This window comes from Microbacterium sp. P26 (genome assembly GCF_023712585.1).
Taxonomy (GTDB): Bacteria; Actinomycetota; Actinomycetes; order Actinomycetales; family Microbacteriaceae; genus Microbacterium; species Microbacterium algihabitans_A.
Genome location: NZ_JAMAXZ010000005.1, coordinates 1 through 57,671, shown reverse-complemented (window position 1 = coordinate 57,671; position 57,671 = coordinate 1). Strand labels below are relative to the sequence as shown.

The following is a 57,671-nucleotide window of genomic DNA, read 5'->3' as shown; positions in this document are numbered from 1 at the left end:
TCGGCGGGGGAGGTGCGGCGCATCCGCCTGGAGTACTTCGACGTCACCTCCTACGCCTCGCTGCAACTGAAATGGTCGACGCCGTCGAACGGCGACTTCGCGATCGTGCCGGGTGCGCAGCTGCGACCCGACTACGGCCTGGTCACCTCGACGGTCGTCGCCGACGGCACGTCGGTCACCGGAGCATCCGCCCCCTCGCTCACGACCGCGACGAGCTACGCCGACCCGGTGGTCGGGCAGGCGACCGAGAACGTCGTCGACCCGACCGGGCTGGCGCTGAAGAGCACGGCGGCGTTCGAGAAGATCAACGGCACCGGGTGGCTGCGTCAGCTGTCGAAGACGCTGCCCGCCGTCGCCGCCTCGGGATCGACGACGGATGCCACGAGGACGACCCGCGCGTACTACGGCGACCTCGAGCAGCTCGAGGCCGACACGTGCGGGGTTCCCGCCGGCACGCGGCAGTTCGGGATGCTGAAGAGCTCCACCGGGCCCACCCCCGCGACGGGCACGGCGATCGTCACGTCGTACGTCTACGACGTGATGGGTCGGACCGCCGGAACGCGAGTGACGGGCGACACCGGTTGGTCGTGCACCACCGTCGACGCGCGCGGTCGTGTGACGCAGCGCTCGTCGGTCGGCGGTGCCGGCGTGCCGACGAGGACCGTCACCACGACCTATTCCGCGACGGCGGAGGGCACGCGGGTGGTTGTCACCGGCGACGCGATCGCGGGGTCGAGCGGATCGTCGATCACGACGCGTTCCGACTTCTTGGGGCGCGTGATCGCCTACACCGACGTGTGGGGCACGACCACCGCGCCCGAGTACGAGCCGTTGACCGGGCGCGTGCTGCAGGTCGTCACCAGTGGCGAGGGCCTCGCCTCATCGTCGACCGGCTTCACCTACGACCGCGACGGGAAGACGACCTCGGTCTCGTTCCGCGGTGAGACCTACGCCTCCGTCGTCTACGACGCGAAGCAGCGGGTGTCCCAGGTGTCGTACCGGGGCGGTTCCGCGCTCGCCGTGGCATGGGACGACACCCGGGGCAGCATCGGATCGCAGACGTGGTCGTTCCCCTCGGCGGCATCCATCACCGACGAGGTGACGAGATCGCTGGCCGGGCGTATCGTGCGCGAAAGCTTCACCCAGGGAACCAAGTCGTACACCTCGACCTACGGCTACGACGGCGCCGGCCGCTTGGTCTCGGCCAAGATCCCCGGGCACGAGCTGTCGTACGAGTTTGCCTCGTCCGGGGGGTGTGGTCCGAACGCGTGGGCGGGGGCGTCGGGCAACCGCACGCGCTCGGTGGATGTGTATACCGCACCCGGTTCGAGCGCTCCGCGGGTGGCGACCACCCAGTACTGCTACGACTGGGCCGACCGAGTGCTGTCGACCGCGAACAGCGGCACTGTCGCCGGGGCGAACCAGATCACCGACGGATTCGGTGCGGATGAGATCTGGTACGACGTGCGCGGCAACACGCGACGTTTGGCTGACCTGCAGTTCTCGTACGACGCCGACAACCAGCACATCGGCACGGTGACCTACAAGGGTTCGCGCACGTCGTTGGTGCGGGATGCGGCGGGTCGTGTGGTGTCGCGCACGGTGGATCCGGCGGGTGGTGCACCTGCGGTGACGAAGCGGTACCTGTACGCCGGTGCGGGGGATAGTCCGGTGGCGGTGGTGTCGGCGGATGCGTCGTCGGTGTGGATGTTGTCGCTGCCCGGTGGGGTGACGGTGGATGTGCCGTCGGCGGGAGCGTCGACGTGGGCGTATCCGTCGTTGCAGGGTCACACCCTGACGACTGGTGATGGGACGTCGTCGACGGGGGTGCAGTTGTATGACCCGTTCGGTCAGCCGTTGGATGCCGCGACCTTGGCGATCGGAACGGCTGCGGCGAACGCGTCGGGTGTGGTTGGTGAGACGTCGGGCTGGCATCAGGGTGCTCAGAAGTTGGTGGAGGCGACTGAGGACACGCTGATCGTCGAGATGGGCGCCCGGCTGTACGTGCCCACGCTGGGTCGGTTCTTGCAGGTCGATCCGGTCGAGGGCGGAGTCGACAACGACTACGTGTGGCCGACGGACCCGACCGGCGCGAATGACCTCTCCGGCCTCTTCCTTGAGCCTTACTACCCGACCCTGCCATACGGCGTGGAGGGGGTGTACGTAATCAACTTCGTAGGAGGGCAGAACTATGTGGGTCAGAGCAGTGACATTCGGCGGCGTTTGCTCGAGCACGCGAGGAGCGCTCGATTCAGCGGTCTGGTTGTTGCTGACATTACCTACACGCCAGTCGCGGGAGGCGTCGCCGCCAGGCGCGCCATTGAGGAGGTGACTCTTCGTACGGTTGCGCCGAACGGTGTAGGACTCAGCGGCAATTTGAACAGAATTCGGGCCTCACGCAACGTCTCGTCGAACTCGCCCCGCGTCATCCCTGGAGGCGCGGGGTGGACGAACGCGGGTTCGTCAAAATCCGCAACGAAGATGAGCGTTGGCTCCGGACTCAGGGGTGGCGCCGTTGGTATCCGGATGGGCGGCGGTTGTGGTCCCAACGCCTACAAATACTTGGCGAAGTAGGAGAACTGAAATGAGTCAGTCAGGGCCCCTGTCGGTTTATTCCTCGGACGTAGCAAGGTACATATCTCGAAGTGTCTTGAACGGTATCCCAGTTCTCTTCGTGCCGGAAGATTGGACGCCGGCGCACTGGCTCTCAATATCCCGAATTCGCGCTCTCGTCAAAGAAGGTGTGGGTATCTACCTGCGCGAAGGTCTACCAGTGGGGTTCGATCTTGGGTGGTTGGGTCAAGAGATCGAGGTTCTTCCACTCCTTTGGATGGACGCGGGTCCGGGTGAGATCGAGGGACTGTCAGTCTTGAACCAGGCAGCGGGTCTTCGAGAATTGATGACGCCCCTCGCCGGGGAGGTCGATCTTTCATCGCTTCCGAGTTTGCGAGAAGTCGAAGTGCGTTCTGATGGATATTTAAGCGCGCTCAGGTCTCCGTCGGTATCAACAGTGATCCTTCGTACTCCACGTGTGTCGGCAGAAATCGCGCTTTCGACTTCGATCTCTTCTCTCTCGATCACTTCGCCCAGCGTTGACTCAAAAATTTTCACAAAGCTTCCACTACTGCGTCTGTTAGGTCTCTACGACGCGCGGATTGTCGACTTGCGTCACCTCCCGGACAACGCTCCCATTGAAGAGCTTGTTGTAGCCGATTGCAATGTTTTGCGAGGCGTCGCGAGCCTCACCCGTTTTGACGTACTCAAAACGGTGAAGCTGTTTCGCGTTTCTCGGATTCTGGACGTTGGCCATATAGCCGACCTTCGAGTTTCCAGCCTAGAGATCTTCGATTGCCCCGACATTACGTCAGAAGTGGCGCAGCGGCTCGCGAGTTTGCAGCCAACGTGGACGGTAGCGTCGAGCCAAAGACGACTGTCTCGCTCCCGATTCGATTTGGTCGAGGCGCATGACGGCACACACGAGATCGTCTTCAACGATTGGGAATGGATAAATTCGCTGATCAAGCGTGGCCACATCAATACCAAGATTTTTGTCGACGAGCTTGAGAAGGCTTTCATCGCCGCGGTCGCCGTCGATAGACCGCTTACGGTCGATTTTCACTTCGATTCCGAGGCAGGATCAGTGATAGCAATAACCTCGAGTCGCTCTGATGCGCTCCGACTGCGGCGGCGGTGGGACGCGGCTATCGCAACCTCAGAGTCTCTTCGGTCCGTTCTCGTGAGCGCTGAGATTCTCCCCCCGGCATGATCATGGCGACCGCTCCGCGCAACTGGGCCGACCGAGTGCTGTCGACGGCGAACAGCGGGACCGTAGCCGGCGCGAACCAGACCACCGATGGGTTCGGTGCGGATGAGATCTGGTACGACGTGCGGGGCAAGCAAGAAGATCGACAAATGGGACGAGGAGGGCGGATTCGCCGTCTCGGTGTCTCCAGCGCACTTATGGGGATGATGCCAACCGCGGCGGTCGTCGCGACCTCGGGCGCAACTCCCGTTGAGCTCGTGCTCCTTGTGACTTGTTCGAGCCCTGTTTTGCTGGTCTACGGGTGGCCTTGGTTGCGCGTCTGGCGGACCGGGGCCTTTCCTGGGGTGGACGCTCTTCACGTTGTGGGGTGGTGGAAAACGAGCGTCATCGAAAAATCGATGATCCGCCGGGCTTATGCCGTCCCTTATCGAGGTTGGTTCTATGTCTTCGGGTGGCCGGTCGTGAGCGGGTCGTGGCAGAGCGGAGCTGTAGAAGTCGAGGTTGCCGGCGCTGTCAGAACGCTCAGTGGAACGGTCACATCCCTTGGCTGCGCACGTAAAGAGGCGGAGCAGATCAACCGTTGGCTTGGTCTTGAAGCGGGCGCAGGTAATGGTCCACGTAGACGGAACTCCCGAAACAAGGGACGCGGAAGGTGACAGCCGAACAACCCAGGGGTCCGAAGGCTGTCGCGACTGTCTTCGCTCGAACACCGGCACTGGACACGGTGGTTGCAGCTGTATGACTCATTCGATGGGCGGTTGGATTCCGCGACGTTCGCGAACGGTACGGCCGCATCGAATGCGTCGGGTGTGGGCCGAAAGCGGCGAGTTGAGGCGCGCCTCCGGAGCCTTAGCGACCTATATGGGTTCGCGCGCGTCATTGGTGCGGGATGCGGCGGGTCGTGTGGTGTCGCGCACGGTGGATCCGGCGGGTGATGCGCCGGCGGTGACGAAGCGGTACCTGTACGCCGGTGCGGGGGATAGTCCGGTGGCGGTGGTGTCGGCGGATGGGGCGTCGGTGTGGATGCTGTCGCTGCCTGGTGGGGTGACGGTGGATGTGCCGTCGGCGGGAGCGTCGACGTGGGCGTACCCGTCGTTGCAGGGGCACACCCTGACGACCGGTGATGGCACGTCGTCGACGGGGGTGCAGCTGTATGACCCGTTCGGTCAGCCGTTGGATGCCGCGACCTTGGCGATCGGCACGGCTGCGGCGAACGCGTCGGGTGTGGTCGATGAGACGTCGGGGTGGCATCAGGGTGCGCAGAAGTTGGTGGAGGCGACCGAAGACACGCTGATCGTCGAGATGGGCGCCCGGTTGTACGTGCCGACGCTAGGTCGGTTCTTGCAGGTCGACCCGGTCGAGGGTGGCGTCGACAACGACTATGTCTGGCCGACGGACCCGATCGGGAAGAACGACCTCAGTGGGAAGATGAGCGCGGACTCCGCCGAGCGATGGGCCTCACGGGGTTACGTGGGGTACATCAACTCCTCCGGACGCGCGGACGCGCGACGGAAGACGCGGGATGAAATTTTCGCTCCTTCTGTGCCGCCTGCTTTCCCTGGTGCCGCACGTGCACCCTATGCGCCACCGCGCGTGACGCCGACGCGAAACTACTTCGACGGCGAGCTTCTCTCCATCGACTGGTCGCGAGGCGGAGCCCTAGGTGGCGGTATCTCGGCATGTGCGGGGGTATGCGTCAACGTTTCGCTCGACCACGACTTTCATGGCCGTCTGTCTCTGGGGCTCGGGCTCGAACTAGGCCTCGCTGTGACAGCCGGCGCGTCGAGCGAAAGCGGGAGTGGGTTTTTCATGGGGGGTAGTTGTACGGGCACGGCTGGGCCCATCGGTTTGTATGGGGAGGCCGGTATTCAACAGAATGGTCCTCTGGGCTACTTCGGTGGGGGAGTTTCCTTTGGAGCCATAGCGGGCTGCAGTGCTCAAGCGGGATGGGGATGGTGAATTGCGATGCTATTGATGTCCCTCAACGAGGCGCCTGCCCCCGCCCTACCTAATCTGATCGCTGGGATGCTCTTCGTCGTCATGGGCGCGTTGTCGATCATTCATCGCAAACGCATATATGCAGCAACTGTCCGTGGAGAAAAGCGCTGGTTTGGTCGGGGAATCGGTGAGTTCCTGGAACGCCTCCAGAGTCCATTCTGGATCGGATTTGCGGGCCTGCTGGGCGTCCTCATGGGGGCCGCGGCCATCGTCTACGCTCTGTTCCGGTTTCTCAATCCGTGAGATCTACAACAAGGCGTCGACCAGTGTCGAGGGTGAATCCCGCCTCGAGCCTTCCAATTCTCCTGTTTGAGTCGGACGGGAATTATCAGCGAGTAGATCAAGTAGACGAAAGGAACAGGTACGTGAGCTCAACGACCTACCAGAGATCGGCCATCAGCACACTTGTCGGCTATGCCGTGGAGAACGCCATCAAGAGCGTCCTAGTGGCGTCGGCTCCGAGTAGGGGTTCAAGACCTGTGAATAGGGGGATGTATTGATCTTACAGAGTGATGAGCCGAGCAAGGCTGTGCCATATGTGGGTCGAGTATGTCGTATCATTCATTTTCTCGGCGTGTGGGTAGCACTAACAGTCGCCCTGTTTGCCTACGACAGTAAGCCAGATCTCTTCGCCGTGGCGGTCATAACGCTCCCTGCTATGGTGTCATTCGCGCTTTCGCTTCGAGTGCGCCTGCGTGTGGCGGGGGCGAAGGTAGCATTTCAGGCCCACTTTCGAAAGTACGAATTCGACCTGTCGCGCGGCGATGGATTCCAGTGCGTGCTGTACGAGGGATTCTGGAATAGATACAGCGCGGTGAACCGCTTTCTGAACGCAAACGCATACATGCTCGAAGTTCCCGTCGATGGCGGGCGGGAAATATCGCTACCCGCGACGATCGGAGGACGTGAGCGGTTGACCCTTATCGCCGAACATCTCAACGAGCCATCGATGCGATGAAAGATCGTCGGGCGCGCACGATGCGTGTCGCAGCTCTCAGACGGCGAGATAGTGATTCGCCAGATTTCAACGCTGCTCTGTTCGCTTGTGGTTTGATCCCTGGCGGTATTGGGGCTGCTCGCGCCGTCGCCGAGACGATTCCCTACCCTTCGCACAAAAGTCGACCGGTGACCTACAAGGGTTCGCGCACGTCGTTGGTGCGGGATGCGACGGGTCGTGTGGTGTCGCGCACGGTGGATCCGGCGGGTGATGCGCCGGCGGTGACGAAGCGGTACCTGTATGCCGGTGCGGGGTATAGCCCGGTGGGGGTGGTGTCGGCGGGTGCGTCGTCGGTGTGGATGTTGTCGCTTCCCGGTGGGGTGACGGTGGATGTGCCGTCGGCGGGGGCGTCGACGTGGGCGTACCCGTCGTTGCAGGGTCACACCCTGACGACCGGGGACGGGACGACGTCGACGGGGGTGCAGCTGTACGACCCGTTCGGTCAGCCGTTGGATGCCGCGACTCTGGCGATCGGCACGGCTGCGGCGAATGCGTCGGGGGTGGTCGATGAGACCTTGGGCTGGCATCAGGGTGCGCAGAAGCTGGTGGAGGCGACCGAAGACACGCTGATCGTCGAGATGGGCGCCCGGTTGTATGTGCCGACGTTGGGTCGGTTCTTGCAGGTGGATCCGGTCGAGGGCGGCGTCGACAACGACTACGTGTCACCGACGGGTCCGGTCGGGGAGAACGACCTGAGCGGGAGCGCGGAGGAGTGGCGCGGCTTTCTCGAAGGCGCGGCGATATTCGCCGGTGTCGTGGGCGCCGTGGCGTGTGCGGCAAGCGTCGTGTGCGGGGTGGCAGGCGCGGTCGCGATCGGCGTTGCAGCGGGCGCGGCTGCGTACGTCGCTCGGGATGGGTTCTCAGATCGTTTCAGTGCGGGCGGCCTCGCAGTGAACGCCTTGGCCGGGGCTCTGCCCGGCGGCGGCGTTACGACTGGAATCCGTTCCGTTGCCGCTCGTGTGATGGCGCGGGCAGTGCCAGCTGGTAGTGCGGCGTTCAAGAGGGACAGCTTCCACCGGGTCGGCGGTTGGGTGGCATCATCTATAACTCGCCGGGGTGCCATTCGACCCGCCCGCGTAGCAGCGACTAGGTCGTGGGGCCTAAGCGTGAGTGTTCGAGCGCAGATAAATGGCCGCGCTGGCACTCAGAACTGGGTCGTGGGACGGGGACGCCTCGTGCATTCTTACTACAAGTACAACTGAAAGGACGAACGGGTTGGTCGATTCTGAACTGGAGGAATGGGCTAGTGGCGTGCGCGTCTCGCTCACACCACTTTTCGGTAGGACCGTTCATGTGAAGAACCCCGGCGCAAGCGAGCAGGTTTGGAGAGACTCGCTGTGTATCGGGCGGGCGCTTGGGCTCGTTAAAACTTCGGTGTCCGATGGGACTCATCAGAGCCGCTGCGACGAACGAACGCACAAGTCGATTTGGCTTCGCGTCGTGCTCGAACTGATGGCAGAAGTGTGGTCGCGTGGCGAGAGCGATCCTCGAATCGACATGGATGAATTCGCGCAAACCTGGGGCGCAGAAGCGGAGGAGATCGCTCGAAAAATAGCTCCAACCGGGATGGACAGATGGTTCTCCACTAGAGGCGCCCGGCGCCGATATCTCAAACGCCTTCACGAAGCGTTGCCATGCTGTGGCGCCTAGCGGAACGTCGCGTGCCGGCGTCATGCGGCCGCATGGCGTGCGGGAGGATCCACCTGGGCGGCCGGCCGGCGCGTCGTTCACGCGGGTGCAGCCGTCTGACCCGTTGCAGACGGCGCGATGGGGCACAGGACGAGGTAACTCCGGCGGGAGATGCGCCGGCGGTAACGAAGCGGTACCCGTGTGCCGGTGCCGGGGATAGTCCGGTGGCGATGGTGTCGGCGGATGACTCGTCGGAGTGGATGCTGTCGCTGCCCGGCGGCGTGACGGTGGATGGGCCGTCGGCCGGGGCGTCGACGTGGGCCTACCCCTCGCTGCAGGGGCACACCCTGACGGCCGGTGAGGAAAGCTCGGCCCCTCCCTCGACCGGCGATCCAGGGATCGAGCCGTACACACCGCCACAGATGCCCGCAGGGTCGTTCGACATCCCGTCACCCGTGACCACGCCGTATCCCTCAGCTGTGGAGCCTGTCACGCCCCCGGTCATTGGGGAGAAGTTTGAGGAGTTGCTGCGCGCGACGAATGAAGCGGCACGGCGTTCGCGATCCATGCCGCCAAAGAGTTCTGCGTCGGGCGACAGCGGTCTCAGCGTGCCGACCGAGCCGCAGGCCGTCAGCAGCGGCGCCGGCGAGTGGAAGGAGGTCGAAACCTCCGTCTCACGGATGCGGATCGCGCGCCAGGTTGGAGGCTTCCGCCGCGGCGGGTGCGTGCGAAACACCGTCGCACCGACGGAAGTGACCTCACCTGATCGTGCGCAGTGCCCGGAAGCCCGAGCGCCCTCTTCCGAGAGGCACCGCAGCAACTTGCGCTCGGCTTCAGAGGGGCAGTGACTCGCGACCTAGTCCAGACCAGCTTGACCCCACGGGGCGCGAGGGGCTCGCGTGATCGCCCGCTCCCGCGGCATCCGTCCCCGTCACTTCACTCCAGCAGGTGCCGCAGATACCGCCCCGGCGCATCCAAGAACCCGCGGTGCAACCGCACCAGCTCGAGGTCTTCCCACGCGCTCTCGCGGATGCCCCAGTCGCCCAGCTCGAGGATCGTCGCCCCCGGCAGGGCGGCGAGCACGGGGGAGTGGGTCGCGCAGATTACCTGGGTGCCGCGCGAGCGCATGCGGTCGAGGGAGGCGAGCCAGCGCAGGGTCGACGAGAACGACAAAGCGGCTTCGGGCTCATCGAGGCACGCGAGTCCAGAGACGTCCTGCGGGTGGTCGAGCACCTCGTCGAGCAGGGCGTTGAACGACTCTCCGTGGCTCATCTCGTGCAGGCTCGACGGGGCATCGGGCAGGTCGTCGCGCCACGAGTAGTAGCCGTGCATCGTCTCGGCGCGCAGGAAGAACCCCCACCGCGGAGCCCGCGGACTCCGCTCGATGCGCAACCACTCCGAGAGGGGACTCTCGGTGCGCCGCGTCTCGCCGCCGCCGTTGGTCGACCCGCCCTCGGCGGGGAGCCCCGCAGCTTCGGCGATCCCCTCGATGAGCGTCGACTTGCCCGAGCCGTTCTCTCCGACGAGAAAGGTCACGCCGGGGCCGAACTCCCAGCCGTCTCGGCCGGCCACCTCGAGGAACTGCGCCACCGCAGGCACGGTCGCCGGCCACGCCGCCGGGTCGATGCCGGCGTCGGAGAAGAGCTTGACCCGCCGGACGGGCCGCGGGTCGTGCAGCCAGTCATCCGCGCTTCTCATGGCCCCATCTTTCGAGGATGCGGGTCGGACGCGAGACGTGAAGCGCGTCTGCCACGCCGACCGGAATCCAATCTGCGCACGCACGCCGGGTCTGCACCGACATCAGATCCAGGTCGGCAGCCAGTTGTGCAGGCGCCAGAATTCGTACGGCACCGGCAGCCCCGCCCACACGGGGTACCAGAACGCCGAGACGACGACGCAGAACCCGAGGAACACGAGCACCCCCACCTGCCCGGTCATCCGCGATGCCGCGCGCGCCGGGCTCGCGATCTCGCGCAGCGCGAAGGTCAGGGCGATCACGACGAAGGGCAGCATCGCGACCGTGTAGAACTGGAAGATCGTGCGCTCGGGGTATAGCAACCACGGCACGTAGGTGGCGGCCAGGCCCGTCAGCACCAGGGCGTAGCGCCAGTCGCGCACCATCACGAAGCGCACGAAAAGGAAGACGGATGCCGCGATCCCGGCCCACCAGATGATCGGGTTCGCCAGGCTCGAGATCGCCTCGGTGCAGCCGGTCGGCAGGGTGCAGCCGTTCACACCGGCGGCATCCTGATGCCAGTACATCGAGGTCGGACGTATGAGCAGCGGCCACTGCCACGCGGGACTCGCGTAGCTGTGCGGCGTGACGAGACCCACGTGGAAGGCGTACATCGCCTCGTGGTAGGCCCACAGCCGTTGGAGCGCTTCGGGAACCCACGACCACAGCGGACTCGTCGCCACCGGCGTGCTGCGCATGTATCCGCCGCTGGTGAAGAGCCATCCCGACCAGCTCGCGAGGTAGACCACGAGCGCCACGGGCACGAGCAGCACGAACGAGGCGAGGCCCTGGCGCACGGCATCCATCGGCCATTGCACGACACCCGCGCGGCGTCGGGCGAGCGCGTCGGTCACGACCGCGTAGACGCCGATCGCGGCGAGCACGTACAGCCCCGACCACTTCACGGCGGTCGCAGCGCCCGCGGCGGTGCCGGCGGCGAGCAGCCACGGGCGGTTCCAGAGGATCGGACCCCACATCGGCCGCTCGCCCCGCCTCGCGACGAGCTCGGCGAGGCGATCACCGGTGCGCAGACGGTCGAGGGCGACGAACCAGAACGTCAGCAGGATAAAGAACGTGAGAAAGATGTCGAGCAGCGCGATGCGGCTCAGCACGATGCCGAGGCCGTCGATCGCGATGAGACCGGATGCCACGGTGGCGAAGGGGATCGAACGCGTGAGCGTGCGCGCGACGAGGTAGACCAGCAGCACGGTCGCGGTGCCGAAGACCGCGGCCGAGATGCGCCAGCCGGTCGCGGAGTCGGGCCCGAACAAGGCCATGCCCGCGCCGATGAGGATGCGCCCCAGGGGCGGGTGCACGACGTAGCTGCCGACCCCGGTGAAGATGTCGGTGTCGCCCGCCGCGAAGCGGGTGTCGGTGTCGTCGGGCTCCCAGGTGGAGGGGTAGCCGAGCACCCACTGGCTCCACGAGTCCTTCACGTAGTAGGTCTCGTCGAACACCAGCTGATGCGGATTACCGATGTCGATCAGGCGCAGCACCGCCGCGACGACCGTGACGAGCAAGGGGGCGAGCCATCTCCAGAGGCGGTAGCCGCGCGGGCTCGCGAGCAGCGCGTCGCGCCACCGGTCAATGCGCGTCTGCTCGACCGTGGGGAGCAGCGGAGGCACGGCGGTGGTCACGTGCCCCAGCCTAAGGTGGAACGGTGATCATCCTCGCGGCGACCCCCATCGGCAACCTGGGCGATGCGTCGCGCCGCCTGGTCGAGGCGCTCGAGAACGCCACGGTCGTCGCGGCAGAGGACACCCGCACCACGCAGCGACTGCTCGCGGGCCTCGGGGTCGAGAACCGTCCGCGCCTGATCGCCCTGCACGACCACAATGAGAAGGAGCGCGCGGCCGAGCTCGTCGAACTCGCGCGCGAAGACGACCTGCTCGTGCTGAGCGACGCGGGCATGCCCACCGTCAGCGACCCGGGCTTCGGCCTCGTCGCCGCCGCGGCCGCCGCCGGCGTCACCGTCACGGCCCTCCCCGGGCCGAGCGCCGTCGTCACCGCCCTCGCGGTCGCGGGCCTCCCCACCGACCGCTTCGCCTTCGAGGGCTTCCCGCGCCGCAAGCCGGGGGATCGCCGCAAGGCCTTCGCGCAGCTGGCGTCGGAGGAACGGACCCTCGTCTTCTTCGAGTCGCCCTCGCGCGTGGCATCCACCCTCGAAGATCTCGTGAGCGCGTTCGGCGCCGATCGTCCCGCCGCCGTCTGCCGCGAGCTCACCAAGCTCTACGAAGAGGTCAAACGCGGCACCCTGGCCGAGCTCGCCGCATGGGCGGCCGAGGGCGTGCGCGGAGAGATCGCGATCGTCGTCGGCGGTGCCTCGGCGCGCGAGGTCGCGTTCCCGGATGCCGTGACCCAGGTGCTCGAACTCGTGCGCGGCGGCACGCGGCTCAAGGAGGCCGCCGCCGAGGTGGCGTCGCAGACGGGTCACTCCTCGCGCGAGCTGTACCAGGCCGCGCTGGCCGTCAAGCGCTGAGCGTCTCTGCGCGTTTTCGCGGGCCCGCGCGTCTTCGCGCGTGAGGGGTCGGTTGTTGTCGCCTGGCGCCCGTCTCGGCGACAGTTTCTGACTCCTCACGCGCGGGGGCGCCGGCCCACCCGTCACACGCGGCGGGAGTGTCGGAGCCTCCCCGTAGAATCTCCAGGTGACTTCCGGCCGATCCTTCTACATCACGACGCCGATCTACTACCCCAGCGATCTGCCCCACATCGGGCACGGGTACACGACCGTCGCCGTCGACACGCTCGCCCGCTGGCATCGCCAGGCGGGCGATGACACCTGGATGCTGACCGGCACCGACGAGCACGGGCAGAAGATGCTCCGCGCCGCAGCCGCCAACGGCGTCACCCCGCAGGAGTGGGTCGACAAGCTCGTCACCGAGTCGTGGTTTCCGCTGCTCGAGACGCTCGACGTCGCCAACGACGACTTCATCCGCACCACGCAGCCCCGCCACGAAGAGCGCGTGCAGCAGTTCGTGAAGGCCCTGTTCGACCGCGGCTACATCTACGCGGGCGAGTACGAGGCGCTCTACTGCGTCGGCTGCGAGGAGTTCAAGCCCGAGGCCGAGATCGTCGACGGCACCGGCCCCTTCGAGGGCCTCAAGGTCTGCGCGATCCACTCCAAGCCCCTCGAGCTGCTGCAAGAGAAGAACTACTTCTTCAAGCTCAGCGAGTTCCAAGACCGCCTGCTCGAGCTGTACAAGACCGAGCCCGACTTCGTGCGCCCCGAGTCGGCGCGCAACGAGGTCGTGTCGTTCGTGCGCAGCGGTCTGAAAGACCTCTCGATCTCGCGTTCGGCGTTCGACTGGGGCATCACGGTTCCGTGGGATCCCTCGCACGTGATCTACGTGTGGGTCGACGCGCTGCTCAACTACGCCACCGCCGTGGGCTACGGCACCGACCCCGCCGAGTTCGAGCGCCGCTGGCCGGCGTTCCACGTGGTCGGCAAAGACATCCTGCGCTTCCACGCCGTGATTTGGCCCGCCATGCTCATGGCCGCGGGCCTCGACGTGCCGCGCGGCGTCTTCGCTCACGGGTGGCTGCTCGTCGGCGGCGAGAAGATGTCGAAGTCGAAGCTCACCGGCATCGCGCCCACCGAGATCACCGACGTCTTCGGCTCCGACGCGTACCGGTTCTACTTCCTCTCGGCGATCGCGTTCGGCCAAGACGGCTCGTTCTCGTGGGAAGACCTGTCGGCGCGCTATCAGGCCGAGCTCGCCAATGGCTTCGGCAACCTGGCGTCGCGCACGGTCGCGATGATCTCGAAGTACTTCGAGGGCGTCGTGCCGGCCCCGGCCGCGTACACCGAGGGCGATCTGACGATCCAGAAGATCGTGGCGGATGCCGCGACCACCGCCGACGCCGCCATCGAGCGCTTCCGCACCGACGAGGCGATCGCGGCGATCTGGACGATCGTCGATGCGCTGAACGGCTACATCACCGAGAACGAGCCGTGGGCACTTGCCAAAGACGAGTCGACGCGTGAGCGCCTGGGCACGGTGCTGTACACCGCGGCCGACGGCCTGCGCGCCCTCGCGGTGATGCTGTCGCCGGTCATGCCGGAGTCGACGTCGAAGCTGTGGGTCGCGCTCGGCGCGGCCGAGGGCCTCGGCGCTCTCGTCGAGCAGCCGATCCGCGAGGCGGGCACCTGGGGGCAGCTGCCCGCGGGGGCCACGGTGACTCCGCTCACGCCGCTCTTCCCGCGCGTCGAGCAGGCGTGACGCAGGTGCCTTCCGAGTCGGCGGCGGCGGTCCCTGACCCGCGGGCGGTCCCTGAGCCTGTCGAAGGGTTCGCCGCCCGGGCCGCCGCCCCCGGCTCGACCCCCGTCGAGCGCCCCCGCGACACCATCGGCGACGGCGACCCGAGCCAGTATGTGCGCGAGCGTTCGGTCGACGGTCGTCGCGATGTCAGTTATCCGCCGGCGCCTGAGCCCCTTGGCATCCCGGTCTACGACAACCACACGCACCTCGAGATCGAAGACGGCGAGACCGGCCTCTCGTTGAACGAGCAGATCGATCGCGCTCTCGCCGTCGGTGTGCACGGGGTCGTGCAGGCGGGCGGCGACATCGACTCCTCGCGCTGGTCGGCGTGGGCTGCGCGCTCGCACCCGCGCGTGCTCGCGGCGGTGGCGATCCACCCCAACGAGGCTCCCGCGTACGAGCAGGCGGGGGAGTTGGACGCCGCGATCGCCGTCATCGACGAACTCGCCGCCGAGCCGCGGGTGCGGGCCATCGGCGAGACGGGGCTCGACTTCTTCCGCACCGACTCCGACGGCATCCCGGCCCAGATCCGCTCGTTCGAGGCGCACATCGCGCTGGCGAAGAAGCACGGGATCGCGATGCAGATCCACGACCGCGACGCCCACGACGCCGTGCTCGAGACCCTGCTGCGCGTCGGCGCTCCCGACAAGACGGTCTTCCACTGCTTCTCGGGCGACGCCGACATGGCGCGCATCGCCGCTGACCACGGCTACTACCTCTCGTTCGCCGGCAACGTCACGTTCAAGAACGCGCAGAACCTGCGCGACGCGCTCGCGGTGACGCCTCTCGACCGCATCCTGGTCGAGACCGATGCCCCGTTCCTGACCCCCGTGCCGTATCGCGGCCGGCCCAACGCGCCGTACCTGATCCCGGTGACCCTGCGCTTCCTCGCGGCCGAACGGGCGATGGACGCCGACGAGCTCGCCGCTCAGGTCGCCGCGAACACGCTCGAGGTCTACGGCGCGTTCGAGGATTGAGCGCGCGCGGATCCTCGGCGATTCGCGCATCTGCAGCCGCGAGGCCTCGGATGCCGCCGAGGTTGTGCGGATCGCGGAGGTTGTGACGGCGTGCGCCGCATGGGCTCAGTGATTCGCGCACCTTCAGTCCATAGGTCGCGGATGCGGCTGAGTTTGTGTGGATTGCTGAGGTTGTGGCGGCGCGTGCCGCTGGCGTGACGCAGGCTCAGTGGTTCGCGCATCTTCAGCCCATAGGTCGCGGATGCGGCTGAGTTTGTGTGGATTGCTGAGGTTGTGGTGGCGCGCGTCGCTGGCGTGACGCAGGCTCAGTGATTCGCGCATCTTCAGCCCATAGGTCGCGGATGCGGCTGAGTTTGTGCGGATTGCTGAGGTTGTGGCGGCGCGTGCCGCTGGCGTGACGCAGGCTCAGTGATTCGCGCATCTTCAGTCCGCAGGTCGCGGATGCCGCTGAGTTTGCGCGGATCGCTGAGGTTATGACGGCGTGCGCCGCCGCGGGCGCGGCGCGGGCTCAGTGATTCGCACATCCTCAGCCAGACGGCCGCGGATGCGGCTGAGTTTGTGCGGATCGCGGACATCACGCGAGCGCAGACGACGCCGAGAACGACGAAGGCCGGCACCCCGCGGGGCGCCGGCCATCTGGCATCCGGGATCAGGCCTTGGCCTTGTCCTTCGGCTTGCGCACGAACAACGTCTCGGTCTGCTCGAGCTCCATACCCTTCGTCTCGGGGATGCGCAGCAGCACGTAGACGAACGACAGGCCGGCGAACAGCGCGTACATGCCGTAGGTGAGCGGGAGCGACCAGCTCGACATCGCCGGGAACGACACGGTGATGGCGAAGTTCGCGATCCACTGCGCACCGGCGGCGACGCCGAGCGCCTTGCCGCGGATGCGGCTCGGGAAGATCTCGCCCAGCAGCACCCACACCAGCGGACCCCACGAGGCGCCGAAGCCGACGACGAACACGTTCGCCGCGACGAGCGCGACACTGCCCCAGGGGGCGGGCAGCGAGACGTCCTGGCCCGAGCCGGTCGCGAACGCGAACGACAGGGCCATGGCTCCGAGCGACACGGTCATCAGGATCGAGCCGGTGAGCAGGATGGGCTTCCGGCCGACGCGGTCGACGAGGAAGATCGCGACGAAGGTGACCACGACGTTGGTGATCGAGGTGATCACCGAGATCAGCAGCGAATTGCTCTCGTCGAAGCCGACGGCCTTCCAGAGGGTCGTGGAGTAGTAGAAAATCACGTTGATGCCGACGAACTGCTGGAACATCGACAGAAGGATGCCGGTCCAGACGATGCCCTGCAGGCCCAGCACGGGGCCGCGCAGCGACACGTTCTTGTTCTTTCGATCGGCTTCGATCGTGTTCGACAGCTCGTTCATCGTCTTGTCGAGATCGGCCGGCGGCACCAGGCGCGCGAAGATCGCCTTGGCCTCGTCGCGCTTGCCCTTGGCGAGCAGGTAGCGCGGCGACTCGGGGACGGTGAACGACAGGATGCCGTAGACGGCGGCGGGGATCACGCCGACCAGGAACATCCAGCGCCAGGCCTCGAGGCCGAGCCACAGCTGGTTGGCCGCACCGCCGGCGGTGTTGGCCAGCAGGGCGTCGGACAGCAGGGCGCCGAAGATACCGAGCGTGATGGCCAGCTGCTGCAGCGACGCGAGCGAGCCGCGGATCTGGCGGGGCGCGACCTCGGCGATGTACGCGGGAGCGACCACCGAGGCGATGCCGATGCCCAGGCCGCTCATCACGCGCCAGAGGATCAGGTCGGGCACGCTGAAGGTGAGCGCCGCACCGATCGACGACACGAAGAACAGCACGGCGCCGAGCAGCATGACCTTCAGGCGGCCCCAGCGGTCGGAGAGGGCGCCGGCGATGATGGCTCCCACCGCGCAGCCCAGCAGGGCGACCGCGACGACGAAACCGGTGAGTACCTGTCCCAGTTCGAAGTTGCCGTCGACCGCGTCGACGGCGCCGTTGATGACGGAGGAGTCGAAGCCGAAGAGGAAACCGCCGACGGCGGCGGCGACGGACAGCCCGATCGCTCGTCGCCCGTACGGGCTCCGCAGGGTGAAGGCGTTGGCGGGGATCGACTGCGTTTGACTCACCAGACCACGCTACTCCCGGCTCGTTCGCAGCAAGGGTTCTGGCGGAGCCCTGACTACAGTGGAACAATGCCCGTTTCGCTCCTCGGTGCCGCCGAGATCCGTCGGCTCGCCGCCGACCTCGACGTGACCCCGACCAAGAAGCTGGGGCAGAACTTCGTCGTCGACGCGAACACGGTCCGCAAGATCGTGCACGCGGCCCGGGTCACGGCATCCGACCGCGTCGTCGAGATCGGACCGGGCCTCGGTTCGCTCACCCTGGCGATCCTCGAGACGGGCGCCTCGGTGGTCGCCGTCGAGATCGACCACCGCCTCGCCGAGCGCCTCCCCGTCACCGCCGCCGCCCACGACGTGCCCGCCGATCGCCTCACCGTGATCGACGCCGACGCCCTGCGCGTCACCGAGCTGCCGGGCGAGCCCGAGGTGCTGGTCGCCAACCTGCCGTACAACGTGTCGGTGCCGGTGCTGCTGCACTTCCTCGAGAGCTTCCCGTACCTGCAGCGCGGCGTCGTCATGGTGCAGGCCGAGGTGGGGGAGCGCCTGGCCGCCCCTCCCGGGTCGAAGGTGTACGGCGCACCCAGCGTCAAGGCCGCCTGGTACGGCTCGTGGCGCCTCGCGGGTACCGTGTCGCGTCAGGTCTTCTGGCCGGTACCCAACGTCGACAGCGTGCTCGTCGGCTTCGATCGCGACGCGGAGCCCCGCGGCACCGAAGAGCACCGGCTGCGGACTTTCCAGATCGTGGATGCCGCGTTCCAGCAGCGCCGCAAAATGCTCCGGCAGGCGCTGTCGGGAGTTCTCGGCGGCACCGCTGCGGAGGCGTCGGTGCGTCTGGAGGCGGCCGGAATCGACCCGACCCTTCGCGGCGAGCAGCTCACGGTCGACGACTACGCCCGCATCGCCGCGTCGTCCTGACGATTCTGCGCTGATCGCGGCATCCGGCCCACGCGTGCACAACGGCGGGGCGTTCCGCGGCGCGCCGTGTGGCGCCGGCCGGTGCGCGGCGTGTCGTCGACGACGCCCGCGGTTGTGCTCGGCGCCCACGCGGGGTCACGGCATCCGGCCCGCGCGTGCACAACGGCGGGGCGTTTCGCGGCGCGCCGTGCGGCGCCGGCCGGTGCACGGCGTGTCGAGGGTGACGCCCGCGGTTGTGCTCGATCCACCGCGCGCCGCCGCCGACCCACAACGCGCGCAGGGTGAATTCCCGCCGTGTTCATCACGCGTTTGCGAAACATGTCTGTAACATCTCGAGGCAACCGGGAGCATCACGCCGGTCACGAGGCCGTACCCGACGGCCCGGAAGGAACGAGATGCGTTACGCCGAGTACCCCCGTGCCGAGAGGGTGCTGCTGCACCTGAGTGACACCCACCTGCGCGCCGGCGGTGCGCCGCTGTACGACAGCGTCGACTCCGAGGCATACCTCGCCCGGGCGGTCGAGGCGATCGGTGCCTCGGGCATCCGCCCCCACGCCCTGGTGTTCACGGGGGATCTGGCTGACTTCGGTGAGGCCGACGCCTACGAGCGCGTGCGCCGACTGGTCGAGCCGCTCGCGGAGCGCCTCGGCACGCGCGTCATCTGGGTGATGGGCAACCACGACGACCGCGCGGCGTTCCGCGCCGAACTGCTTCCCGGCGACGCCGCCGACGAGACCGCCCCGGTCGACCGCGTCGACGAGATCGACGGCCTGCGCATCGTGACGCTCGACACCTCGGTGCCCGGAGCGCACCACGGAGAGGTCACCGCGGCGCAGCTCGAGTGGTTGACCGAGGTATTGGCGACGCCGGCCCCGCTCGGCACGATCCTCGCGATGCACCACCCGCCCGTGCCCAGCGTCCTCGATCTCGCCGCCTCCGTCGAACTGCGTGACCAGCGCAGCCTCGCCGCGGTGCTGCGCGGTACCGATGTGCGCGCGATCCTCGCGGGCCACCTGCATTACTCGACGTTCGCCACGTTCGCCGGAATCCCCGTGTCGGTGGCATCCGCCACCTGCTACACGCAAGACCTCATGGTGCCCGTGGGCGGAACCCGCCCGCAGGACGCCGCGCAGGGGTTCAACACCGTGCACGTGTACGACGACACCGTGGTGCACTCGGTCGTGCCGCTCGCGGCGACTCAGGCTCTGCAGTACGTGGATGCCGCGGAGTCGCAGCGACGCCTGCACGACGCCGGCATCGTGGTGCCGGCGTCGCGGGCGTTCAGCGGACCGGTGTCGCCGCCGACGACGCCGCTGCCGATCCTTCGTTGACCGCCGTCTTCTCCCAGGGAGCGGCAACGGGGAAGTAGCGCTCGAGGCACGCCCGGAGCGCGGGGACGCGCACCTCTTCGGGGATCTCGGGCACGCTGCCGTCGTTCAGGCAGAACATGTCGGTGTCGCGGCGCGAGACGAGGCGCTCCATCGTGCGCAGCGAGTCGAGCTGCGTGGTCTGCACATAACGCGTGCGGGGCTCGGTCGTGATGACCGCCCGGCCGGTCGCCAGCGCGTAGTGGTGGTACAGGCTGTTGGTCACCGAGATGTCGGTCGCCGAACGGAACCGGCTCGCCGCGGTGCGGGCGTAGTCGTCGGCGAACTCCTGCTCGAGCTCGAACGCGACCGAGCGACGAAGCGGCGTCGCGCAGTGCTCGAGGTCGAGGGTGATGACCCGGCCGAAGCGCTCTTTGAGTAGCGCGCGGTTGACGCGCAGGCCGTTGTCGTGGCCCGAGCGGTCGATGTGCGCGGGGCCGCTGCCGATGCGCACGCCGCTCTCGACGAACCGGCTGACGCCGCCGCCGCTGAAGAACAGCTCGGGGGTCACGGGGCGCCCGAAGAACATGTCGTCGTTGCTGTAGAGGAAGTGCTCGGCCAGCCCCGGGATGCGGTGCAGCTGCGCCTCGACGGCGTGGGAGTTGTGGGTGGGCAGCACCGAGGGATCGGCGAAGAACTCCTCGCTGCGCACGATCGTCACCTTCGGGTGATCGGCGAGCCACTCGGGGGTGGGGGAGTCGGTCGCGATGAAGATGCGGCGCACCCACGGCGCGTACATGTGCACGCTGCGCAGCGCGTAGCGCAGCTCGTCGACCTGGCGGTAGCGCGCGGCGTTGTCGTCGCCGTCGCCGACGACGTAGCCCTTCATGCGCGCGGCCCGCTGACGCTGGAACTCGCTCGACGAGCCGTCCACCCACGAGAAGACCATGTCGACCTCGGCCGTGAGCTCGTTGGGGTGCGGGTCGAACATGCCCGCCACCGTCGTCCACCGGCGTCCGTAGCGCTCCACCTCGACCAGATCGAGGTCGGCTGCGGCGAACTTGCGGCGGGTGAGGGCGCTGGGTCGCGGGGCCTCGATGGTCTTGTCGCCGAAACGCCAGAGCTCGAGTCGCGGGGCGAGAGACGCCCCGTAACGGTACGAACCCTCGGTCGAGGTGCGGGGGCGGAACACCGCGTACGCCTGCACGGATCCGGGCGAAGGGTGCACGCTGTGCGCGGGCACGGGGTCTTCGCCGCGGGCCTTCAGGTACACCGGGCCCAGCTCGGGATCGCGCAGAGCGGTCAGGGCCGCCTCGGCATCCGCCGTATCGACGACGAGCTTCGGGCGACGGTTCGCGTCGCGCACGAGCATCACCCGCACGCCGGCCGCCTCGATCGCCGAAGCTGCGGTGAGAAGGTCGTCGCGCTCGGACATCGAGGGCGTGGAGGAATCATCGACGACGTGCAGGATGCCGTCGTGCATCCGGATATCGGAGCGGGAGAGCAGCGCGCGCCAGGGGTCGGTGTCGATCGACAGGGGGACCATCGGGCGCATAGTGCCTCCACGGGGATAGGTGACGGGCTCCCGTCACCGTAGGGTTCCGGGGTTACGAAGACGTTTCGGCGGCGGCGCCGAACGGCGGGGAGCGGCGCGCTACTGTCGAAGAGTGACTCGAATCGCTCGCTCCGGCCCGGTCTGTCCCGAACCGCTTTGCGAGCGACGGCGGGAACCGGGCCGACGTTCCAGTTTCGCACACGCCGGCTCCGCCCGCTGCACGATCGGGCGGGCTGCGCGATGACCGCTGCTCCGCCGGCCTCCGTCCGCGTCCGCGCGCCCGGCAAAATCAACGTCTTCCTCGAGGTCGGCGACGTGCAAGACGACGGCTACCACGAGCTCGCCACGGCCTTCCAGGCGGTGTCGCTGTACGAAGAGATGACAGCGACGCCCGCCGATGACATCACCCTGAGCGTGACGGCGAAGGGGCCGGTAGACATCGAGGGCGTGCCCACCGACGACCGCAACCTCGCCGTGCGCGCCGCGCGCCTGCTCGCGCAGACGGCCGGTGTCGACCGCGGCGCCCACCTGTCGATCCGCAAGGCCGTTCCGGTGGCCGGCGGGATGGGCGGGGGATCGGCGGATGCCGCTGCCGCCCTGGTCGCGTGCGATGCGTTGTGGGGGCTGGGCATGCCGATGGGCGAGCTGGCCCGTCTCGCGGCTCGACTGGGCGCCGACGTCCCGTTCGCCCTGCTCGGCGGGACCGCGGTCGGAACGGGCCGCGGCGACGAGCTCAGCCCCGCTCTCGCGCGCGGGCGGTTCGACTGGGTTCTCGTGCCGAACGACGAGGGCATGTCGACACCCGTCGTCTACGGCGAGCTCGACGCGCACCGCCGCCGCCACGCCGTCGACATCGGTCCGGCGCCGCGCGTGCCGGCGGTCGACCCCGACGTGCTGCACGCGCTGCGCCAGGGCGACGCCGAGATGCTCGCTCAGACCCTGCGCAACGACCTCCAGGCGCCCGCCCTGCATCTGCGGCCCGATCTGGCGCGCGTGCTCGAGCGCGGCGAGAGCTCGGGAGCGCTCGCGGGCATCGTGTCGGGATCCGGTCCGACTCTCGCGTTCCTCACCGCCGACGAGTCGTCCGCGATCGACCTGCAAGTCACCCTGAGCGCGGCCGGGCTCGTCGCTTTGCACGTGCACGGCCCGGTGCCGGGCGCGCGTGTGGTCTGACCGCGGCGCACCATAGTGCAGGCCGACACACGGAGCAATCTTCGCCTCGGGGCCTCGAGACCTGGTTAGCCTCTTTCGAGGTGGTCCGTCACCGCTGGGTGCCGTGCCCGCGGGGCACCACGAAGGGGGTTTCCCATGAAGGCAACACTCGACGGCGTCGTGATCGCCGAAGCCGACCGCGACGACCTGGCCTCGATCGAGGGCAACTGGTACTTCCCGCCGCAGGCGGTGCGCGAGGGTGCGCTGCACGAGAGCCCCACGCCGTACACCTGCCCGTGGAAGGGCGCCGCCCAGTACTGGAACATCTCGGTCGACGGTGCGGAACTCCCCGACGGCGCATGGTCGTACCCCGACCTGTACCCGGGCGCCGTGGATCGCGTCGGCAAGGACTTCGCCGGATTCGTCGCGTTCGACCGCAAGGTCGTGGTCTCCGACTGAGGTCGGGCACTCACATGATCGAGTTCTCCGCCGTCTCGAAGGTGTTTCCCGACGGCACGCACGCCGTCGATGATTTCCACCTCGTCATCCCCTCCCGTCAGACCACCGTGTTCGTTGGGTCGTCCGGCTGCGGAAAGACGACGCTGCTGCGCATGATCAACCGCATGGTCGAGCCCTCGTCGGGCACGATCGCGATCGACGGCGCCGACATCGGCGGTAAGCCCGCCGTGCAGCTGCGCCGCAGCATCGGCTATGTCATGCAGAATTCCGGGCTCATGCCGCACTTCACCGTGGCCGACAACATCTCCACGGTCCCCGTGCTGCAGGGCCAGAGCCGCAAGGCCGCGCGTGCCCGGGCGCTCGAGCTCATGGCCACCGTCGGTCTCGACACGGCCATGGCCGACCGCTACCCGAGCCAGCTCTCGGGCGGCCAGCAACAGCGCGTCGGCGTCGCCCGCGGGCTCGCGGCCGACCCCAACATCCTGCTGATGGACGAGCCGTTCGGCGCCGTCGACCCGATCGTGCGCGACGAACTGCAGCAGGAGCTCCTCCGCCTGCAGCGCGACATCGGCAAGACGATCGTCTTCGTCACGCACGACATCGACGAGGCGTTCCTGCTCGGCGATCAGGTCGTGATCCTCGAGAAGGGCGCCAAGATCGCCCAGGTCGGCACGCCCAGCGAGATCATCGAGAATCCTGCGAGCGACTTCGTGGCCAGCTTCATCGGCGCGGTCAAGGGCAAGCGCGCGCTTCACCTCAAGAAGACGCCGACCGGCACGGTCGTGGTCGACTCCGAGGGGCGTACGCAGGGCGCGATCGTGGAGGATGCTCACCCGTGAACTGGGTAGGGAACAATCTCGACCTCATCGCGCAGCTGACTGTCGTGCACCTGCGGCAGAGTCTCATCGCGCTCGTGGTCGGTTTCGTCATCAGCATCCCGCTCGGCTGGGTGGCCTGGCGGTACCGCCTGGTGCGCAGCAGCGTCATCACCATCACCGGGTTGCTCTATACGATCCCCTCGTTGGCGCTTCTCATCCTGGTGCCCGTCGTGACCGGGTGGTACAGCATCGTCAGCGAGACGAACCTCATCGTGGCGTTGGCCATCTACGCTGTCGCGATCCTCGTGAGGGCGGTCGCCGACGGCCTCGACTCGGTCGACGCGGGTGTCCGCCAAGCCTCTACCGCGATCGGCTACGGGTCCTTCCGCCGCTTCGTGGCGGTGGACTTCCCCCTGGCCGGCCCGGTCGTCCTCGCCGGTCTCCGCGTCGCCTCGGCGAGCACCATCGCGCTGGCGACGGTCGGCATCCTCGTCGGCATCCAGAACATCGGCTACCTGTTCACCAACGGGTTGCAGCGACGTATCATCCCCGAGGTGTTCGCCGGTGTGATCGCCGTCGTCGTTCTCGCTCTGGTCATCGACCTGCTCCTCGTCGTGGCAGGGCGACTCCTCATGCCCTGGACGCGGGGAACGAGGACTGTTTCCCGGCAGGGCAACCGGACGTTGGTGAAAGCATGAATCTCATCGGCGACGCGATCGGCTGGATCTTCGGCGGCGACACCGGGCAGTTCGACCCTGTTCCGGTCGCCATCGGCGTCCAGCTGCTGTACACGCTTATCGCCATGGTCATCGCCGGCGCAATCGCCATCCCCCTCGGCTGGTTCATCGGTCACACCGGCAAGGGACGCGAGACCGCTGTCGCGGTCTCCGGGGCCGCGCGGGCGATCCCCTCCTTCGGTCTCCTGATTCTGCTGACCCTGTTGATGGGAGTGCTGCACAAGCCCGAAGCGGCGGTCATCTCGTTCATCGTGCTCGCCATCCCGTCGCTGCTCGCGGGCGCATACACGGGTTTCGAGGCGATCGATCGACGCGTCATCGATGCGGGCCGGTCGATGGGGATGACCGAAACGCAGGTGTTCTGGCGCATCGAGGTGCCGCTCGGGCTGCCGTTGCTCGTCGGAGGCATCCGTGCGGCCACGCTGCAGGTGCTCGCGACGGTGACCATCGCGGCCTATATCGGCCTCGGCGGACTCGGCCAGTACATCATCGCCGCCATCCCGCTGCGTCGCTTCGACATTCTCATCGGCGGCGCCATCCTCGTCGCTGTGCTGGCTCTGCTGATCGACGGACTCTTCGCCCTCCTCCAACACCTCGTCGTGCCTCGCGGTATCCGTGCCGCGGGTGCGTTACAGCCGCAGCGTCGCTCAGCCCGGCAGCGTCGCGCCGAGGCCATCGCCGTGGGGGCTCCGGCCGCACCGCCGACGGCCCCCTGACCCCACCCGACTCCCGAACCACCAGAAAAGAGAGCACCCATGTTCACAGCACGAACCACCAAGGGCCTCGGCCTGATCGCCGGCCTCGCGGTCGCCTCGCTCGCCTTCGCAGGCTGCAGCGGCGGGTCCAGCGACCCGCTGAGCAACGGCGGCGGCGCGGCCAGCGGCTCGTCCGAGACGATCGTCGTCGGCTCGCAGGCCTACTACTCGAACGAGATCATCGCCGAGATCTACGCCCAGGCCCTCGAGGGCGCCGGCAAGACCGTGACGCGCCAGTTCCAGATCGGTCAGCGCGACGCGTACATCCCGCTCCTCGAAGACGGAACCGTCTCGGTCTTCCCGGAGTACACCGGCAACCTCTTGCAGTTCTTCGAGAAGGACACCACCGCGCGCACCGCCGACGATGTGTACGCGGCGTTGCCGGCGGCCCTCCCCGAGGGCCTCGAGGTCCTCGACCAGTCGTCCGCGACCGACCAGGACTCGTACACGGTCACGAAGGCGTTCGCCGACGCGAACGGCCTGACCAGCATCGCCGACCTCGCCAAGGTGACGACGGGGCTCACCCTGGGCGGCAACGCCGAGCTCGCCGAGCGCCCGTACGGCCCCGCCGGACTCGAGTCGACCTACGGCGTCAAGGTGCAGTTCTCGGCGACCGGCGAGACCACCGTTGACGACCTGGTCGCCGGCACCGTGCAGGTCGCGAACGTGTACACGTCGGAGCCCCGAATCCAGACCGACGACCTCGTCACCCTGACCGACCCGAAGGGCCTGTTCCTCGCCTCGAACGTCGTGCCGGTTGTCAACTCGAACGTCGCCTCCGAGGTGTCGGACGTGCTGAACAAGGTCAGCGCGGCGCTCACCCCCGAGGGACTCGTCGAGCTGAACGTGAAGTCGACGGTCGACCAGGAGTCGACCCCCGACATCGCCAAGGAGTGGCTCTCGGCCAACGGCTTCTGAGCCGTTCTCCACGCGGGGTCGTCCGGTTCGCCGGGCGGCCCCGCGTCGTTTCTCCCCGCTGGGTCTCCCTGCGGGTTCTCCCCGCGAGACTGCATCTCGCTGACATGTCGATGTCAGGCTGCAACGCAGTCGTCAGCGGGTTGCCGTCTCGGCGCGAAAGAGGGGCCCGCGTCCGGGCGCTTCGCGCGGAGAGGGCGGGCGGATGCCGGCGCCTCGGGCACCGCGTAGCCTGGGACGGATATGGCACATCTGCTCGGGGGCGAAGCCCTGCACCTGGAATACCCGACCAAGGTCGTCTTCGACTCCGTCTCGCTCGGCGTGAACGAGGGCGATCGCATCGGGATCGTCGGCCGCAACGGTGACGGCAAGTCGAGTCTGCTCGGCATGCTCGCCGGCATCCGCGAGCCCGACGGCGGTCGCGTGACCGTGCGCGGCGGGGTGACGGTCGGCGTGCTCGACCAGCAGGACACCCTCGACGACGACGACACGATCGGCCACGCGGTGGTCGGAGATCGTGCCGAGCACGAGTGGGCGGGCGACTCCCGCACGCGCGACGTGATCGCGGGACTGCTGGGCGACCTGCCGTGGGATGCCCGTCTCGGCGACCTCTCGGGTGGTCAGCGCCGCCGCGTTGCGCTGGCGAAGCTGCTCTCGGGCGACTGGGACGTGCTGTTCCTCGACGAGCCCACCAACCACCTCGACGTCGAGGCCATCACCTGGCTGGCCGCCCACCTCAAGAAGCGGTGGGCGCCCTCGGCGGGCGGCCTGCTCGTCGTCACGCACGACCGGTGGTTCCTCGACGAGATCTGCACCGCGACCTGGGAGGTGCACGACCGGACCGTCGAGCCCTTCGAGGGCGGGTACGCGGCGTACATCCTGCAGCGCGTCGAGCGCGACAGGCAGGCGGCGTCGATCGAACAGCGCCGGCAGAACCTCGCGCGCAAAGAGCTCGCGTGGCTGCGCCGCGGCGCACCGGCGCGCACGTCGAAGCCGAAGTTCCGCATAGACGCGGCGAACGAGCTGATCGCCGACGTGCCCGAGATCCGCGACAAGGTGGCCCTGCAGTCCCTTGCGGTCGCGCGGCTGGGCAAAGACGTCGTCGACCTGCTCGACGCGGGTGTGGCCTTCGGTGACAAGACGGTGCTCACAGACGTCGAGTGGCGTATCGCTCCGGGGGAGCGCACCGGCATCCTGGGGGTGAACGGCGCGGGCAAGTCGACCCTGCTGAACCTCGTGACCGGCTCGCTCGAGCCGACCAGCGGACGCGTCAAGCGTGGCAAGACGGTCAAGGTCGCCACCCTCACCCAGCGCCTCGATGAGCTCGACCAGCACCTGAACGACCCGGTGCGCACGGTCATCGCGGGGCTTCGCACGACCTACGCGTTCGGCGCAGGCTCCAAGTCGCAGGAGCTCACCCCGGGTCAGCTGCTGGAGCGCCTCGGCTTCTCGAGCGCTCAGCTGTCGACGCCGGTCAAGGACCTCTCCGGCGGGCAGAAGCGGCGCCTCCAGCTGCTGCTCGTCATCCTCGATCAGCCCAACGTGCTGATCCTCGACGAGCCCACGAACGACCTCGACACCGACATGCTCGCGGCGATGGAAGACCTGCTCGACTCGTGGTCGGGCACCCTCATCGTCGTCTCGCACGACCGGTACTTCCTCGAGCGCGTCACCGACCAGCAGTACGCGATCCTCGACGCCAAGCTCCGGCACCTCCCCGGAGGAGTCGACGAATACCTGCGTCTTCGGGCGATGCAGGATGCCGAGCCCTCGCGCCCCGCGGCATCCGGCGGCCCTTCTGCTACCCCCGGTCTGCAGGGCGCGGAGCTGCGCGCAGCGCAGAAGGAGGCCTCGGCGACCGAGCGACGCATCGAGAAGCTGCAGCAGCAGATCGACAAGGCGAAGGCCGCGCTGGTCGACCACGATCAGTCCGACTACGAGGGGCTCGGCAAGGAGATGCAGCGCATCTCCGCCCTCGAGGGCGAGCGCGACGAGCTCGAGATGCGGTGGTTCGAGCTCACCGAGACGATCGGCTGACGGCATCCGGAACCGCTCCAGTTCGCGCGTTCGCTGAGCGGAGGGGATTCGGGGAGCGGAGGAGTCGCGTTGCGGCAACCGTCCTCCGGCGCCCGGAAGACCTCCGCTCGCGAGTGATCTGCGGGGCGCGCCGCCCCCGCGTCAGTGGATCGCGTACTCCAGCAGCACGATGAAGACGCCCAGGCACGCGGTGGCGAACGCCCCGAGCAGTCGGCCCGCGAGGCCCGCGCCGCGACGGCGGTAGGCGTTGTAGCCCAGCAGGGCGAGCACGACGAAGGTCGACCACATGCTGAGGTCGGCCGCATCGTCGACGGACACGCCCGTCGCGCCCGCCATGAGCAGCACGAGCACCGAGGGCACCGAGGCGTAGAGCATGCCCGCGCCATGGCGCATGCCCTCGCGGGTCGCGTGCCGCAGACCGTGATCGGCGTGCTCGGTGAGCGTGTGGGCGAATACGTGGGCGATGAAGAACACGACGAGCGAGGTGGCGGCGCTCAGCAGCACATCGCCGACGGTGTCGGCGTGATCGTCGGCGATGGTCACGAACGCCGCGAACACGATGAGGCCGTAGATGGCGGCGGGGGAGCGGAAGCGCACGTCGAACCACGACTTCACCCGCTGCCACCGGGTGGGGGCCGCTGTCGGCGCGCTCACGCGTCGAACCCCAGGCTGAGTTTGCGCAGCAGCGTGGCGAGGCGGTCGCGGTCGTTGCGGGCGAGCCCGTCGAGCAGCAGGGCCTCGGCGTCGACCAAGCGCGTGATCGCAGCATCCACCCGCACGCGTCCGTCTTCGGTGAGCGTGACGAGGATGCTGCGCCCGTCACCGGGATCGGCCTCGCGACGCACGAATTTGCGGGCGACCAGGCGGTCGATGCGGTTGGTCATCGTGCCGCTCGAGACGAGGGTCTGCTGCAGCAACTGCTTGGGGCTCAGCTGGTAGGGCTCGCCCGCGCGGCGCAGGGCCGAGAGCACGTCCCACTCCCACGACTCGATGTCGCTGCGGCGGAAGGCCTCTTTGCGGGCGATGTCGAGGTGGCGCGACAGGCGCGCGACGCGCGAGAGCACCTCGAGGGGCGAGAAGTCGAGGTCGGGGCGCTGACGCATCCAGGCCTCGACGATGCGGTCGACTTCGTCGCTGTCCTGGCTCGTACTCACGCTTTTATTATGACCAGCCCACCGCATCGCGACAGCGCGCCCCTCATCGCCGGGGCCCGCGTCTGGCAGACTTGACCAGTGCCCTCGGGCACGGTCCGCCGTGGTGTAACGGCAGCACGACAGCCTTTGGAGCTGTTAGGTCCAGGTTCGAATCCTGGCGGCGGAGCATGACATCACCGACCGAGCTGGCCGTCGTCGTCCTCGCCGCGGGTCAAGGAACTCGCATGAAGTCGCGCACCCCCAAGGTGCTGCATCCGGTGGGCGGTCGCCCGCTCGTCGGGCACGTGCTCGACACCGCCGCCTCGCTCGACCCGGCGCGCATCGTCGTCGTCGTGCGGCACGAGCGCGAGCTCGTCGCCGAGACGGTCTCGGAGCTCGTCCCCGGGGTTGTCGTCGTCGATCAGGACGAGGTGCCCGGCACCGGGCGCGCGGTCGAGGTCGCCCTCGACGCGCTCGACGGCTTCGAGGGCGACGTGCTCGTGCTCAGCGCCGACGTCCCGCTGCTCGAGACCGGCACCCTCACCGAGCTGCTCGCCACCCACCGCACCGGCGGGACCGCCGTGACGCTGTTGAGCGCGCGCGTCGACGAGCCCTTCGGCTACGGCCGCATCCTGCGCGATCACACCGACGGCGTGAGCCGCATCGTCGAGCAGAAGGACGCCTCGGCCGAAGAGGCGGCGGTCACCGAGATCAACGTCGGCGTGTACGTCTTCCAGGCGTCACCGCTGCGCACGCAGCTCGCGCGCGTGGGCACAGCCAACGCCCAGGGCGAGAAGTACCTCACCGACGTCGTCGCCCTGCTGCGCGAGGCCGAGCTCGGGGTCGCGGCATCCGTCACCCGCGACGCCTCCGCAGCGCTCGGCGTGAACGATCGCGTGCAGCTGTCCGAGGCCGGGCGCACCCTCAACGCGCGCACGGTGCGCCGCTGGCAGCTCGAGGGCGTCACCGTCGTCGACCCCGCCACCACGTGGATCGACGTCACCGCGACGCTCGCCCCCGACGTCACGATCCTTCCGAACACGCACGTGCGCGGCGCCACGGCCATCGCCTCGGGCGCGACCATCGGCCCCGACACGAGCCTGACCGACTGCGAGGTGGGCGAGAACGCCACCGTCACCCGCACCGACGGTACGCTCGCGGTCGTCGAAGCCGGCGCCACCGTCGGCCCGTTCGCCTACCTCCGCGCCAACGCGCGCGTCGGCGTGAACGGCAAGGTCGGCACCTTCGTCGAGGTCAAGAACTCCTCGATCGGCGAGGGCAGCAAGGTGCCCCACCTGTCGTACATCGGCGACACCGAGATCGGCCGCGGAGTCAACCTCGGCGCCGGCGCGATCACCGCGAACTACGACGACGTCGCCAAGCACCGCACCGTCATCGGAGACCAGGTTCACAGCGGATCGCATAACGTCTTCGTCGCGCCGGTTACGATTGGAGCCGGTGCCAAGACAGGTGCCGGTGCGGTCATCCGCAAGGACGTTCCGGCCGGTGCTCTGGCGCTCAGCGTGTCCCCCCAGCGCAACATCGAGGGGTGGGTCGAGAAGAACCGACCGGGCACCGCTGCGGCCGACGTGGCTGCGCGGGCTCGGGCTGAACAGGAAGCGGCCGATGGCTCGTAAGAAGAATCGTGTAGACCTCGACCGCGACAACGGCATCGCCCCCGGGCTCGTCGCCAAGACCAAGAAGCGGCTCGTCGTCGCCTCGGGTCGGTCGCACCCCGAGCTCGCCGCACAGGTCACGCAGCACCTGGGCACCGAGCTCGCCCCCACCGAGCACCGCACCTTCGCCTCGGGCGAGATCTACACCCGCTTCGAGGTGTCGATCCGCGGCTGCGATGTGTTCGTCATCCAGTCGTTCGGCCCCCCGGTCAACGAGTGGCTCATGGAGTTGCTCATCATGCTCGACGCGCTCAAGCGCGCCTCGGCCAAGCGCATCACGGTGGTCGCCCCGTACTTCCCCTACTCGCGTCAGGACAAGAAGGGTCGCGGCCGCGAGCCCATCAGCGCCCGCCTCGTCGCCGACCTGCTGAAGACCGCCGGTGCCGACCGCATCATGAGCGTCGACCTGCACGCCGCGCAGATCCAGGGCTTCTTCGACGGCCCCGTCGACCACCTCTTCGCCAAGCCCGTGTTGCTCGAGCACTTCGAGCAGGGCCTGTCGACCGAAGACCGCGAGACCCTCACCGTCGTCTCGCCCGACATGGGCCGCGTGCGCGTCGCCGACACGTGGTCGGACAGCCTGGGCGCGCCCCTCGCGATCATCCACAAGCGTCGTGACCCCAAGGTCGCCAACCAGGTCTCGGTGCACGAGATCGTCGGTGACGTGAAGGGCCGCACGTGCCTGCTCGTCGATGACATGATCGACACCGGCGGCACGATCCAGAAGGCCGCCCAGGCGCTCAAGGCGTCGGGTGCCCGCAAGGTCATCGTCGCCGCGACCCACGCGATCTTCAGCGACCCGGCCACGGAGCGTCTGCAGGATCCCGCGATCGACGAGGTCGTCGTCACCGACACCATCCCGATCGCGGCCGATCGCCGCTTCGACCGGCTCACCGTGCTGCCGATCGCCCCGCTGCTGGCGCGCGCGATCCACGAGGTCTTCGAAGACGGCTCGGTCACGAGCATGTTCGGCGGCGACGCGTAGGACGTTCCCGATCGACCATTCCCAGCCGCCTGCCCTCCGGGGGAGGCGGCTGGGTTCGTTCGAAGGCCGCGCGTGCGCCGTCGTGCGGACTCCGGGGCCGACACGCCGGTCCCGACGGCTAGCGAGGGGGCGTGTCGACCGTCTCGTCCGCACGACGGCGCACCGAGCGCTCACAGGTGGCACAAATGTGTGAACCCGCTCGCCGTCAAGGTCGTGTCCCTAGCGTGAGCTCGACCGAGCCGCGAGGCACGACCGAAGGAGGACCCTCATGATCCGCACCACAGCCGTACCCCGTCCCGTCCGCGTCGGAACCGCCCTGTTGGGCGTCGCCGGCATCGTCACGCTCGCCGGCTGCTCCGGTGGCACGTCGGATGCCGCGGCCCCCGCCGCGAGCGAAGCCGCCCCCGCGGCGAGCTCCGCGCCCTCCACCAGCGCTGCCGCCGACACCTCGAGCACGTCGGGCACCTACAAGGACGGTACCTACGAGGCCACTGGCCAGTACGCGACCCCCGAGAGCGTCGAGACGGTCGACGTCACCCTCACCATCGCCGGCGACACCGTCACCGCGGTCGAGGTGACCGGAGACCCTCAGGCCGCGGAGTCCAAGCGCTACCAGAGCGAGTTCATCGGCGGCATCCAGAGTGAGGTCGTCGGCAAGAAGCTCGACGAGCTGTCGGTCAGCAAGGTCGCCGGTTCGTCGCTGACCAGCGGCGGCTTCAACAAGGCCGTCGACACGATCAAGACCGAGGCCAAGGCCTGACGACCATGGTCACCCCGACCGCGACGGCCTCGACCTGGGCGTTCGACGCGATCGGCACGCCGTGGGTGATCGACACGGCGGCCGAGCTGCCGACGGTCGCCCGCGACGCGGTATCGGCCGTCATCGAGCGTTTCGACCGCGAGTGGTCGAGGTTCCGGGCCGACTCGGTCGTGTCGGAGCTGGCCGAGGGGCGCACGGCATCCGTTCCCGCTCCGAGCGACGCGGATGCCATGCTCTCGCTGTACCGCGAGCTCGACGAGGCAACCGCCGGGGCCGTGAACCCGCTCGTCGGCGACTCTCTGGCGCGCCTCGGTTACGACGCGCGCCTCACTCTCGCCCCGTGGGGAGGGCCGCAGCCGGCGCCCGCGTGGCGCGATGTGCTGGCCTGGAGCGACACGCTGTCGCTGAGCGCCCCGGCCACGATCGACGTCGGCGCTCTCGGCAAGGGGCGACTCGTCGACCTCGTGCTCGACGTGGTCACCGCCCACGTCGAGGGTGATGTCGTCGTCGACGCCTCGGGCGATCTGGCGGTCCGCGGGACCCCCGTGCGGGTCGGGCTCGAGCACCCGTACGACGCATCGCGCGCGATCGGCATCGCCACCGTGACCGAGGGCGCGCTGGCGGCTTCGGCCATCAACCGTCGCGCGTGGGGCGAGGGCCTGCACCACGTTCTCGACGCCCGCACCGGTGCGCCGGTGAACGCGTTCGCGGCGACCTGGGCCCTCGCCGACACCGCGATGCATGCCGACGCCCTCGCCACCGCGCTGTTCTTCGACGGTGGCCCGCGCCTGGCGGCCTCGTGGAACGCGCAGTGGGTCCGCATGCGCACCGACGGCCGCGTGGAGTGGTCGCCCGGATTCGAAGGAGAAGTGTTCTCATGAGCGTCACGCTCACCGCGGGCTCGACCCGCGTGCTCGGTCTGATCGGCCGCGTGTCGATGTACCGCCTGGTCCTGGCCTCCCTCGGCCTGCTCGCGGTGATGTCGCTCGTGCTGTCGTTCGCCGGCCTCGTCGTCCCCGAGCCGCTCGACCTCGTCGCGAGCGCCGTCGTGCTCGCCCTCGCGTGCGTGGCGACCGACCTCGTCGCGCAGGGCGTGCTCCGGATGCCGCGGCGTGTGGAGTCCTCGCTCATCACGGCCGCGATCCTGCTGTTCGTCCTGCGGCCCACGCTCGAGCCGGTGGGGCTCGCCGGGCTCGCGCTGGCCGGGGTCGTGGCATCCGCCTCGAAGTACCTCCTCGTGTGGCGCGGCCGGCACATCTTCAACCCGGCTGCCACCGGTGCGTCGGTGCTCACGATCGTCAGCATCTGGGCGCCCGACCTGGGCTCCTCGGCGTGGTGGGTGGGGTCGCCGTGGCTCGCGGCCCCCGTGCTCGTGCTCGGGGTGCTCCTGCTGCTGCGCACCGACAAGCTGCCGATCGTCGTGGTGTTCTGGGTCGTGGCGATGGCGGTGGCGTTCACGCGCACGAGCGTGCAGTTCCAGGCGGCGGGTTTCCCGGTCGACGTGCCGAGTGTGCTGCTGCAGGTGGCCTTCTCGTCGCCGTTCCTGTTCCTCGGGGCGTTCATGCTGTCGGAGCCGCTGACCCTGCCGCCGCGGCGGGCGCAGCAGTACGTCGTGGCGGTGCTGGTGGGCGTGCTCGCCGGCTGGCCGATCCCCGTCGGCGAGGTCACTCTCGGCCAGGAGCGCGCCCTTCTGGTCGGCAACCTCGTGGCCTTCCTCTTCTGCCTGCGCGCCGCCGTGCGCCTGCAGGTCGAGGGGCGCCGCGACCTCACCCCGACGGTGCGCGAGCTGACCTTCCGCGCCGCGCGCCCGTTCTCGTTCTCGCCCGGGCAGTACCTCGAACTCGACGTGCCTCATCGCAAGCCCGACGGCCGCGGAACGCGTCGCGAGTTCTCGATCGCCTCGGCCCCCGAAGACCCGCCCGAGGTGCGGATCGCCTTCAAAGACGGCTCGCAGTCGTCGTACAAGCGCGCCCTCGCGGCGGTCGAGCCGGGCTCGACCCTCGCGGTGACGGGCGTGTGGGGCGACTTCGTGCTGCCGTCGCGGTCCACGGCACCCGTCCTGCTGGTGGCGGCGGGGATCGGCGTGACGCCGTTCGTCTCGCAGCTGCGTCACCTCATGGCCACGGGTCAGCAGCGTGACGTCGTGCTGGTGTACGTGGTGTCGGATGCCGAGGAGCTCGCGTTCCGCGACGACATCGCCGCCAGCGGCATCCGCGTCGTCGTCTTCTCACGCGACGAACCGCGTGACCTGCCGGCGGGCTGGGAATGGGCGGGGCCGGACCGCGTCGACGCCTCGTCACTCGTGCGCGCGGTGCCCGATCTCGCGCAGCGGGCGGCCTACGTGTCGGGCCCGCCGCGGCTGATCACGGCGCTCGCTCCGGCCCTGTCGAAGGCGAAGTCGCTGACCACCGACGCGTTCGCGGGGTACTGAGCCGGAGGTGGCGGCGCGGGGCCTGAAAGGGGAGAGTGGGGGCATGGAGTCCGGATTCTTCCCCGCCGACCCGCCCGCCACCGAGCCGCCCGTCGAGCCGCGGCGCGAACGCAACCCGTCGTTCGAGCCGTCCGCCGACGAGCTTCCCGTGCTGTTCGCCGTGTCGGAGGTGGTCGCTCGGGGCGAGAACGTCGTCATCGCGCTCACGGGTGTTCGGGTCTACTCCGACGGCATCGAGCTGCTGATCGATCGTCACCTGCGGCGCGGCTCGACCGACGAACGCGACTGGCGTCAGGTGCACGGGATGTTCGCGGAGCACTGGGGGAGGGGCGCGCTCGAACCCGACCGCCTGCGCTGGGGTCTCGTGCTCGGCGACGGCACGCGGCTGTTCGCCGAGGACCGCTTCGGTGCACCTTTCGACGCCGACCCCGACCGGCACACGATGCGCGTCAACGGAGGGAGTGGGGGCGGTGACGACGACCGTTACACGATGCGCAATCAGCTCTGGGTTCACCCGCTTCCCCCCGAGGGGCCGCTCGAACTCGTCGTGCAGTGGCCGGCGTTCGGCATCGGCGAGTCGCGAGTCGTCCTCGACGGCGGGCGGATCGCCGCTCTCGCGCCGTCGGTGAAGCCGCTGTGGGGCTGAGGCGCGCGCTCGGCGCCTGAGCCCCCGGCATCCGGACCCCTTTCCTCCTCAGGCCGTTGCCGCACCCGCAACGGACCCGCCGACTCCGCGGAACGCCTCAGGCCGTCGCCGCGCCCGCGGGGTCGGCCGGCTTGGCGGGGAGGCGCACCTCGAACGTCGTGTCGCCGGGCGAACTGGTCACCGTGATCGTGCCGCGGTGCGCGTCGACGATCGCCCGCGCGATCGACAGGCCCAGGCCCGTGCCGCCGGTCTTGCGGTCGCGCGAGCGGTCGCCGCGGGCGAAGCGCTCGAACAGCTGCGAGGCGACCGAGGGGTCGATACCGGGCCCGTTGTCGTGCACCCGCAGCACCGCCTCGGCGCCTTCGTGTGCGACCGAGACGTTCACCACGCTCCCGGCCGGGGTGTGGGTGCGGGCGTTGGCGAGCAGGTTCGCGATCACCTGGTGCAGGCGTGAGGCGTCGCCGGCGAGCTCGACGGGGGCGTCGGGCACGTCGATCGTCCACGAGTGGTCCGGACCCGCGGGACGCGCGTCGCCGACGGCCTCGACGGCGAGCCGCGTGAGATCCACCGAGCCGTAAACCAGCTCCTGCCCCTCGTCGAGGCGGGCGAGCAGCAGCAGGTCTTCGACGAGCGTGGTCATCCGCAGCGACTGCGCCTGGATGCGCTCGAGCGACTGCTCGGTGGTCTCCACGGCCAGGGCCGTGCGCTGGCGGCTCTCGTCGTCCTGCGCCTGACGCATCGCGCGCAGCGACAGCTCGCTGAACCCGCGGATCGAAGCGAGGGGAGTGCGCAGCTCGTGGCTCGCGTCGGCCACGAACCGGCGCATGAGCTCTTCGTTGCGTTGGCGCGCGGTGAGCGAGGCGTCGACGCGGTCGAGCAGGGTGTTGAGGGCTGCGGCCACCTGTCCCGTCTCGGTGTGCTCATCGACGAGGTCGGCGGGCACGCGCTCGTCGATCGACACGTCGCCCTCCTCCATGCGCAGCGAGGCGACGCGCGTCGCCGTTTCGGCCACGGCGCGCAGGGGGCGCAGACCGAGGCGGATCACGACGGCGATGACGACGGCCAGCAGCAGCAGACCACCCGCGGTCACGAGTGCGACGGTGGTGAGGATCGCGCCGATCGTGCCGGTGACGTTCGAGAGAGGCAGGCCCACGAGGAACGCGGCGTCGCTGCCCGGAGTGGGGTACAGGCGCACGAGATACTCGCCGAGGTTCGGCAGATCGACCGTTTCGGCGGTCGGATCCGCCGTGCGCAGCCGGTCGACGATTTGGCCGAGGTCATCGCTCGACAGGGCGCGGACGCCCTCGTCGGCGACCACCGCGCCGGTGTAGCCCGAGCGCGAGTTCATCACCAGCAGCGTGCCGGCGGGGAAGCGGCCCGACTCGAGCACCTCGTCGGCGGTGTCCTGGAAGACCACCCGGGGCTGGAGACCGGATGCCGTCTCGGTCACCGAGGCGTCGAGGTTGACGAACAGCACCTGGCTCAAGATCGCGCTGGTGGAGATGCCGATCATCACGAGGATGAACGCGACCATGCCGATCACGGCGGTCATCAACCGCGCCTGCAGCGTCCACGGTCGGCGCAGGCGCGCCCGCAGCGATTCGCGGGGCGCGGGTGGGACGGGGGGAGCGGGGCGCGGGGGAAGGCTCACTGCGGAGCTTTGATCATGTAGCCGACCCCGCGCACGGTGTGGATGAGCGGCTCGTGGCCCGCGTCGATCTTCTTGCGCAGGTACGAGATGTAGAGCTCGACGACGCTCGAGCGTCCGCCGAAGTCGTAGTTCCACACGCGGTCGAGGATCTGCGCCTTCGACACCACACGGCGCTGGTTGCGCATGAGGAAGCGCAGCAGCTCGAACTCGGTCGCCGTCAGTTCGATCTCGCGGTCGCCGCGCACGACCTCGTGGCTGTCCTCGTTCAGCGACAGGTCGCCCACGCGCAGGATCGGCTCCGAGTCGCGGGTGAGGGCGGTGCCGGCGCGCCGCATCAGGCCGCGAAGGCGTGCGACGACCTCTTCGAGGCTGAACGGCTTCGTCACGTAGTCGTCGCCGCCCGCGGTGAGGCCGGCCACGCGGTCGGCAACGGCGTCCTTCGCGGTGAGGAAGAGCACGGGCACATCGTTGCCCGAGTGACGGAGGCGCTGCAGCACGGCCATGCCGTCGAGGTCGGGCATCATGATGTCGAGCACCATGGCATCCGGTTCGAAATCCCGGGCGGCCGACAGGGCGTCGAACCCCGAGCCGGCGGTGCGCACGTCCCAGCCCTCCATGCGCAGGGCCATCGACAACAGGTCGGTGAGCATCTGCTCGTCATCGACGACGAGTACGCGCAGGGCGCTCCCGTCGGGGCGGGTGAAGGCGGGGGCGGCGGCGGTCGCGGTCATGGAACTCATTGTGCGCTCGTATCTATGAGCTTTCTATGGCGCGCGTTATGGGAATGCTGTGAGCTGCGTCGCGCCCGGCTGAGAACGAGCATCAGACCCACCCCGATCGCGGCGCCCAGGGTGTTCGCGGCGACGTCGCGCAGATCGGCCACCCGGGTGGGGAGGAACAGCAGCTGGCACAGCTCGATGGCGCTCGACACCGCCGTCCCCAGCACGAGGCCGTGCCACCACCGCCCACCCCAGGCGATCACCAGCACGCCGAGCGGTACGAACATCGCGACGTTCGAGGCCGATTCCACGACGTCGAACGTGATCCACGACGTCAGGGACGACAGTTGCAGATCCGCGAGGACCCGGGCCAGCAGGCCGCCGACCTCGGGGTCGTAGATCGACGGTCGCAGCGTCATCCACCACACCGCAACCGCGTAGACGCACGAAGCGGCGACGAGCCATGCCCGCCGCCGCTTCGTCACTGTCGGAATCCCGCGATCAGTGGGTGTCTTCGGCTTCGATCTCGGTGCGGTCGCCCGACCAGAGGGTGTGGAACGTGCCCTCCTTGTCGATGCGGCGGTAGGTGTGCGCACCGAAGAAGTCGCGCTGGCCCTGGATGAGGGCGGCGGGCAGACGCTCGGCGCGCAGGCCGTCGTAGTACGCCAGCGACGAGCTGAAGGCGGGGGCCGGGATGCCGCTGGCCGCCGACAGCGACACGATGTGGCGCCACGCGTCCTGCGCGCGGCCGAGCGCCTCGACGAAGTACGGAGCGGTCAGCAGCACCGGCAGCTCGGCCTCGGCGTCGTACGCCTCGGCGATGCGGTTGAGGAACTGTGCGCGGATGATGCAGCCGCCGCGCCAGATCTTCGACACGGCGCCCAGGTCGATGCTCCAGTCGTACTGGGCCGCACCGGCGCGGATCTCGTCGAAGCCCTGCGAGTAGGCGACGATCTTCGAGGCGTACAGCGCCAGGCGCACCTGCTCGATGAACGCGTCGGCGTCTTCTCCCGACAGCACCTCGGTGCCCGAGGGGCCGGGGAGCTCGCGCGAGACCGAGCGCTGCTCGGGGTGGCTCGACAGCGACCGCGCGAAGGTGGCCTCGGCGATGCCCGACACGGGCACGCCCAGGTCGAGGGCGGTCTGCACGGTCCACGCGCCGGTGCCCTTGGCGCCGGCCTGGTCGAGGATCACGTCGACGAGGGGCTTGCCCGTGTCGGCGTCGGTCTGGCGCAGCACCTCGGCGGTGATCTCGATGAGGTACGACTCGAGCTCGCCGCGGTTCCACTCGGCGAACACGTCGGCGATCTCGGCCGGGCTCTTGCCCGTGGCGCGGCGGATGAGGTCGTAGGCCTCGGCGATGAGCTGCATGTCGGCGTACTCGATGCCGTTGTGCACCATCTTGACGAAGTGGCCGGCGCCGTCGTGGCCGACGTGCGTGACGCAGGGCTCGCCCTCGGCGACCGCGGCGATCGACTTCAGGATCGGGCCGAGCGTGGCCCAGGCCTCGTCGGAGCCGCCGGGCATGATCGAGGGGCCGCGGAGGGCACCCTCTTCGCCGCCCGAGACGCCCATGCCGACGAAGTTGATGCCGGTGTCGCGCACGGCCTTCTCGCGGCGGATGGTGTCGGTGAACAGCGCGTTGCCGCCGTCGACGATGATGTCGCCGGGCTCGAAGACCTTGACGAGCTCGTCGATGACGAAGTCGGTGGGGCGGCCGGCCTTGACCATGATGATCGCGGTGCGCGGCTTCGACAGCGACGCGGCGAAGTCCTCGTACGAGAACGAGGCGACGAAGTCCGCTTCGGGGTGCTGCTCGAGCACGTGCTCGGTCTTGTCCTTGCTGCGGTTGAAGATCGCGACCGTGTTGCCCTCGCGGCTCGCGAGGTTGCGGGCGAGGTTCGAGCCCATGACGGCGAGGCCCACGACGCCGATGTTGGCGCGGCCGTCGCCCTCGCCCTCGGGGCGGGAGTCGGCCTCGGCGGTGGGACGATCCACCTCTTCGATGCCGGGTGCACCCTCGTGCACCTGTGCGGCCTTGTGCGGGGCCTGATCCTGGTCGCTCGAGGGTCCGGTCGGGGAGGGGGTCGACGTCATTCGTTGCTCCGTGTTCAGGTGCGAGGAAGGGGTGGGAGGGCTCACGCGGGCCGCCTCCGCCACTTTATCGGCTCGGCCCGCGTGTGTTTCAGGAGGGGGTATGGGTGAGCTGAAGCAGGTCGATGACCTCCTGCACCTGCTCGGCGGGGGTCAGGTCGAGGTCGACGCGGATCGCCTGCTCGTCGGCATCCGGCATCTCCAGCGTCTCGAACTGCGAGGTGAGCAGCGAGGGCGGCATGTAGTGGCCCTGGCGGCGCAGCAGGCGTTCGAGAACGAGCTTCGGGTCGCCCATCAGCAGCACGAACGTGACATCGTCGCGGCGCAGCACGTCGCGGTAGCTGCGCTTGAGGGCCGAGCACGTGATGATGCCCGGGCGACCGGCGGCGATCCGCCCGTCGATCCACGCGGCGACGCGGTCGAGCCAGGGCCAGCGGTCGTCGTCGTTGAGGGCGTGACCGGATGCCATTTTGGCGACGTTCTCGGCGGGATGCAGGTCGTCGCCCTCTTGGAAGTCCCAGCCGAGACGGCCGGCGAGCATGCCGGCGACGGTGGACTTGCCGGTGCCGGCGGGGCCCATGAAGACCAGGACGGGAACGGGAGCGGTCATGGAATCTCTCTTCGTCGAAAGCGGACGGTTCGGAATCAGATGGTGCGGCGCACTTCGGTGAGCACGGCGGCGACGTACAGGCGCGTGTGCTCCTCGGCGGCGTCGGCGTCGGCGCGTCCGATGGCCTCGGCCGTGGCGACGTGGTTGTCGAGGGCGTCGGGGTTGGGCACTCCCGGGGTGAGCCCGTGCATCGCTCGTCCCTCGATCGCGGCGGCGATGGGGGCGCGGGCGGCGGCCAGCATGAGGTTGCCGCTCGAGATGAGGATGAGGTCGTGAAAGGCGATGTCGGCCGCGAGGTACTCGGGGGAGTTGCCGAGGCCGGCCGCACCGAGGCGGGCGAGCTCGTCGGCCAGACGCAGGATCTCGCCGCGCTGGATGTCGGTGGCGCGCCGGGCACTCAGTCGGGCGGCGACGGGTTCGACCGCCGCGCGGAGCTCGGTGGTGTTGACGATCAGCTGGTCGCGCCGGCGACCGGCGAGCTGCCATCCGATGAGGCGGGTGTCGAGGGCGCTCCAGTGCTCGGGCTCGCGCACGGTGAGTCCGACCCGGCGGCGCTGGGAGAGAAGGCCCATCGCCTCGAGGGAGCGGACGGCCTCGCGCACGACGGTGCGCGAGACGGCGTACTCGGCCTCGAGGGCGGCGAGGGTCAGGACGGTACCGGGCGGCAGATCGCCGTCGACGATGCGAATGCCGATCGCATCGACCAGCGAACCGTGCGTCGCTCGGGCCATGACCCCTCCTTAGGCCTTAGGTACGACCTTATCTTGTCAAAGATATGATCATTGTGTGAAGATGCCGTGACCGCTTCGGCGGATGCGGGGCTGACACAGCATGCCCGATGACGCGTCCGACGGCTTGAATCAACGGAGATCTCTTGGACGACTGGACTCAGACACTCGGCACGGCGCCCCTGCTCGCCATCGCCGCGGGCGCGATCGCGCTCATCCTGGTGCTCATCATCTGGCTGAAGGTGCACGCCTTCCTCGCCCTCATCATCGTGTCGCTCGCCACGGCCTTCGCGGCGGGCGTTCCCGTGTCGTCGATCGTGACGACGCTCACCGGTGGCTTCGGCGGGACGCTGGGAACGGTGGCCCTGCTCGTCGCCCTCGGCGCAATGCTCGGGCGACTGATCGAACACTCCGGCGGCGCGCAATCGCTCGCCGAGACCTTCGTGCGCGTCTTCGGAGAGAAGCGCGCCCCCTTCGCCCTCGGCATCGTTTCGCTGATCCTCGGGTTCCCGATGTTCTTCGACGCCGGGCTCGTCATGATGCTGCCGATCATCTTCGCCATCGCGCGCCGCGTCTCGGGCAACAACGTGCTGCTGTTCGGTCTGCCGGCCGCCGCCGCGTTCTCGGTGATGCACGTCTTCCTCCCGCCGCACCCGGGCCCCGTGACCGCGAGCGAGCTCTACGGTGCCAACCTCGGTCTGCTGCTGATCGTCGGCCTCATCATCGCCTTCCCGATCTGGTACCTCTCGGGTTACCTCTGGGGCAAGTTCATCGCCCGCCGCATCGTCCTCCCCGTGCCCGCCCTCTTCGGTGACGTCGACGCCGACCAGCCGGCGAACCCGCCCAAGCCCCTCACGGTCATCGCCGTGCTGCTGCTGCCGATGCTGCTGATCTTCCTCAACACCGGCCTTACGACCCTCGGCTCGGCCGGCGCGGTCGACACCGATAACACCTTCGTGCAGGTGCTGATCCTCCTCGGCAACTCGCCGGTCGCCCTGCTCATCACGGTCATCGTCGCCACGATCGTCTTCGGCTTCCGCCGGGGCGAGAACGGCACCGCGCTCGAGAAGGTCGTCGACTCGGCGCTCGGGCCCGTGGCATCCGTCATCCTCATCACCGGCGCCGGTGGCATGTTCGGCGCGGTCCTGCGCGCCTCGGGCATCGGCGACGCCCTCGCCGACAGCCTCGGCGACCTGGGTCTGCCGGTCATCGTCGCGGCCTACGTCATCGCCGTCATCCTGCGTCTGGCGCAGGGTTCGGCCACGGTCGCGCTCGTGACCGCCGCGGGTCTCGCCGCCCCCGCCGTCATGGCCGGCGACTTCTCTCCCCTGCAGGTCGTGGCGATCACCCTCGCGACCGCGGCCGGATCGGTGTTCGCCGGGCACGTCAACGACTCGGGCTTCTGGCTCGTGGGTCGCCTGATGGGCATGGACGTCAAGACCACCCTGAAGACCTGGACCGTGCAGCAGGCGATCGAGTCGGTGCTCGGCTTCGTCGCGGCCCTCGCCGTCTTCGGCATCGGGGCGCTGCTGTGACGGGCTCGAACGCCGACCTGTTCGACGTCTCCGACCGGCTCGCGCTCGTCACCGGCTCCTCCCGTGGCCTCGGCCGCGCGCTGGCTCTCACCCTCGCGCGCGGCGGCGCCCGGCTGATCGTGCACGGTCGTGACGCGGATGCCGTGGAGCGCACCCGCGCCGAGGCCGAGGAGCTGTCGGATCGCCCTGCCCACGCCGTCGTGTTCGACGTCACGGATGCCGCGGCCGTCGAGGCCGCGATCGGCGGAGTCGTCGAGGCGGTCGGCGTGCCCGACATCCTCGTCAACAACGCCGGCGTCCAGCGCCGCGCGCCGATCCACGAGTTCGCGGTGTCGGACTGGGACGACATCGTCGCCGCCAACCTGTCGGGCGTCTTCTACGTCTCGCGTTTCGTCACCCCCGCCATGGTCGCGCGCGGCTCCGGCAAGGTCGTCAACGTCGCCTCGGTGCAGTCGCGCCTGGCGCGCCAGACGATCGCGCCGTACTCGGCTACCAAGGGCGGCGTCGCACAGCTGACCGCCGGCATGGCGGCCGACCTCGCCCGCCACGGCATCCAGGTCAACGCCCTCAGCCCGGGGTACTTCGCGACCGAGATGAACCGCGACCTGGTCGACGACCCGGAGTTCACTCGCTGGTTGACCCAGCGCACGCCGGCCGCCCGCTGGGGTGACTTCGACGAGCTGCGCGGAGCGCTGCTCTTCCTGGCATCCGACGCCTCGAGCTTCGTGTCGGGGCAGAACATCTTCGTCGACGGCGGAATGACGGCGGTCGTCTGATCGTGGAGGAGCACACCATGAAATCGTTGCTGATCGAATCGGCTCGCACCGCCGCCGTGCGAGACGTCGCCGTCCCCGAGCCGGGGGAGGGACAGGTCCGTCTGCGGGTCGCCTACGTCGGCATCTGCGGATCCGACCTGCACTACTTCTTCGACGGTGCGAACGGCGCGTTCGTCGTGCGCGAGCCGCTCGTGCCCGGGCACGAACTGTCGGGCACGGTCGACCTCGACCCCTCGGGAACCTTCGCTGCGGGCACGCCCGTGACGGTGCACCCCGCCCGATTCGGCACGCCGCGCGAGGGCATCGAAGACGCTCCGCACCTGTGGCCCGGGGGCTCGTACCTCGGCAGTGCCTCCACCTGGCCGCACACTCAGGGCGCGGCATCCGAATACCTGATCGTCGAGAGCGGGATGGTGCGCCCGCTGCCGACCGAGCTGCCGGTGCGCCGGGCCGTGCTCGCCGAGCCGCTCGCGGTCGCCCTGCACGCCCTCGGCAAGGCGGGCCCGGTGGAGGGCCTCGAGGTGCTGGTCACCGGATCCGGACCGATCGGTCTGATGGCCGTCGCCGCAGCCACCGCCGCCGGCGCGCGCGTCACCGCGACCGACGTGCTCGCCGGCCCGCTCGAGCGCGCCCGGGCCCTTGGCGCCCAAGCGACGATCGACGTCTCGACCGAGGCGGTCGAGGCCGGCGCCTATGCGGTCGTCCTCGAATGCTCGGGCGTGCCCGTCTCGATCTCGACGGCCTTGAAAGCAGTGCGGGCGGGCGGCACGGTCGTGCAGGTCGGCATGCTGCCGGACGACGCGCGGCCCGTGAACCTCGCGCCGTTCATCTCGAAGGAGGTGCGCTACTTCGGCGCCTTCCGCTTCCGCGACGAGATCGATGCGGCGGTCGCGCTGCTCGCGGCGAACCCGGCGATCGAGAGTGCGATCACGCACGAGTTCGCGGTGACGGATGCCGACGAGGCCTTCGCCGTCGCGCGCGACTCCGAGCGGTCGGGCAAGGTCGTCTTCGCCCTCTGATCGACACGACGAAGCGGAGCGCCCCTCGGGTCGCTCCGCTTCGTCGTTCTCGGAGTGGTTTGGGCGTCAGGAGCTGCGTTCGGCGGTGAACCGGCGCGTCACGGCGATGTCGCGGTCGCCCAGGTCGCGCTCGACGATCTCGTCGAAGGCGGCGCGCAGCGCGGGCAGCAGGGCGGGCCGCGTCGAGGTGGCCTCGGCGATGTCGGCGGCGAAGCGCAGGTCTTTCACCATGTACGAGGCGACGCCGCTGGGGGAGTCGTCGCCGCTGACGAGCTTCTCGCGCCGACTCTGCAGCAGGTTCGACCCGGCGTACCCGCCGCCGAGCAGTTCCCAGAGGGCTGCGGGGTCGACGTCGGATCGCGCGGCCAGCTCGGTCGCCTCGCCCAGCGCGAGGATCGTCGCCGCCACCACCATCTGGTTGCAGGCCTTCGCCACCTCACCCGCGCCGAGGGGACCGAGCCGCACGGGGGTGCCGCACGGCGCGAGCAGGGCGGCCGCCCGATCGGTGTCGGCCTCGTCGCCGCCGAGCATGATCGACAGGGTCCCGGCCTTCGCGCCGTCTTCGCCGCCCGACACGGGGCAGTCCACGATCCGGATGCCGGCGGGCAGCCGATCGGCGAGGTCGCGGACGCCGACGGGCGACGACGTCGAGCCGATCATGAGCAGGAAGTCCCGTCCGCCGACGCCGGCGAGCAGCCCGTCGGGCCCGTCGAGGTGCTCTTCGAGCTGCGGGAGGTCGGGGAGCATCACCAGCACGGCATCCGTCGCCTCTGCGAGCGCGCGGGCGGTGGGAGCCCAGACGGCTCCGGCTCCGGTGAGGCCCGGTCTCTCTCGCCGCGCGTGAACGGTGAGGGATTCGCGGGCGGAGAGCAGGTGGTGCGCCATCGGCTCGCCCATGGCGCCGAGGCCCCACACACCGAGTCGCACATCGTCGAGCGTTGTCATGAACCGATCCTACCGGCTGGACAACGGGTTGAACAGGGTTCAATATGGTGAACAGAGTTCGAGAGAGACCGCGGCGGGGCGCACCCGCGGCGGCGGAGGGAATGACGACGATGTCGACACGGTCCAGTCTTCGCGCGGTGGTGGCGGTGCCCCTGAAGGAAGAGCATTGCCGGCTCATCGAACGTCTCGAGCCGCGTCTCGAGCTCCTGCGCGATCCCTCGCTCACGCGTCCGATGCGCGGGCCGGCCGACTGGTCGGGCGACCCGGACCACGAGCGTACCGCCGACCAGCAGCGGGCCTTCGACGAGATGGTCGATTCCGCCGAGGCGCTGTTCGGCATCCCCGACGTCGACCCCGCGGCTCTCGCCCGCACGGTCGCGGCGAATCCGCGCCTGCGGTGGGTCATGACCACCGCGGCCGGAGGTGGGGGACAGGTCAAGGCCGCCGACCTCGACCGCGAGGCCCTCGATCGCGTCACCTTCACCACCAGCGCCGGCGTGCACGGTGGACCCCTCGCGGAGTTCGCGGTCTTCGGCGTGATGGCCGGGGCCAAGGGCCTACCGCGCCTCGCGCGCGACCAGGCCGAGAAGCACTGGAGCGAACGCTGGGAGATGCGCCAGGTCGACGAGATGACGGTGCTCGTGATCGGCCTGGGTGGAATCGGGGCCGAGTGCGCCCGACGCTTCCACGCCCTGGGTGCCGAGGTGTGGGGGACCACGCGCAGCGGCACCCCCGTCGAGGGGGTCGATCGCCTCGTGCCTCTCGACGAGCTGGTGTCGGCGGTCGGCGAGGTGGATGCCATCGTGGTCACCCTCCCCGGCACCGACCAGACCCACCACCTCATCGACGCCGCCGTGCTCGCCGCGGTCAAGCCCGGCGTGATCCTCGCCAGCGTGGGGCGCGGCACGGTGATCGACGAGGCCGCCCTGCTCGCGGCCCTCGACGACGGCCGGGTGTCGTTCGCCGCTCTCGACGTGTTCGAGGTGGAGCCCCTTCCCCAGGACTCGCCGCTCTGGCGGCATCCGTCGGTCCTGATGAGCCCGCACACCGCTGCGCTCAGCAGCAAAGAGGAGGAGCGCATCGCCCGCCGCTTCGCCGAGAACGCCACGCGCCTCATCGAAGGCGAGCCGATGCGAGCGGTTGTCGATACGGTCGAGTTCTACTGAGGTGTCGCGATCCGCGACGCCGGCGAGACGAGGGGGCCGCGGTGAGCGACGACGACGTGAGCGAGATCGCGCGTGATCCGGCACCGGCCGTGGGGCGCAGCATCCGCCTCCTGGGCCTGCTCGCCGAGGCGGGGCGCACCCTGACCCTCACCGAGCTCGCCGCGGGTCTCGGCCTCGCCAAGTCGTCGACGGCGAACCTCTGCCTCTCGCTCGAGGCGGGGCGCATGATCGAGCGCGTCCCCCTCGGGTACCGTCTCGGCATCCGCACCGCCGAGCTCGGAGGCGCCTTCGCCGCGCAGTTCAATCAGGTGCGCGAGTTCTACGCCGTGTGCGAGACATCGCCGGTGCTCGCGAGCGAGCTCGTGCAGGTCGCCGTGCTCGACGATGCCGACGCGCTCTACCTCGCCCGCTACGAGGGGTCGCGCTCGATCCGCATGGGCACGCCCCTCGGCTCGCGCCTTCCCGCGGCGCTGTCGGCGACGGGCCGGGCGCTGTTGATGACCCGCACCGACGACGACGTACGTGCCCTCCTCACGCGCGGACGCCCGCTGCCGAAGCTCACCGACCACAGCACCCTCGACGTCGACGCCGTGATCGGCAAGATCGCCGCCTCGCGCGAGCGCGGCTGGTCGGTCGACGAAGAGGAGTCGTTCCGCGGCATCGTCGGTGTCGCCGTGCCCCTCGAGGGGTGGGCGCCCGGCGATCCGCAGCTGGCTCTGGGCGTGGGTCTTCCGGTGGCGGATGCCACGCCCGAGCGCATCGCGCGCGTCGGTGCCGCGCTGCGCGAGGCCGCCGCGGCGCTGACCAACCCGTTCAGCGCGTCCCGCGGTCGCTGACCCGCCGCGCGGCCGACTGCCCCGCTCAGTGCGGGCGCGAACCCTCGGCGCTACCAACCCATCGAGCGCGTCTCGCCGTCGTCGACCCGCCGCGTCGCCGATCTGCTCGATGCGTTCCTCCGCGCCGCGCGCGCGGACCTGGCTCCGCGCCGCGTCCTCGCGGTTCGGGGCGGATTCGCCCCAAACCCGCCCGCCCGGGCACGGCGTCGTTCGGATCCTGTTCAACATATTGAACTCTGTCCACTCCATTGGTACAGTCGGCCCAGTCGCAAGACCCCAGCCGATCGAAGGAGATGGCCGTGACCACTTCATCCACCACGACGACGCAGCCGACGGATGACCCCGAATTCGCAGCGAACCTCCGCCGCGCCACGCTCGCCTCGAGCATCGGCAGCGCGCTCGAGTACTTCGACTTCGCGCTCTACGGCCTCTCGACGGCCCTGATCTTCAACGTCCTGTTCTTCTCGCAGGATGACCCGGCCCTCGCCACGGTCGCGGCCTTCGCCACCTACGGTGTGGGCTTCCTCGCTCGCCCCTTCGGCGGCCTGTTCTTCGGCGTCCTCGGCGACAAGCTCGGGCGCAAGTGGGTGCTGGTGATCACGATCCTGCTGATGGGCGGAGCGTCCACGGCGATCGGCCTGCTGCCGACCTACGAGGCGGTCGGCGTGCTCGCACCGATCCTCCTCGTGGTCATGCGTCTGCTGCAGGGCTTCGGCGCCGGCGCCGAGCAGGCGGGGGCCACGGTGCTGATGGCCGAGTACGCCCCGGTCAAACGCCGCGGCTTCTTCTCGGCCCTGCCCTTCATCGGCATCCAGGCGGGAACCCTGCTGGCGGCGGTCGTTTTCAGCCTCATCTCGCTGCTGCCCGAAGACCAGCTGCTCAGCTGGGGCTGGCGCGTGCCGTTCCTCGCCTCGTTCGTGCTGATCCTGCTCGCGCTGTTCATCCGCATGCGCCTGCGCGAGACGCCGACCTTCATCGAGCTCGAGAAGCACGACCAGATCGCCGAGCGCCCGATCCGCGACATCTTCACGCGGGGTCTGCCGGGCATCATCGTCGGCATCGGCCTGCGCATGGCCGAGAACGGCGGGTCGTACATGTTCAACACGCTCGCGCTGACCTTCTTCGTCGCCTCGGTCGGCGGCCAGGCGGATCGCAGCCTGCTCACCTGGGGTGTCACCCTCGGCTCGCTCATCGGCATCTTCTCGGTCCCGCTCTCCGGTGCCCTGTCCGACCGCATGGGGCGCCGCACGGTCTACCGCATGGGGGCGGTGTTCATGCTGGTCTTCACCTTCCCAGCCTGGTGGCTGATCTCGCTCGGCAGCTACCCGATCACCATCGCGGTCATCGCGATCGGCATCGGCGTCGCCGTCAACTCGATGCTCGGACCCCAGTGCGCGATGCTCCCCGAGCTCTTCGGCAACCGCCACCGCTACCTCGGTGTCGCCATGGCCCGCGAGATCTCCGCGGTGCTCGCCGGAGGCCTGGCCGGAGTCCTGGGCGCGTACATCATCGCCGTGAGCGGGGCGAACTGGCTGCTGCTGGCGATCTACATGGGCACCCTGGCCCTCATCACCACCGCATCGACCTTCCTCGTGCCCGAGACGCTGCGCCGCGACCTCACGCGCACCGACGATGCGATCAAGGTTTCGCGTGAAGAAGCCGGCGAGGGCGTGGATGCCACGACCGTGACCGTCCGGACGATCCGGTGACGCGCGACGAGTGGGGGAGCGTCGGCAGCCTGGTGGGGGCGCCGGCGCTCCCCGCAGGATCCTCGAGCGGGCTCCACGCTGGGTCCTCCGAGGCGGTGCGCTGATGCGGATCTCCCGGCTGATGACGGCGAACGGTCCGCGTACGGCCCGCGTCGAGGGGGCGACCTTCGTCCCGATCGGCGACCCCTACGCCGCGTTCGAGGCGGGTACCGTCCCCGCCGATGAGGGCGACGCGATCACGGGGGTCCTCTTGGCCCCGTCCGTGCCCACGGTCGTCGTCGGCATCGCGCAGAACGGACCCGAGCACGCCTCTCCCGTGCAGGCGTGGCTGAAGAATCCGCGCACGGTCACGGCATCCGGAGCCCCCGTCCGACTGCGCCGGGACGCCGGAGTGACGGTGGCCGAGGCGGAGGTCGCGGTGGTGATCGGCCGCGATACGACCGGTCTCACGGTCGAGACGGCGCACGATTTCATCCTCGGCATCACGGCGGTGAACGACCTGTCGAGCCCCGACCGCGCCGCGTTCGATCCCCGCAACTTCGAGTCGAAGTCCGGGGAGGGGTACACCCCGCTCGGGCCCTGGATCGACACCGCGCTCTCGATCGACGACGACCTGCCGATGCGGTTGTCGGCCGACGCTGAGGTGCGCGCAGAGACGTCGTCGCACCGCCTGCCGGTGTCGCTGCGCGAATGCCTCGCCTACGTCGCGGGCTGGACCACGCTGGGGGCGGGCGACGTCGTGATGATGGGGGCGCCGTTCTCGCAGGCACCGGTCCGTCCGGGGGAGACGGTGGAGGTCGTCATCGCCGGCCTGCGGCTCACGACGCCGACGTCGTAGGGCGGCGGTGCGTCAGTGCTTCTTGTACGACGCGTTGCGGCCGAGCGAGAAGAGGGCGCCGATCGCGCCGATGCCGCCGATGGTCGCGATGCCGCCGATGACCCAGAGCACGACGTGAGAGAAGAAGCCGCTGTCCATGATGATCCTCCGGGTCGGTGTGGCTTCTCGATCCTACCGGCGGTCGGGGACTGCTCCGGACTCCTGCCGCCTCGTGCCTCCTCGGCCGAGTCGTGAGCGTCGCGTCGCACTGGTAGACTTCCCGGGAACTTCGGCGAGGGATGCATCCTCGGGCGCCCACGGGTGCACAGGGCATCCGTGATCGACGCAGTGAAGCAGGCTCCCGGCTTTCCTCACGCGCTCGCGTTCGAGTCGAATCCAGACCACACAGGTGCGGACCTTGTCCGCTCACAAGCTGCGGGACACGAGCCCGCGAGGAGAACATCATGTCGGAAGACAACAAGGTCGTCGCGGAACTCCGCGAGAACTTCGGCAAGGGCTTCGCCCGTCGCCTCCGCGCCGCGGGCAAGATTCCGGCCGTCATCTACGGTCACGGCACCGAGCCCCAGCACGTCGCGCTGCCCGGCCACCAGGTCGCGCTGCTCATCCGTCGCGCCAACGCGCTGATCGACCTCGACATCGCCGGCAAGGGCCAGCTCGTCCTCGTCAAGGACGTCCAGAAGGACCCCGTGCGTCAGATCATCGAGCACATCGACCTCATCGTCGTGAAGAAGGGCGAGAAGGTCCAGGTCGACGTTCCCGTCGTGCTCGTCGGCGAGCCCTTCCCCGGCACGGTCGCCATGCTCGACGCCACCTCGGTGTCGCTCGAGGTCGAGGCCACCCACATCCCGCAGACCATCGAGGTCGACGTCGAGGGCGCTGAGGACGGCACGCAGATCACCGCTGCCGACCTGACCCTCCCCCAGGGCGCGACGCTGGTCACCGAGCCCGAGACCCTCGTCGTGGGCGTCTCGGTGCCGCTCGACACGCTGGCCGCCGACGAGGAGATCGCCGAGGCCGATGCCGAGGTCGCCGAGGAGCAGTCCGAAGAGGCCGAAGCGGCCGAAGAGGGCGACGACAAGTAATTGCCGCGCGGGCCGCTCCGGCGGTCCGTCGACGACGAGGGGGCGCGTTTTCGCGCCTCCTCGTTGCTGTTCACGGGGTCCGCACGCGGATCCGGAAGGATGGATGCCATGGCGGACACCTGGCTCATCATCGGTCTCGGCAATCCCGGCCCGCGGTACGAGGCCACGCGTCACAACATCGGACAGATGGTGATCGACGAGTTGGCCGCGCGGCGCCGCGAGGCCTTCCGCGCGCACAAGGCGAACGCGCGGGTCGTCGAGACGTGGCTGCGGCCCGGGGCGGCGAAGCTCGTGCTGGCCAAGCCCAACAGCTTCATGAACGTCTCGGGCGGTCCGGCATCGGGTCTCGCCCGGTTCTACGGCACCGACCCCGATCACGTCGTCGTGGTGCACGACGAACTCGACATCCCCTACGACACCATCAAGCTCAAGACGGGTGGCGGCCACGGCGGCCACAACGGCGTCCGCGATGTGGCGAAGGCCCTCGGAACCCCCGACTTCCCCCGTGTGCGCGTCGGCATCGGGCGACCGGTCGGCCGGCAGGATCCCGCCGACTGGGTGCTCGACCCCTTCAGCTCCGCCGAGCGAACCACCCTTCCGATCCTCGTGTCGGATGCCGCCGACGCGGTCGAGCTCCTCGTCGACGAGGGTCTCGTCGCCGCCCAGCAGCGCTTCCACGCTCCGCGCGCCTGAGCGGCGCACACGGAAACGGCCCCGGTTCGAGGAGAACCGGGGCCGTTTCCGTATGCGCGGGACGCGTCAGGCGGAGCCGAGACCGATCCCCGCGCCGATGGCGAGGGCGACCGAGACGACGATCCCACCGAGCACGGCGAGGATGATCGCCGCGATGCCGTAACCGCGACCACGGCGCTTGATGGCGGCGATGATGCCCTGGATGAACCCCCAGAGCGCGAAGATGGCGTAGACGGCGAAGGCGACGACGGTGAGCACGCCGACGAGGATCGCCGACTGCTCGACTCCCGGAGGAAGCGTGTTCGGGTCGATCTGTCCGGTCGTGCCGCCGTTCTGCTGTGCATACTGCGCGACGCCGGCGCTCTGCAGGCCGGCGATGAACGCGATGATCGAGCCGCCGACGACGGCCACGAGCGAGGCGACGAAGGCGATCAGACCGAGCCGGTTCGACAGCACGGGCTTGGTGTCGGTGGGCGGAACGTAGGCAGGGGCCGCCGGCGTGTTGTGCGCGGAGGGGGCGGCGTAGCCGTCGTTGCGCGGGGCGGGCGCGTCGTACGGCCCCGGGGGCGGAGGTGTGGTGCTCACGAGATGCTCCTCTGGTCGTCGGCGGTCGCGGGTGCGGCCCGATCCGGCGAGTCTAGGGAGGCGCTCCCCGCCTGCTCGGAGGGGTGGACGCGCGAGGCCCCGTCACGGTAGCGGGCGAATCGGCGGGGTCGAGAAGGTCCCGGATGCCGTTTCCCCGGTGCCTCGCACGTCGCCGTACCAGCGGCGCGAGCCGACCTCAGACCGGGATGCCGCCCGTGCCGGCGGCGGCGAGGCCGGCGCCGAGCGCGAGTGCGGCGAGCCCGCCGAAGACGATCGGGCCGAGCACGGCGATCACGATGGCCGCGATGCCGGCGCCCGTGGCCGCGCGCTTCACGACCGCGGTGATGCCGAGCGCCAGGGCGACGATCCCGATGACCGTGCCGGACCAGAACGCGACCTCGCCCAGCAGCACGAGATCGCGCACGGGCGACAGGACGCGCCAGTCGAACGAGCCCGCGGGCATCTCGAAGAACGCCGGACCCGAGCCGCGGGCCACGCGGAACGCCGCGAACCCTCCGACGGCGGGCGCCAACACCGTCGCGACGATCGACAGCAGCAGGGCCCACGTGCCGAGAGGGCGTCCGCGCCGGCGCACCGGTGGGGGAGTGAGCATCGCGCCGACCGGGGGCGCGGCGTGAGGTGCGGCGAACACCGGGCCGCCCGGGGAGCTCGGCGTGGTCATGCCGCCAGCCTACGAGACGTCTCGCGCCCGCGATCGACGCTCCACCGTGCGGATGCCGGGGTCGACACGCCGCTCGCCGGGGCCGAGGGCGGCGCGCCACCGTCCGCGTCCGCTCGACGGCTGCAGACGCACCCTTGCTGCGTCCAGCCCGTCCCGATGTCGGAGGCCCCGCGTAGACTTTCCCGAGTGACAGTTCCCGGGATCGTTCGCGCCCTCGAGCAGGCTGAGTCGTATCGTGAGGCCGTTTCCGCGGCATCCGCCGACCTGTCTCTCTCCCTCGTCGATGGCCTCGACGCCCCCGTCATCGCGGGGCTCATCGAGCGGCGTCGCGCCTCGGGCGACCCCGGCGCCGTGCTCGTCATCGCCCCGACCGGGCGTCGTGCGGAGTCCCTCGGGCCGGCGTTGGATGCCGTGCTGCCCGGGGCTCAGGTGCTGCACTTCCCCGCGTGGGAGACCTTGCCGCACGAGCGCTTGAGCCCGAGTCCCGAGACCGTCGGCCGCCGTCTCGACGTTCTCCGGCGCATCGCCGCGTGGGACGGTGAGGCGCCGCTCGTCATCACGGCCTCGGTGCGCAGCGCCCTGCAGCCGCTGGCCCCCGGCCTCGGCGAGGTCGAGCCGGTCGAACTCGTCGTCGGCGGCCGCGGCCACGAGCTCGAAACCGTCACGACCCGGCTCGTCGAGCTGGCCTACCACCGTGTCGACATGGTGTCGCGTCGAGGGGAGTTCGCGGTCCGCGGCGGCATCCTCGACGTCTTCCCGCCCGTGGCCGACCACCCGTATCGCGTGGAGTTCTTCGGTGACGAGGTCGATCAGATCCGCGCCTTCTCGGTCGCCGACCAGCGATCGCTCCCGGGCGAGGTCACGGGTGTCTCGCTCAACCCCAGTCGCGAACTGCTGCTCACCGCTGAGGTGCGCGCTCGCGCCGCAGAACTGCGCGACGGTTACCCGGGCCTGCGTCAGCTGCTCGAGAAGATGGCCGAGGGCATCCCCGCCGAGGGCATGGAATCCCTCATCCCCGTGCTCGTCGACGATCTCGTGACCCTCGTTGACTACCTTCCGGGCGGCAGCGCCGTCGCCCTCGTCGACCCCGAGCGCTCGACCGCGCGCGCGACCACGCTCGGCGACACCAACCGCGAGTTCCTCGAGGCCGCGTGGTCCGCCGCGACCGCCGGGGCCGACACCCCGGTCGACCTCGACTCGGGCGACTTCGTCACGCTCGACGACCTGCACGAGATCGCGAGCGGCCGGGGCGGCGCGTGGTGGCAGCTGAGCGCCTTCGATTCGGGGGCGGCGGATGCCGAAGACGAGGGCCTGGTCGTGCCCGACGCGTCCGCGCACCGCATCAAGGCCGACCCCGTGCCTTCGTTCCAGGGCAACGTCGAGGGGGCCACCGCCCACGTCGACGCTCTGCTGCGCGACGGCTGGTCGGTCGTGGTCACGGCATCCGGACCCGGCATGGTCGATCGCGCGCGCGACGTGCTCTCCGAGCGTGGGATCGCCGCCCGGCGGGTCGACGATCTGCGCCTTCCGCCCGAGCCCGGCGTCGCGCATGTGGTGTGCGCCCCGCTCGAGCGCGGGTTCCAGTTGAGCGAGGCGAAGTTCGCGGTAATCAGCGAGACCGAGTTCTACGGTCGCTCGGTGAGCGGCGACAACCGCGGGGTCAAGAAGCTGGCGTCGCGCCGACGCAACGTCGTCGACCCCCTGCAGCTCAAGCCGGGTGACGTGGTCGTGCACGCGACCCATGGCATCGGCAAGTTCCTCGAGCTCACTCAGCGCGAGGTCTCGAGCGGTGGTCGCAACGCGGTCAAGACGACCAAGGAGTACCTGGTCCTCGAGTACGCGCCTGCCAAGCGCGGGTACCCGGGCGACAAGCTGTTCGTGCCCACCGACCAGCTCGACCTGCTGTCGAAATACGTCGGCGGTGAAGCACCGACCCTGTCGAAGATGGGCGGCAGCGACTGGGCTGCGGCAAAGGGCCGCGCTCGCAAGGCGGTGCGCGACATCGCCGTCGAGCTCGTGAAGCTCTACTCGGCGCGTATGGCGTCGAAGGGCTACGCCTTCGGCCCCGACACCCCCTGGCAGCGCGAGCTCGAAGAGGCCTTCCCCTTCGCCGAGACGCAGGACCAGCTGCAGACGATCGACGAGATCAAGGCCGATATGGAGAAGCCGATCCCGATGGATCGACTGCTGTCGGGCGACGTCGGGTTCGGCAAGACCGAGGTCGCGGTGCGTGCCGCCTTCAAGGCGATCCAAGACGGCAAGCAGGTGGCGATGCTCGTTCCCACGACTCTGCTCGTCAAGCAGCACCTCGAGACGTTCGGCGAGCGGTTCGCCGGTTTCCCCGTCACGGTGCGCCCGCTGTCGCGCTTCCAGAGCGACAAGGAGGCGAAGGCGACTCTCGCGGGCCTCACCGACGGCACCGTCGACATGGTCATCGGAACCCACCGCATCCTGACCGAGAAGGTGATCTTCAAAGACCTCGGGTTGATGATCATCGACGAAGAGCAGCGCTTCGGCGTCGAGCACAAAGACCAGCTGAAGAAGCTGAAGACCAACGTCGACATCCTCGCCATGAGTGCGACACCCATTCCTCGGACGCTCGAGATGGCGGTCACCGGCATCCGCGAGATGTCGACCCTGGCGACGCCACCTGAAGACAGGCACCCGATCCTGTCGTACGTCGGACCGCGCAACGACAAGCAGATCGCTGCGGCGATCCGTCGAGAGCTGCTGCGCGAAGGCCAGATCTTCTACGTGCACAATCGGGTGTCGTCGATCCAGCGGGTGGCGGCGCACCTCGCCGAGCTCGTGCCCGAAGCGCGCATCGTCGTCGCGCACGGGCAGATGGGCGAGCACGCGCTCGAGCAGGTCGTCGACGACTTCTGGGAGCGCCGCGCAGACGTCCTGGTGTCGACCACGATCATCGAGACCGGCCTCGACATCTCGAACGCGAACACGATCATCATCGACAGGGCCGACAAATACGGCCTGTCGCAGCTGCACCAGTTGCGTGGTCGCGTCGGACGCGGTCGCGACCGCGCGTACGCGTACTTCCTGTACGACGACATGAAGCCGCTGTCCGAGACCGCGGCCGACCGCCTCGAGACCATCGCGGTCAACAACGACCTGGGCTCCGGAATGCAGGTGGCGCTGAAAGACCTCGAGCTGCGCGGCGCCGGCAACCTGCTCGGTGCCGAGCAGGCCGGGCACATCGCCGGCGTGGGTTTCGACCTCTACCTGCGCATGATCGGCGAAGCCGTGTCGACCTTCCGTGGGGAAGACGTCGACGGTCCGACCGAGCTGCGACTTGAGCTCCCGGTCGATGCGCGCCTGCCCGAGTTCTACATCGACAGCGAGCGCCTGCGCCTCGAGGCATACCAGAAGCTCTCGGCCGCGGCGTCCGCCGGCGCGAAGGACGATGCGATCGACCTCGTGGTCGACGAGCTCCGCGACCGGTACGGCGAGCCTCCCGCAGAGGTCGAAGGCCTGGTCGCCGTTGCGCGGCTCCGCCGTCGAGCGGCGCAGGCGGGTCTCGCCGACGTGGTCGCGATGGGGTCGAACCTGCGCGTGGCGCCGGCGAACCTCGCCGACTCGATGCGCGTGCGTCTGCAGCGGCTCTACCCGAAGGCCAAGCTGGTCGCCGGGGGAGACGCGATGGTGGTTCCCCTGCCGCAGGATGCCGATGATGCGAACCTCATCGCGTGGGTGCGTCAGCTGCTCGATGCCCTGTGGCCCCTCCCGGTCGAGAAGTCCGCGGAGGCGGCGAACGCCTGACCCCCGGCACGGGTGCTGGTGCCCCTCCTGCCCGAGGCCCGATCGACGACGCGTCGGTCGGGCCTTCGTGCGTCTCTCCGCGTCTCTCCGCGTCTTTCCGCGAGAAAGGCGCCGCGACACGCCCGGGGAGCGCCTGGATTCGACGGGTCGGCGTCTCCCGCGTAACTTATTACTTGTTCGCCCCACAGGGGAGAGCGGAGCGGCCGAAAGGCCCCGCAGCCCCTCAAGTAGCGAACCACTCCAAAACCCAAACACATGGTGTAAGGTTTTGGATCGGTCACCCGGCCGGTTGTCACGACGTTGATCTCGTTCAGAGGTCCCACGGTGAGAGCTCGCAGTGTCGGGTGGTCTTATAGAAATGAACTGCCTCACGGGTAGGTCGGAAGACTGTTTCTTGTGGGTGCGTCCGTTCCTTGAGAACTCAACAGCGTGCACTTGTCAAATGCCAATTTATTCCTCGTCGGTCCGTTTGTTCGGATTGCGAGT

Annotated in this window: 51 protein-coding genes and 1 tRNA gene (1 of these 52 running past the window's edge); 36 read left to right on the top strand and 16 right to left on the bottom strand. The window is 69.1% G+C overall.

The features are described 5' to 3' along the window. From M3667_RS10960 to M3667_RS10930, 7 genes are all read left to right on the top strand, one after another. Positions 1-2,574: the end of a PA14 domain-containing protein gene (locus tag M3667_RS10960; RefSeq protein ID WP_251507983.1), read on the top strand. 4,185 nt of this gene lie to the left of the window's left edge; only the last 2,574 of its 6,759 coding nucleotides appear in the window; its start codon lies off the left edge, out of view; it ends in the stop codon at positions 2,572-2,574. A 169-nt stretch (positions 2,575-2,743) separates the two neighbouring features. Next, complete coding sequence (locus M3667_RS10955) at positions 2,744-3,766, top strand: hypothetical protein (protein WP_251507982.1); 1,023 nt, start codon at positions 2,744-2,746, stop codon at positions 3,764-3,766. An 804-nt stretch (positions 3,767-4,570) separates the two neighbouring features. Beyond that, positions 4,571-5,722, top strand: coding sequence for a hypothetical protein (locus M3667_RS10950; RefSeq protein ID WP_251507981.1), 1,152 nt, complete (start codon positions 4,571-4,573; stop codon positions 5,720-5,722). Between the two features lie 66 nt (positions 5,723-5,788). Further along, a complete protein-coding gene (locus M3667_RS10945) occupies positions 5,789-6,004 on the top strand; it encodes a hypothetical protein (protein WP_251507980.1) in 216 nt (71 codons plus the stop codon). Between the two features lie 253 nt (positions 6,005-6,257). Then, a complete protein-coding gene (locus tag M3667_RS10940; protein ID WP_251507979.1) occupies positions 6,258-6,719 on the top strand; it encodes a hypothetical protein in 462 nt (153 codons plus the stop codon). A 167-nt stretch (positions 6,720-6,886) separates the two neighbouring features. Then, positions 6,887-7,960, top strand: coding sequence for a hypothetical protein (locus tag M3667_RS10935; protein ID WP_251507978.1), 1,074 nt, complete (start codon positions 6,887-6,889; stop codon positions 7,958-7,960). Between the two features lie 651 nt (positions 7,961-8,611). After that, positions 8,612-9,235 (top strand): hypothetical protein, encoded by a 624-nt coding sequence (locus tag M3667_RS10930; RefSeq protein WP_251507977.1) that lies wholly within the window; start codon positions 8,612-8,614, stop codon positions 9,233-9,235. 88 nt (positions 9,236-9,323) lie between these two features. On the opposite strand, the gene M3667_RS10925 is transcribed toward M3667_RS10930, so the two are convergent. Both M3667_RS10925 and M3667_RS10920 read right to left on the bottom strand, forming a co-directional pair. Further along, positions 9,324-10,085, bottom strand: a complete 762-nt coding sequence (locus M3667_RS10925) for an AAA family ATPase (RefSeq protein ID WP_251507976.1) — start codon at positions 10,083-10,085, stop codon at positions 9,324-9,326. Between the two features lie 102 nt (positions 10,086-10,187). Next, the gene (locus tag M3667_RS10920; protein ID WP_251507975.1) at positions 10,188-11,759 is read right to left on the bottom strand and encodes a phospholipid carrier-dependent glycosyltransferase; all 1,572 of its coding nucleotides are present in this window, start codon (positions 11,757-11,759) and stop codon (positions 10,188-10,190) included. A gap of 23 nt (positions 11,760-11,782) precedes the next feature. Here M3667_RS10920 and rsmI point away from each other — a divergent pair, with 23 nt between their 5' ends. From rsmI to M3667_RS10905, 3 genes are all read left to right on the top strand, one after another. Next, entirely contained in the window at positions 11,783-12,601 is an 819-nt protein-coding gene (rsmI, locus tag M3667_RS10915) for a 16S rRNA (cytidine(1402)-2'-O)-methyltransferase (RefSeq protein WP_251507974.1), read from the top strand. Between the two features lie 166 nt (positions 12,602-12,767). Beyond that, positions 12,768-14,342: a methionine--tRNA ligase gene (metG, locus tag M3667_RS10910; RefSeq protein ID WP_251507973.1), complete on the top strand. Its 1,575-nt coding sequence runs from the start codon at positions 12,768-12,770 to the stop codon at positions 14,340-14,342. A gap of 125 nt (positions 14,343-14,467) precedes the next feature. Continuing rightward, positions 14,468-15,358, top strand: a complete 891-nt coding sequence (locus M3667_RS10905) for a TatD family hydrolase (protein WP_251508236.1) — start codon at positions 14,468-14,470, stop codon at positions 15,356-15,358. Between the two features lie 649 nt (positions 15,359-16,007). On the opposite strand, the gene M3667_RS10900 is transcribed toward M3667_RS10905, so the two are convergent. Next, positions 16,008-17,468, bottom strand: coding sequence for a sugar porter family MFS transporter (locus tag M3667_RS10900; protein ID WP_230705441.1), 1,461 nt, complete (start codon positions 17,466-17,468; stop codon positions 16,008-16,010). 66 nt (positions 17,469-17,534) lie between these two features. Here M3667_RS10900 and rsmA point away from each other — a divergent pair, with 66 nt between their 5' ends. Together rsmA and M3667_RS10890 are read left to right on the top strand one after the other, a co-directional pair. After that, a complete protein-coding gene (gene rsmA / locus M3667_RS10895) occupies positions 17,535-18,377 on the top strand; it encodes a 16S rRNA (adenine(1518)-N(6)/adenine(1519)-N(6))-dimethyltransferase RsmA (RefSeq protein ID WP_251507972.1) in 843 nt (280 codons plus the stop codon). A 395-nt stretch (positions 18,378-18,772) separates the two neighbouring features. Next, positions 18,773-19,708 carry a phosphodiesterase gene (locus M3667_RS10890; protein WP_251507971.1) on the top strand — a complete coding sequence of 312 codons (936 nt, stop codon included), beginning with the start codon at positions 18,773-18,775 and terminating at the stop codon, positions 19,706-19,708. Here the strand turns inward: M3667_RS10890 and M3667_RS10885 are convergent. Beyond that, the gene (locus M3667_RS10885; protein WP_251507970.1) at positions 19,659-21,239 is read right to left on the bottom strand and encodes a stealth conserved region 3 domain-containing protein; all 1,581 of its coding nucleotides are present in this window, start codon (positions 21,237-21,239) and stop codon (positions 19,659-19,661) included. The genes M3667_RS10890 and M3667_RS10885 overlap by 50 nt on opposite strands. Before the next feature lie 240 nt (positions 21,240-21,479). Here M3667_RS10885 and M3667_RS10880 point away from each other — a divergent pair, with 240 nt between their 5' ends. The 7 genes from M3667_RS10880 to M3667_RS10850 all read left to right on the top strand — a co-directional run bounded on the left by M3667_RS10880 (position 21,480) and on the right by M3667_RS10850 (position 28,112). Further along, positions 21,480-22,412: a 4-(cytidine 5'-diphospho)-2-C-methyl-D-erythritol kinase gene (locus M3667_RS10880; protein ID WP_251507969.1), complete on the top strand. Its 933-nt coding sequence runs from the start codon at positions 21,480-21,482 to the stop codon at positions 22,410-22,412. Between the two features lie 135 nt (positions 22,413-22,547). Then, complete coding sequence (locus M3667_RS10875; protein ID WP_144834245.1) at positions 22,548-22,850, top strand: DUF427 domain-containing protein; 303 nt, start codon at positions 22,548-22,550, stop codon at positions 22,848-22,850. A 14-nt stretch (positions 22,851-22,864) separates the two neighbouring features. Beyond that, positions 22,865-23,689, top strand: coding sequence for an ABC transporter ATP-binding protein (locus tag M3667_RS10870; RefSeq protein WP_251507968.1), 825 nt, complete (start codon positions 22,865-22,867; stop codon positions 23,687-23,689). Further along, positions 23,686-24,366 carry an ABC transporter permease subunit gene (locus tag M3667_RS10865; RefSeq protein WP_251507967.1) on the top strand — a complete coding sequence of 227 codons (681 nt, stop codon included), beginning with the start codon at positions 23,686-23,688 and terminating at the stop codon, positions 24,364-24,366. Before M3667_RS10870 ends, M3667_RS10865 begins: the two co-directional genes overlap by 4 nt. Beyond that, entirely contained in the window at positions 24,363-25,121 is a 759-nt protein-coding gene (locus M3667_RS10860) for an ABC transporter permease (protein WP_251507966.1), read from the top strand. The genes M3667_RS10865 and M3667_RS10860 overlap by 4 nt, the downstream gene beginning before the upstream one ends. Positions 25,122-25,160: 39 nt before the next feature. Further along, on the top strand, positions 25,161-26,078 hold the full coding sequence (locus tag M3667_RS10855) for an ABC transporter substrate-binding protein (RefSeq protein ID WP_251507965.1): 918 nt from the start codon (positions 25,161-25,163) through the stop codon (positions 26,076-26,078). Positions 26,079-26,318: 240 nt separating this feature from the next. Then, on the top strand, positions 26,319-28,112 hold the full coding sequence (locus M3667_RS10850; protein WP_251507964.1) for an ABC-F family ATP-binding cassette domain-containing protein: 1,794 nt from the start codon (positions 26,319-26,321) through the stop codon (positions 28,110-28,112). A gap of 141 nt (positions 28,113-28,253) precedes the next feature. Here M3667_RS10850 and M3667_RS10845 read toward each other — a convergent pair whose 3' ends face one another. Beyond that, a complete protein-coding gene (locus M3667_RS10845) occupies positions 28,254-28,766 on the bottom strand; it encodes a hypothetical protein (RefSeq protein WP_251507963.1) in 513 nt (170 codons plus the stop codon). Continuing rightward, entirely contained in the window at positions 28,763-29,293 is a 531-nt protein-coding gene (locus tag M3667_RS10840; protein WP_251507962.1) for a MarR family winged helix-turn-helix transcriptional regulator, read from the bottom strand. The genes M3667_RS10845 and M3667_RS10840 overlap by 4 nt, the downstream gene beginning before the upstream one ends. A gap of 67 nt (positions 29,294-29,360) precedes the next feature. Between M3667_RS10840 and M3667_RS10835 the strand changes: the two genes are divergently transcribed. The 7 genes from M3667_RS10835 to M3667_RS10805 all read left to right on the top strand — a co-directional run bounded on the left by M3667_RS10835 (position 29,361) and on the right by M3667_RS10805 (position 35,743). Beyond that, positions 29,361-29,432 (top strand) — tRNA-Gln (locus tag M3667_RS10835). Position 29,433: 1 nt separating this feature from the next. After that, positions 29,434-30,882 (top strand): bifunctional UDP-N-acetylglucosamine diphosphorylase/glucosamine-1-phosphate N-acetyltransferase GlmU, encoded by a 1,449-nt coding sequence (gene glmU, locus M3667_RS10830; RefSeq protein WP_251507961.1) that lies wholly within the window; start codon positions 29,434-29,436, stop codon positions 30,880-30,882. Next, positions 30,872-31,906: a ribose-phosphate diphosphokinase gene (locus M3667_RS10825; protein ID WP_251507960.1), complete on the top strand. Its 1,035-nt coding sequence runs from the start codon at positions 30,872-30,874 to the stop codon at positions 31,904-31,906. Before glmU ends, M3667_RS10825 begins: the two co-directional genes overlap by 11 nt. Positions 31,907-32,174: 268 nt before the next feature. Further along, positions 32,175-32,666: a hypothetical protein gene (locus M3667_RS10820; protein WP_251507959.1), complete on the top strand. Its 492-nt coding sequence runs from the start codon at positions 32,175-32,177 to the stop codon at positions 32,664-32,666. 5 nt (positions 32,667-32,671) lie between these two features. After that, the gene (locus M3667_RS10815) at positions 32,672-33,547 is read left to right on the top strand and encodes an FAD:protein FMN transferase (RefSeq protein WP_251507958.1); all 876 of its coding nucleotides are present in this window, start codon (positions 32,672-32,674) and stop codon (positions 33,545-33,547) included. Beyond that, complete coding sequence (locus M3667_RS10810) at positions 33,544-35,097, top strand: FAD-dependent oxidoreductase (protein WP_251507956.1); 1,554 nt, start codon at positions 33,544-33,546, stop codon at positions 35,095-35,097. The genes M3667_RS10815 and M3667_RS10810 overlap by 4 nt, the downstream gene beginning before the upstream one ends. A gap of 43 nt (positions 35,098-35,140) precedes the next feature. Beyond that, on the top strand, positions 35,141-35,743 hold the full coding sequence (locus tag M3667_RS10805; protein ID WP_251507955.1) for a hypothetical protein: 603 nt from the start codon (positions 35,141-35,143) through the stop codon (positions 35,741-35,743). 97 nt (positions 35,744-35,840) lie between these two features. Here M3667_RS10805 and M3667_RS10800 read toward each other — a convergent pair whose 3' ends face one another. The 6 genes from M3667_RS10800 to M3667_RS10775 form a co-directional block, all read right to left on the bottom strand. Then, positions 35,841-37,295, bottom strand: a complete 1,455-nt coding sequence (locus tag M3667_RS10800) for a cell wall metabolism sensor histidine kinase WalK (RefSeq protein WP_251507954.1) — start codon at positions 37,293-37,295, stop codon at positions 35,841-35,843. Between the two features lie 95 nt (positions 37,296-37,390). Beyond that, positions 37,391-38,125, bottom strand: coding sequence for a response regulator transcription factor (locus tag M3667_RS10795; RefSeq protein ID WP_144834271.1), 735 nt, complete (start codon positions 38,123-38,125; stop codon positions 37,391-37,393). Positions 38,126-38,130: 5 nt separating this feature from the next. Next, positions 38,131-38,598: a VanZ family protein gene (locus M3667_RS10790; RefSeq protein WP_251507953.1), complete on the bottom strand. Its 468-nt coding sequence runs from the start codon at positions 38,596-38,598 to the stop codon at positions 38,131-38,133. Between the two features lie 16 nt (positions 38,599-38,614). Further along, on the bottom strand, positions 38,615-40,210 hold the full coding sequence (gene gndA / locus M3667_RS10785; RefSeq protein ID WP_251507952.1) for an NADP-dependent phosphogluconate dehydrogenase: 1,596 nt from the start codon (positions 40,208-40,210) through the stop codon (positions 38,615-38,617). An 88-nt stretch (positions 40,211-40,298) separates the two neighbouring features. Next, positions 40,299-40,817, bottom strand: a complete 519-nt coding sequence (locus M3667_RS10780) for a gluconokinase (protein ID WP_251507951.1) — start codon at positions 40,815-40,817, stop codon at positions 40,299-40,301. Positions 40,818-40,852: 35 nt separating this feature from the next. Further along, positions 40,853-41,548: a FadR/GntR family transcriptional regulator gene (locus M3667_RS10775; RefSeq protein ID WP_056228622.1), complete on the bottom strand. Its 696-nt coding sequence runs from the start codon at positions 41,546-41,548 to the stop codon at positions 40,853-40,855. Between the two features lie 143 nt (positions 41,549-41,691). On the opposite strand from M3667_RS10775, the gene M3667_RS10770 reads away from it, so the two are divergent. The 3 genes from M3667_RS10770 to M3667_RS10760 are packed head-to-tail and all read left to right on the top strand — an operon-like array spanning position 41,692 to position 44,875. Next, positions 41,692-43,080, top strand: coding sequence for a GntP family permease (locus tag M3667_RS10770; RefSeq protein WP_251507950.1), 1,389 nt, complete (start codon positions 41,692-41,694; stop codon positions 43,078-43,080). Continuing rightward, the gene (locus M3667_RS10765) at positions 43,077-43,856 is read left to right on the top strand and encodes an SDR family oxidoreductase (protein WP_251507949.1); all 780 of its coding nucleotides are present in this window, start codon (positions 43,077-43,079) and stop codon (positions 43,854-43,856) included. Before M3667_RS10770 ends, M3667_RS10765 begins: the two co-directional genes overlap by 4 nt. A 17-nt stretch (positions 43,857-43,873) precedes the next feature. After that, entirely contained in the window at positions 43,874-44,875 is a 1,002-nt protein-coding gene (locus M3667_RS10760; protein WP_251507948.1) for a zinc-binding dehydrogenase, read from the top strand. 66 nt (positions 44,876-44,941) lie between these two features. Here M3667_RS10760 and M3667_RS10755 read toward each other — a convergent pair whose 3' ends face one another. Further along, positions 44,942-45,820: an NAD(P)-dependent oxidoreductase gene (locus tag M3667_RS10755; protein ID WP_251507947.1), complete on the bottom strand. Its 879-nt coding sequence runs from the start codon at positions 45,818-45,820 to the stop codon at positions 44,942-44,944. A gap of 101 nt (positions 45,821-45,921) precedes the next feature. On the opposite strand from M3667_RS10755, the gene M3667_RS10750 reads away from it, so the two are divergent. The 4 genes from M3667_RS10750 to M3667_RS10735 all read left to right on the top strand — a co-directional run bounded on the left by M3667_RS10750 (position 45,922) and on the right by M3667_RS10735 (position 50,369). Continuing rightward, positions 45,922-46,986, top strand: coding sequence for a D-2-hydroxyacid dehydrogenase (locus M3667_RS10750; RefSeq protein WP_251507946.1), 1,065 nt, complete (start codon positions 45,922-45,924; stop codon positions 46,984-46,986). A gap of 41 nt (positions 46,987-47,027) precedes the next feature. Then, positions 47,028-47,822 (top strand): IclR family transcriptional regulator, encoded by a 795-nt coding sequence (locus M3667_RS10745; protein ID WP_251507945.1) that lies wholly within the window; start codon positions 47,028-47,030, stop codon positions 47,820-47,822. A 299-nt stretch (positions 47,823-48,121) separates the two neighbouring features. Next, on the top strand, positions 48,122-49,531 hold the full coding sequence (locus tag M3667_RS10740) for an MFS transporter (RefSeq protein ID WP_251507944.1): 1,410 nt from the start codon (positions 48,122-48,124) through the stop codon (positions 49,529-49,531). A gap of 103 nt (positions 49,532-49,634) precedes the next feature. Continuing rightward, complete coding sequence (locus M3667_RS10735; protein WP_251507943.1) at positions 49,635-50,369, top strand: fumarylacetoacetate hydrolase family protein; 735 nt, start codon at positions 49,635-49,637, stop codon at positions 50,367-50,369. Positions 50,370-50,381: 12 nt separating this feature from the next. Here the strand turns inward: M3667_RS10735 and M3667_RS16825 are convergent, their stop codons facing one another. Beyond that, entirely contained in the window at positions 50,382-50,507 is a 126-nt protein-coding gene (locus M3667_RS16825) for a hypothetical protein (RefSeq protein WP_260979764.1), read from the bottom strand. 305 nt (positions 50,508-50,812) lie between these two features. On the opposite strand from M3667_RS16825, the gene M3667_RS10730 reads away from it, so the two are divergent. Beyond that, positions 50,813-51,451, top strand: a complete 639-nt coding sequence (locus tag M3667_RS10730) for a 50S ribosomal protein L25/general stress protein Ctc (protein ID WP_251507942.1) — start codon at positions 50,813-50,815, stop codon at positions 51,449-51,451. A gap of 108 nt (positions 51,452-51,559) precedes the next feature. Continuing rightward, positions 51,560-52,144 carry an aminoacyl-tRNA hydrolase gene (pth, locus tag M3667_RS10725; RefSeq protein WP_251507941.1) on the top strand — a complete coding sequence of 195 codons (585 nt, stop codon included), beginning with the start codon at positions 51,560-51,562 and terminating at the stop codon, positions 52,142-52,144. A gap of 66 nt (positions 52,145-52,210) precedes the next feature. Here the strand turns inward: pth and M3667_RS10720 are convergent, their stop codons facing one another. Together M3667_RS10720 and M3667_RS10715 are read right to left on the bottom strand one after the other, a co-directional pair. Next, a complete protein-coding gene (locus M3667_RS10720) occupies positions 52,211-52,729 on the bottom strand; it encodes a hypothetical protein (protein ID WP_251507940.1) in 519 nt (172 codons plus the stop codon). A 196-nt stretch (positions 52,730-52,925) separates the two neighbouring features. After that, the gene (locus M3667_RS10715; RefSeq protein WP_251507939.1) at positions 52,926-53,411 is read right to left on the bottom strand and encodes a hypothetical protein; all 486 of its coding nucleotides are present in this window, start codon (positions 53,409-53,411) and stop codon (positions 52,926-52,928) included. A gap of 186 nt (positions 53,412-53,597) precedes the next feature. Here M3667_RS10715 and mfd point away from each other — a divergent pair, with 186 nt between their 5' ends. Continuing rightward, on the top strand, positions 53,598-57,185 hold the full coding sequence (gene mfd, locus M3667_RS10710; protein WP_251507938.1) for a transcription-repair coupling factor: 3,588 nt from the start codon (positions 53,598-53,600) through the stop codon (positions 57,183-57,185). Positions 57,186-57,671 lie beyond the last annotated feature (486 nt).

Bases quoted from the DNA above. Each gene is read 5' to 3' on its own strand.
- M3667_RS10945 (WP_251507980.1), top strand. From the start codon at position 5,789: ATGCTCTTCGTCGTCATGGGCGCGTTGTCGATCATTCATCGCAAACGC.
- M3667_RS10925 (WP_251507976.1), bottom strand. From the start codon at position 10,085: ATGAGAAGCGCGGATGACTGGCTGCACGACCCGCGGCCCGTCCGGCGG.
- rsmA (WP_251507972.1), top strand. From the start codon at position 17,535: ATGCCCGTTTCGCTCCTCGGTGCCGCCGAGATCCGTCGGCTCGCCGCC.
- M3667_RS10890 (WP_251507971.1), top strand. From the start codon at position 18,773: ATGCGTTACGCCGAGTACCCCCGTGCCGAGAGGGTGCTGCTGCACCTG.
- M3667_RS10885 (WP_251507970.1), bottom strand. From the start codon at position 21,239: ATGCGCCCGATGGTCCCCCTGTCGATCGACACCGACCCCTGGCGCGCG.
- M3667_RS10880 (WP_251507969.1), top strand. From the start codon at position 21,480: ATGACCGCTGCTCCGCCGGCCTCCGTCCGCGTCCGCGCGCCCGGCAAA.
- M3667_RS10875 (WP_144834245.1), top strand. From the start codon at position 22,548: ATGAAGGCAACACTCGACGGCGTCGTGATCGCCGAAGCCGACCGCGAC.
- M3667_RS10870 (WP_251507968.1), top strand. From the start codon at position 22,865: ATGATCGAGTTCTCCGCCGTCTCGAAGGTGTTTCCCGACGGCACGCAC.
- M3667_RS10860 (WP_251507966.1), top strand. From the start codon at position 24,363: ATGAATCTCATCGGCGACGCGATCGGCTGGATCTTCGGCGGCGACACC.
- M3667_RS10855 (WP_251507965.1), top strand. From the start codon at position 25,161: ATGTTCACAGCACGAACCACCAAGGGCCTCGGCCTGATCGCCGGCCTC.
- M3667_RS10850 (WP_251507964.1), top strand. From the start codon at position 26,319: ATGGCACATCTGCTCGGGGGCGAAGCCCTGCACCTGGAATACCCGACC.
- M3667_RS10840 (WP_251507962.1), bottom strand. From the start codon at position 29,293: ATGCGGTGGGCTGGTCATAATAAAAGCGTGAGTACGAGCCAGGACAGC.
- glmU (WP_251507961.1), top strand. From the start codon at position 29,434: ATGACATCACCGACCGAGCTGGCCGTCGTCGTCCTCGCCGCGGGTCAA.
- M3667_RS10825 (WP_251507960.1), top strand. From the start codon at position 30,872: ATGGCTCGTAAGAAGAATCGTGTAGACCTCGACCGCGACAACGGCATC.
- M3667_RS10820 (WP_251507959.1), top strand. From the start codon at position 32,175: ATGATCCGCACCACAGCCGTACCCCGTCCCGTCCGCGTCGGAACCGCC.
- M3667_RS10815 (WP_251507958.1), top strand. From the start codon at position 32,672: ATGGTCACCCCGACCGCGACGGCCTCGACCTGGGCGTTCGACGCGATC.
- M3667_RS10810 (WP_251507956.1), top strand. From the start codon at position 33,544: ATGAGCGTCACGCTCACCGCGGGCTCGACCCGCGTGCTCGGTCTGATC.
- M3667_RS10805 (WP_251507955.1), top strand. From the start codon at position 35,141: ATGGAGTCCGGATTCTTCCCCGCCGACCCGCCCGCCACCGAGCCGCCC.
- M3667_RS10800 (WP_251507954.1), bottom strand. From the start codon at position 37,295: ATGACCGCCGTGATCGGCATGGTCGCGTTCATCCTCGTGATGATCGGC.
- M3667_RS10795 (WP_144834271.1), bottom strand. From the start codon at position 38,125: ATGACCGCGACCGCCGCCGCCCCCGCCTTCACCCGCCCCGACGGGAGC.
- gndA (WP_251507952.1), bottom strand. From the start codon at position 40,210: ATGACGTCGACCCCCTCCCCGACCGGACCCTCGAGCGACCAGGATCAG.
- M3667_RS10780 (WP_251507951.1), bottom strand. From the start codon at position 40,817: ATGACCGCTCCCGTTCCCGTCCTGGTCTTCATGGGCCCCGCCGGCACC.
- M3667_RS10775 (WP_056228622.1), bottom strand. From the start codon at position 41,548: ATGGCCCGAGCGACGCACGGTTCGCTGGTCGATGCGATCGGCATTCGC.
- M3667_RS10760 (WP_251507948.1), top strand. From the start codon at position 43,874: ATGAAATCGTTGCTGATCGAATCGGCTCGCACCGCCGCCGTGCGAGAC.
- M3667_RS10755 (WP_251507947.1), bottom strand. From the start codon at position 45,820: ATGACAACGCTCGACGATGTGCGACTCGGTGTGTGGGGCCTCGGCGCC.
- M3667_RS10750 (WP_251507946.1), top strand. From the start codon at position 45,922: ATGACGACGATGTCGACACGGTCCAGTCTTCGCGCGGTGGTGGCGGTG.
- M3667_RS10735 (WP_251507943.1), top strand. From the start codon at position 49,635: ATGCGGATCTCCCGGCTGATGACGGCGAACGGTCCGCGTACGGCCCGC.
- M3667_RS16825 (WP_260979764.1), bottom strand. From the start codon at position 50,507: ATGGACAGCGGCTTCTTCTCTCACGTCGTGCTCTGGGTCATCGGCGGC.
- M3667_RS10730 (WP_251507942.1), top strand. From the start codon at position 50,813: ATGTCGGAAGACAACAAGGTCGTCGCGGAACTCCGCGAGAACTTCGGC.
- pth (WP_251507941.1), top strand. From the start codon at position 51,560: ATGGCGGACACCTGGCTCATCATCGGTCTCGGCAATCCCGGCCCGCGG.
- M3667_RS10715 (WP_251507939.1), bottom strand. From the start codon at position 53,411: ATGACCACGCCGAGCTCCCCGGGCGGCCCGGTGTTCGCCGCACCTCAC.